Raw genomic sequence first — 48,151 nt, 5'->3', positions numbered from 1 at the left:
CCCGGACCCGCCGCGCGCCCGGCGCACGCCCCCGCGCGCAAGGAAGCGGAGCCCGTGCCCGCCGCGGCGGATCCGCGTTTCGCCCATGGCCCGCTCGCCGTGCTGGACGGCGACGGCACCGCCTACTGCGCCGGCGGCCTCGTGCTGCCTTGCCCGGCGACCGACGTCCCCTCGCTCGTCGCGTGGACGCTCACCGAAGCGAGGCTCGGTGCGCCGCGCCTGCACCGCAACGGCAAGGACGCGGACCCGCTGATCGTCCTCACCGCCCCGGCCGCCGAACGCCTCGGCCTGCCCGCCGTCCTGGAGGACCGCAGGGCCCTGCGCCTGCCCCCCGACCACAAGGTCGTCAGGCAGATCGCCCGCGCCAAGTGGCAGCTCACCCGCCGCGGATTCGGCCCCTGGGCCCGCGTGTACCGTCCGGCGCAGGACGGCAGGCGTCAGTGCGTACAACTCGCCGTCCTGCCCTGGGGCGCCCTCGACAGCCGCTCCTGGGGCGACGCCGAGCACCTGCCGCCCCCCGAGCTCGCCCAACTGCTCGCGGACTACGCGCACCGCGTCATCACCCCACGCGGCTCCACCGCCGTGAGCGGCCTGGAGCTGATGACCGCCCTGCGCCCGCCGACCCGCGCCGTCAGGGACCAGGCGACCGGCACCTGGGTCCCGGCTCCGAACCCCGGTGCCCTCGCGCAGCCCGTGGACCCGGCACCTCCCGAGGCCCCCGACGAACACCCCGTCGTGGCCTCGCTGTTCGCGCGCGGGCACCGCCGCACCCCGGAAGAGGTCCTCGACGAGGAGGCCTTCGAGTGGACCCGGGACCCGCAACTGCTCACCGACGACGAGTGCGCCCGGAAGTACGCCGTCGGGATCGACGTCAACATGGCGTTCGCCGCCGCCGCGAACCGCCTGAACGTGGGCCTCGGCGCCGCCGTCCACGTCCACGCCCCGGAGTTCGACAAGGCGCTGCCCGGGTCCTGGCTCGTCGACCTCTCGCACATCGACGTCGACCCGCGCCTGCCGAACCCGTTCACCCCCGACGGGACCCGCCCCGAGGGCCCCGCCTGGTACGCCACCCCCACCGTGGCGTACGCGGTCGAGCTCGGCCACGACGTGCGCCCGACGGAGGCCTACGTCCGCCCCGAGCACGGCGCGTACCTCGACGCCTGGTACGGCCGCCTGCGTGACGCCTACATGACCACCATGGCCGAACTCGGCGTCGTCTCCGGCATGCCGGAGGCCGAATTCCTCGCCGCGATGGAACACCACAAGCAGGCCGACCCGGCCCGCGCCGGCCTCCTCTCGGCCGTCAAGGCCACCGTCAAGGGCGGCATCGGCAAGCTCCGCGAACGCCCCCAGGGCGCCGGCTACCGTCCGGGGGAGCGCTGGCCCGCCCTCGACCGGCCCACGTGGCGCCCCGACATCCGCGCCGCCGTCATCGCCACCGCGCGCGTCAACATGCACCGCAAGATGGTCAGGTTCGCGGCGGTGGGCCTCTTCCCGGTGGCGGTGCTCTCCGACTGCGCCGTGTACCTGTCCGACGGCCCCGGCCCGCTGGACTTCCTGCCGCGCACGCCCGAGGGCAAGCCGCTGCCCGGCGGTTTCCGGCTCGGGGTCTCACCCGGCATGGTCAAGCACGAGGGCACCCAACCCCTCATGTGGGCGGTGGAGTTGCTCGAGGACGGCCACAACCCCGCCCGCCACATCAAGGGCGGCGACGCCGCACTCGACGGAGAGTAGGAGAGCCCGGTGGGCATGCTCGGCGACGGCCTCGACAAGGCCACGGCGAAGACCCTCACACGGCCCGTGCCCAAGTCGGCGCAGGCCCAGATGCGCTTCCTGGTGAAGCAGGAGAAGGGCACCAGGGCCGTCGCGGCCCTGCTCGGCGTCTCGCAGCGCACCGTCGAGCGCTACCTCACGGGCGAGATCAAGCGTCCCCGCAAGGACCTGGCCGGCCGTCTCGAGGACGAGGTCCGCAGACGGTGGCAGCCCCGCGTCCGTGAACGCGCCCGCCGCCACGCGGCCACCACCGGCGGCATCGTGATCGAGACCCGCGCCCGCTTCGGCTTCACGGCCGCCCCCGGCTCCACCGACGACGCCCGCGTCCGCCTCGTCACCCAGGCCCTTCCCCCCGACTACGCCGCCCGTCTCTTCACCGCCCGTTCCGCGGGCGCCGGCGAGGACCAACTGCGCGCCATCGCGGCGGAGGGCCTCCAGGAGGTCTACTTCAAGGACCGCGGCCGCCGCGCGCAGGGACTCCAGGTCGACTTCACCGACATCGACTACGTCGAGTTCGACTTCTGAGCGTCGACGGCCGAGCGCGTGCGCGCCGCACCTCAGCCCTTGACGGCCTCCGCGATCCGCTGGGCGGCCTGTACGGGCGTGAGGTGCGTGGTGTCGACGACCTCGGCCTCGTCGTGCAGCCAGGTGCGGGCCGCCTCGGCGTAGGGCTCGAGATATCGGAGACGGAACGGGGAGTCGGGGCCGATCACGGAGTCGTCCGCGATGCGCGCGCGGAGGGTGTCCTGGTCGGCGTGGAGGACGAAGTGCCGGACCGGGATGGCATGCTCGGCAAGACCCGAGCTGATCTCGCGCCAGTACCGCTCGACCAGGACGGTCATGGGCATCACCAGGGTGCCGCCGGTGTATTCGAGCACCCGGCGGGCGGTCTCGACGACGAGCGGCCGCCACGGCGGCCAGTGCTGGAAGTTGTCCGTCGAGGGCAGCCCGGGCGTGATGTCCATGAGCGTCTCGCCGACCTTCTCGGCATCGAACACCCGTGAATCCGGGATCAGCGGCTGCAGGAGCGCACTGGTCGTCGTCTTGCCCGCGCCGTGGGTGCCGTTGAGCCATACGATCATGGGTCCCGATGCTAGCGCTGCGCGTCCGGCGGCAACGCTGCGCGTCCGGCGGCAACGCTGCGCGTCCGGCGGCAACGCTGCGCGTCCGGCGGTGCCGGCCCGCCCGCTACAGGCCAGACCACGGGCCGGCCGGTCCTGCTGGTGACGGAGGAGGCCCCTCACGTCGCGTGCCGTCGGCGAAGCCGACCATCTCCGGTACCTGGACGCCGATGTTGCCGCTGGGGTGGAGCGCCAGGACGACAGCTATCGGCGCGAGGAGGAGCGAGGCGGCGAAGGCCAGGACCAGGAACAGGCCGCTGTCACCGGCGAAGAGGGGTCATGTCGTCATGGAGAAGCGCCGGCACACGTGGACGCGGCTGAACTCCGCGCGCATGCGGGCCTCGTCCTCGAGCTTCGCGTGCAGGAAGGCGGCCATGAGCCGCAGGCCGGGGCGCGGGGTGAGGATCGCGCGGTCCGGTTCGCCGGGAGCGGTGTACTGGTGGGCGTACACGTGCAGGTAGTGGTCGCTCTCCGCGAAGCCCATGGCGCGGTACCAGGCGAGGGTGTCCGGGTCGTCGCGGGTCCAGGCGTCGAGGGTCGTCGCGCCCCGCTCGCGGACCTCGGCGCGTGTGCGGTGCAGGAGGGCCCGGCCGAGACCGCGGTGCCGGTGGTCGGGGTGGACCGCGACGGTGTCGATGGTCGCCAGGGCGGCGTCGACGATGGTGTCCATGATGCCGACGACCGTCCCCGGCGTGTCGACGGCGACGAGTTCCAGGCCGGGGTCCGGGATCGGCGGCTTGGCGCGGTCGACGTCGTCGTAGTAGGCGGTGCCCAGGAACGAGAGCACCCTGCAGCGCAGCCAGGACGCCTCGTCCGCCGGGGTGTACTCACGCAGCGTGTAGGTCACGGAGGTGATGCTGTCCGGGCGGGGAGAGGCCGCGCAACGCGATTTCCGCCTCTGGCGTGCGCCGTCCCCGCCGTACGACGGTACGACGGGGACGGGGCTGTTACGGCCGTCAGGCGCGGTGGTACTGGACGGGGGTGGTGACCTTCCCGCCCAGCGCGGTGGCCGCGTGGCGCGCCCAGTAGGGGTCGCGCAGCAGCTCGCGGCCGAGGAGGACGGCGTCCGCACCACCGGAGCCGACGATGGCCTGCGCCTGGTCGGGTTCGGTGATCATGCCGACGGCCGCCACGGGCATACCGGTCTCGTTGCGGACACGCTCGGCGAACGGCACCTGGTACCCGGGAGCCGCGACGATCCTGGCGTTGGGGGCGTTGCCGCCGGTGGAGACGTCCATCAGGTCCACGCCCCGGGCCTGCAGCTCCTTGGCGAGGCGGACGGTGTCGTCGGCGGTCCAGCCCTCGCGGTCGTCGTCGGCGTTCTCGCTCAGCCAGTCGGTCGCGGAGATCCTGAAGAAGACCGGCAGGTCGGCAGGCCAGACGGCGCGGACGGCGTCGACGACCTCCAGGGCGAAGCGGGTGCGGCCGGCGAAGTCGCCGCCGTAGGCGTCGGTGCGGTGGTTGCTGTGCGGGGACAGGAACTGGTTGATGAGGTACCCGTGGGCCCCGTGGATCTCGGCGACCTGGAACCCGGCGTCCAGGGCGCGCCGGGCGGCCGCGGCGAAGTCCGCCACGATCCGGCCGATCTGCTCGGTGCTGAGCTCCTCCGGTGTGGTGGAGCCGGTGTCGAACGGGACGGCGCTGGGGCCGGCCGGTGTCCAGCCGTGCTGGGCGTCGGGGGTGATGGGGGCGCCGCGGTCGATCCAGGTGCGTTCGGTGGAGGCCTTGCGGCCGGCGTGGGCGAGCTGGATGCCGGGCACGGTGCCCTGGGACTTCAGGAAGGCGGTGATCCGGCGGAAGGCCTCGACCTGGGTGTCGTTCCAGATGCCGAGGTCGTACGGGCTGATCCGGCCCTCGGGGCTGACCGCGGTGGCCTCGGTGATGATCAGTCCGGTGCCGCCGGTGGCCCGGGCCGCCAGGTGCGTGAAGTGCCAGTCGTTCGGCACGCCCGCCTGCTCGCCGTCCGGCGCGGCGCTGTACTGGCACATCGCGGCCATCCAGATCCGGTTCGGAATGGTCAGCGACCGGAGGGTGAAAGGCTCGAACAAGGTGGTGGTCACGAAGCTGTCTCCTCAGGGGGCGGTCGGGGCCGGGTCACGCGGCGACGCGTCGGTGCATCGCTCATGCGTATGCGCCCTACAGGCTCCCTCAATAATTGCACGCGCTGATTAATTCCCGCATCCCGCGCGCAGTGTTCGATCGCCCACAAGTGGATGACGCAGATATCAAGCGTTTGCATTAGTCCGCGTCTGCAAGTAACGTCGATCCTCGTAAGGCGCAATCCCCTCATCTCCCGGCCCCGCGGGGGGTACCTCGCCCCCGCGTACGGCCGTCGAAAGGCACCACCATGTCGCTCAAGGAACTCATCCCCGGCCGCCTCGGCTTCGGTACCGCCCCCCTCGGCAACATGTTCCGCGCCATCCCCGAAGAGGAGGTGAGCGCGACCCTGGAGGCCGCCTGGGACCAGGGCGTCCGCTTCTACGACACGGCCCCCTTCTACGGCGCGGGCCTCGCGGAGCTGCGGCTCGGCGAGCTGCTCTCGCGGCGGCCCCGCGACGAGTACGTGCTGGCCACCAAGGTCGGGCGTGTCATCCTGGACGAGCCCGAGCCGGGCGCCCGCGACCTCGGCGAGAAGGGCGGGCTGTTCGAGCACGGCCGTCCGAACGCGATGCTCCACGAATGGACCGCCGACGCCACCGAGCGGTCGATCGAGGGAAGCCTGAAGCGCCTCGGCGTCGACCGCCTGGACATCGTCTGGGTGCACGACATCGCCCAGGACTTCCACGGCGACCTGTGGCTGAGCAAGTTCGAGGAGGCCCGCACCGGTGCCTTCCGCGTGCTGTCCCGGCTCCGCGACGAGGGCGTCATCAAGGCCTGGGGCCTCGGCGTGAACCGGGTCGAGCCCATCGAGCTGACCCTCGACCTGGACGAGCCGCAGCCCGACGGCTTCCTGCTCGCCGGCCGCTACACCCTGCTGGACCACGCGCGCCCGCTGGAGCGGCTGCTGCCCAAGGCGCAGGAACAGGGCGTCGGCATGGTCGTCGGCGGTCCCTACAGCTCAGGGGTCCTCGCCGGCGGCACCCACTTCGAGTACCAGGACGCGCCCCCGGAGGTCGTCGAGCGCGTACGGCGCATCAAGGAGATCACGGCCCGCCACGGGGTGAGCGTCAAGGCGGCGGCCCTGCAGTTCTCCCTCGCGCACCCGGTGGCCGTCGCCGCCGTCCCCGGCGCGACCAAGCCGGGCCGCATCGCCGAGGACATCGCCGCGCTCGACGAGGACGTCCCGGCCGCCTTCTGGTCCGACCTGCGCGCCTCCGGCCTGGTCAGCCCCGCCGCGCCGCTTCCGAACGGCGCCTGAACGCCCTCGCCCCCCCCACAAGCCAAGGAGGAAGACCATGGCGTCCACCTCGGTCAGCCGAGTCGTGCCCGCGTCGCCCGAACGCGTCTGGGACCTGATCGGCGGCTTCCACGCGCTGCCCGACTGGCTCCCGTTCATCCCCGAGAGCACCCCACTGGAGGGCGGGCGGGTGCGCAGGCTCCGCAACCCCGACGGCGAGGTGATCGTCGAGCGCATGGTGGCCTTCAACGAAGCCGAGCGCCACTACGCGTACGCGATCCTTCAGGCGCCCTTCCCCGTGACCGGGTACGTCTCCGACCTGCGGGTCCACGCCGTACCCGGGCAGCCGGAGGTCGCGGAGGTCGTCTGGAGCGGCCGGTTCGTCCCCGACGGGGCCGGGGAGGCGGAGGTGGTCGAGCTGTTCACCGGCATCTACCGCGACGGCCTCGAAGCGCTCCACGGCACGCTCGCGGGCTGAACCCGCGCCGACGCTCCCCCGTCACGTCCGGTGGCGGGGGAGCGTCGTGGTGACGGCAGGCGCCTCAGCCGGTGGGGCCGATGGTGACCCGGACGCTCTTCATCAGCGGCTGGTCGCTCTGGGTGCTGTAGTCGTTCGCGGCGATGAGCACGTTCATCTCCGGCATGTAGCCGGCCGCGCAGTCGCGGGGCATGTCGTAGGGCAGCGCGCGGTAGCCGGTGAGCGTGCGTCGGCTGCCGTCCTTGGCCGTCGCCGTGATGTCGACGAGGGTGCCGGGCTCGATGTCCCGGGCCCGCATGTCGGCCGGGTTCATCAGGACGAGGGTGCGCAGGTTCTTCACGCCGCGGTAGCGGTCGTCGTCCGAGTAGATGGTCGTGTTCCACTGGTCGTGGGAGCGCATCGTCTGCAGGACGAGCATCCCGTCGCGGGGCACCACGTCCGGCAGCGGCGCGCTGGAGAACTCGGCACGCCCGGAGGGCGTGAAGAAGACCAGTTCGCGCGCGGGCTGGCGGATCCGGAAGCCGAGGGGGAGCCGGACACGACGGTTGAAGTCCTCGAACCCGTCCAGGACCTTGGCCATGGTGTCGCGGATCCGGTCGTAGTCCTCGACGTAGTGCTCCCACGGCGTGGCACTGCCGGGGAGGGCGGCGCGCGCCATGCCGGCGATGATGGCCGGCTCGGACAGCAGGTGGGACGAGGCGGGCCGCTTCATGCCGACGGACAGGTGGACCATGCTCATGGAGTCCTCGACGGACGTGGCCTGCAGTCCGCGCCGCTGCTCGTCCTTCTCGGTGCGGCCCAGGCACGGCAGGATCAGTGCCTGCCTGCCGTGGACGAGGTGGCTCCGGTTGAGCTTGGTGCTCACGTGCACGGTCAGGGCGCACTTGGCCAGGCCCTGGGCCGTGAACGGGGTGTCGGGCGCGGCGAGCACGAAGTTGCCGCCCATCCCGACGAACACCTTGATCCTGCCCTCGTGCATGGCGGCGATGGTGCCCACCGTGTCCAGGCCGTGCTCCCGGGGCGGGTCGATGCCGCAGACCGCGGCGAGCCGGTCCAGGAAGGCCTCGGCCGGCCGGTGGTCGATGCCGCACGTGCGGTTGCCCTGGACGTTGCTGTGCCCGCGCACGGGGGAGGGGCCGGCGCCCTCGCGCCCCAGGTTGCCGCGGAGCAGCAGGACGTTGACGATCTCGCGGACGGTGTCCACGCCGTGCTCGTGCTGGCTGACGCCGAGGCACCAGCTGATCAGGGTGCGGTCCGAACGCGAGTAGACGGCCGCGGCCTTGAGGATGTCGGCGCGGGTCAGCCCGGACTGGTGCTCCAGTTCCTCCCAGGGCGTGGCCTCGCACAGGGCGCGGTACTCCTCGAAGCCGGACGTGTAGCGCTCGATGAACTCCCGGTCCAGCGCCTTGGGGTCGCCGGCCGACTGCTCCAGCACGGCCTTGGCCATGCCCCGCAGGAGCGCCATGTCGCCGCCGGCGCGGACCTGCAGGTTGAGCGTGCTGGTCCGGGTCGACTTGAACAGGGCCATGTCCGTCATCTCGTGCGGCACGATCGTCCGGGTTGCAGCCGCCTCGATCAGCGGGTTGACGTGCACGATCTGGGCGCCACGCCGGTAGGCGTCGGCGAGCGCGGTCAGCATCCGCGGCGCGTTGGAGGCCGCGTTGACGCCCATGATGAACAGTGCCTCGGCGGACTCCCAGTCCTTCAGGTCGGCGGTGCCCTTGCCGGTGCCCAGGGACGCCTGCAACGCCCGGCCCGACGCCTCGTGGCACATGTTGGAGCAGTCCGGCAGGTTGTTCGTGCCGAATTCCCGGGCCATCAGCTGGTAGAGGAAGGTGGCCTCGTTGCCGAGCCTGCCGGAGGTGTAGAAGGAGGCTTCGTGGGGGCTGTCCAGGGCGCGGAGTTCGCGGCCGACGAGATCGAAGGCGGCCTGCCAGGAGATGGGCACGTAGTGGTCGGTGCCGGGGTCGTACACCATGGGTTCGGTGAGTCGGCCCTGGTCCTCGAGCGCGAAGTCGGTCCAGGTCGACAGCTCCGTGACGGTGTGGGCGGCGAAGAAGTCCCGTGTCACGCGCTTGGGCGTCATCTCCCAGGTGACGTGCTTGATGCCGTTCTCGCAGATGTCGAGCTTGAGTCCCTTGGTGTCGTCGGGCCACGCGCAGCCGGGACAGTCGAAGCCGCCGTTCTCGTGGTTCATCTTGAAGATCGCCCGGGGGCCGTCGACCAGTGCGCGTTCCCGCAGCAGTACCCGGGTGACGCTCTTGGCGGCGCCCCATCCCGCGGCGGGGTGGTGGTAGCCGTGCTGGGAGGGCCGCTTGTCGTCGGCGGGACCCTCACCGCCGGTCGGCGGTACCTCGGGCCGGCCGTCGCCGGGTGCCATCGGCTCGTTCACGCCCTGGACGCTCATACCGATCACCTTCGGGACAAATGTTGCATTTAATGATGATCTTTATCCTATGGGGGCATGTGGGGCGCTGTCCTCTCCTGAGGCGCACCAGGAGCGCGGGCCCGCCGTACGGGGTGGCGGTGCCACCACCGGACGCTTTGCCGGGGTGCGTGCGGGGGACGTGACGGCGTGCCCCCCGCCCGTGCGCACCCGGCGGTGTATTAGCTGAGCGCAAAGATCGGCGTCAGCGAGGAGAGGACATGGCGACGGCAACGGCGCAGGGGCCGGTGGAGGAGTTCCGCCGGCTCAGTGACGGCGACGCGGAGCTGCGGGCGCACGGGGCGTACTTCAGCTGCACCTATCTGCTGGACATGGAACGGCACGCCTTCCTGGTGCGCATGCACCGCGGCCGGGTGGAGGACCTCGTCGTCGATCCCGAACCGCTCACGGCCTACGACTTCGCCATCAGGGCCAGTGCCGAGACCTGGCGGGAGTTCTGCTCGCCGGTGCCCAAGCCGATGTACCACGGCATCTGGGCGGCGAGCTTCCAGCGGGACATGCGGCTGGAGGGCGACCTGCTGGTCCTCATGCAGAACCTGCGCTGCCTCACCCGTCAGCTGGAACTGCTCCGCCTCACCGGCCCGCTGGGCTGAACCACCGTTCCGCCCCGCACCGCCGAAAGGACCCCTAGATGAGCACCGCCTCCCGTATCTCCCCGGTGACCGGCCACTACGTCACGATCGACGTGGAGGACGTCCAGTACAAGGTCTTCTACCTGGAGAACGGCCAGGGGCAGCCGCTGGTGTGCCAGCACACGGCGGGCTGCCACAACCACCAGTGGCGCGGCCTCCTGGAGGACGAGGAGATCACCGCGAACCACCGTGTCATCGCCTACGACCTCGCCCGCCACGGCAAGTCCGACCCGCCGCTGAACAAGGAGTGGTGGAAGGAGGAGTACAAGCTCACCGCCGACCACTACGTCGCCTTCATCACCGCGTTCTGCGACGCGCTCGGTCTGGAGGACCCGATCTTCATGGGCTCCTCCTTCGGCGGGAACGTGGCCCTGCAGCTGGCGCTGCGGCACCCGGACCGCTTCAAGGCGGTCATCCCCGTGGAGGGGGCGGACTACTCTCCCGGCTTCTACCTCGACTGGTGGCAGCACCCCCACGCCAACGCGGCGCAGGTCTGCGCCAGCGGGGTGTGGGACCTCATGGCCCCGCAGTCGCCCGACGCGGACCGCTGGGCGACCTGGTTCTACTACAGCCAGGGCTCGGAGGCGTTCAAGGGCGACCTGTACTTCTACTCCGTCGACCACGACCTCCGGGGCAGGCTGGGGGAGATCGACGGGGAGCGCTGCCCGGTCGTCATGCTCACCGGCGAGTACGACTACCTGACCACCCCCGAGGACGGGGCCCGTACCGCGGAGCAGATCCGCGGGGCCGAGTTCATCGAGATGAAGGAGATCGGGCACTTCCCGATGAGCGAGAACTACCCGCGCTTCGCCGGGTACCTCAAGCAGGCGCTGCGGCGGATCGAGGAGCGCACCGCTTCCTGAGGCACGCGCCGTACGGTGCCGCCCGCCGGGCCGCGGGGTGCTCCCGCGGCCCGTGGCCGGGCGATCAGTTGAAGGCGTCGGGGTCCGGTCCGATGCGGGTGCCGTTGTCGAGGGCGGTGATCGCCGCGACGTCGGCGTCGGAGAGCGCGAAGTCGAAGACGTCGAGGTTCTCGCGGATCCGCTCGGGGGTCACCGACTTGGGGATGACCACGTTGCCGAGCTGCAGGTGCCAGCGCAGGATCACCTGGGCCGGGGTCCTGCCCAGGCGGCCGGCGATGCCGGTGATGACCGGGTCCTTCAGGACGGCGCCCTGGGCGAGCGGGCTCCACGCCTCCGTGGCGATGCCGTGCCGGGCGTGGAAGGCGCGCAGCTCGGCCTGCTGCAGCTGGGGGTGCAGCTCCACCTGGTTGACGGCGGGCACGACGTCGCTGTTGTCGATGAGCCGCTGCAGGTGCGCGGGCTGGAAGTTCGAGACGCCGATGGCGCGGGCCCGGCCCTCGGCGTGGATCTTCTCGAAGGCGCGCCAGGTGTCCAGGTAGGTATCGCGGGCCGGGGCCGGCCAGTGGATCAGGTAGAGGTCCACGTGGTCGAGGCCGAGCTTGGCGAGGGAGGCGTCGAAGGCGGCGAGGGTGTTGTCGTAGCCCTGGTCGCCGTTCCACAGCTTGGTGGTGACGAACAGTTCGTCACGGGCGATGCCCGAGGCGGCGAGGGCCTGGCCTACGCCGGCCTCGTTGCCGTAGATCGCCGCGGTGTCGATGCTGCGGTAGCCGCTCTCCAGGGCCGAGGTGACGGCGGCCGCGGTGTCGGCGTCGGGCACCTGGAAGACGCCGAAGCCGAGCTGCGGCATGGTGACGCCGTTGTTCAGCGTGATGTCCGGGGTGGGGGTGGTCATGGTGCAGATCCTTTCGCGTCGCGCCCGGCGGTGGGTGCCGGTGCGAGTGCGGACGGGTGAACGTCCCGGGAGGGGGCGGGGGACGCGTCCTTCCCGTGCTCCACGACCAGGTTAGTTGCGTACGCGGTTAATTGCAAACGCGGAATAAGTTCGTACGCGGAATAGCCGGGTCAGGAAGCCGGGACCTTCGCGCCCTGCAGGTCCTCCACCGCCTTGACCAGGGGTGCGAGCTCCGGGACGAGTGCCGCGTCGTCCATCGCCGCGCGCAGCGCCGCGTTGTTCGTCGGCCGGGCCTCCTCCAGCAGCTTCAGGCCGGCCTCCGTCACGTCCGTGTAGATGCCGCGCCGGTCGGTGGGGCAGAGGTAGCGGGCCAGCAGGCCGCGGTCCTCCAGCCGGGTGACCAGGCGGGTCGTCGCCGACTGGCTCAGCACGACGGCGTCGGCGACCTGGCGCATCTGAAGGTGGCCGCCCTCCCCGTCGTGCTGACGGCTGAGGACGTCGAGCAGGGAGTACTCGCGCACGCTGAGGTCGTGGTGAATCTGGAGCTGCTTCTCGATCCGCCCCTCGATCCGTCCGTGCAGGAGCGACAGGGCGTGCCACCCCTGGGCGAGGGCGGTCAGGGCCGGATCGGTGGCGGTCATCGAGGTCCCCTTTGTGCGGCGGCTGCGGGCGAAGGCTGTTCGTCGTCACTGGCCATGGTAAGCCGCCGCCCGAAGATGTCCAGCGTTTGACGTTATAGCGCGTCTGCAATTATTGTTTTCGCTTGTTAGGTGCCACTGCAACATCTGGAAGGTCTCCGCCATGCCTCTCGCGCTCCTGGCCCTCGCCATCGGGGCTTTCGGGATCGGAACCACCGAATTCGTGATCATGGGCCTGCTGCCCGAGGTCGCCTCCGACTTCGGGGTCTCCGTCCCCACCGCCGGCCTGCTCGTGACCGGCTACGGACTCGGCGTCATGATCGGCGCGCCGATCATGACGCTGCTCGGCACCAAGGTCTCCCGCAAGAACATGCTCATGCTGCTCATGGGCCTGTTCGTGCTCGGCAACCTGGTCTCCGCCCTGGCACCCGCCTTCGGCGTGATGATGGCCGGGCGCATCCTCGCCTCGTTCACGCACGGCGCCTTCTTCGGCATCGGCTCGGTCGTCGCCGCCGACCTGGTGGCCCCGGAGAAGAAGGCGCGCGCGATCTCGATGATGTTCGCCGGCCTCACCGTGGCCAACGTGATCGGCGTGCCGCTGGGCACCTTCATCGGTCAGAACGCCGGCTGGCGCGTGACCTTCTTCGTCGTCGCGGGCCTCGGCGTCGTCGGCCTGGCCGGCGTCCTCAAGCTGGTGCCCGACATGCCCAAGCCGCAGGGCGTGCGCCTGCGCCACGAACTGGGCGCCTTCCGCAACGTCCAGGTCCTGCTGGCCATGGCGATGACCGTGCTCGGCTTCGGCGGCGTCTTCGCGGCCATCACCTACATTGCGCCCATGATGACCGAGGTCACCGGGTTCGCGGACTCCTCCATCACCTGGCTGCTGGTCCTGTTCGGCGCGGGCATGGTCGTCGGCAACCTGGTCGGCGGCAAGTACGCCGACCGCGCCCTGATGCCGATGCTGTACACGGCACTGGGCTCCCTGGCCGCCGTGCTGGCGCTGTTCACCCTCACCGCCCACAACGAGGTCACGGCCGGTGTGACGATCCTCCTCATCGGCGCCCTGGGCTTCGCAACGGTGCCGCCGCTGCAGAAGCGGGTCCTGGACCAGGCGTCCGGCGCCCCCACCCTGGCCTCGGCCGTCAACATCGGCGCCTTCAACCTCGGCAATGCGCTGTCCGCCTGGCTCGGCGGGGTCGTGATCGCCGCGGGCTTCGGCTACACCGCGCCGAACCTCGTCGGGGCCGTCCTCACCGCCTCCGCCCTCGTGCTCGCGGTCGTCTCCGCGGCACTGGAGAAGGGCCGCGGCGGCCGCACCAGCCGGGTCGTCACCGGGGCCGCGCCCGCCGAGCAGCCGGCCCTCACCTCCCGGCACTGACCGCGGGGGCCGGGACCACGGGCACCGCCGGTCCCGGTCCCGGTCCCGGCCCCGGCCCCGGCCCCGGCCCCGCACCGACGAAGGCCCGCACCATGACCAGCACCGCCCTCACCCGCCTCACCGGCCCGCACCAGCGGCTCACCCTCGGACTCGAACTGCCCCTGGACAACGACTGGGGAGCCGGCCGCCGTGCCGCCGACCAGCAGGCCGGCCGTCCCTTCGGGGTGCCGGACCTGAGCGGTCACGCCGACCTCGCCCGGCTCGCCGACGGCCTCGGCTTCAGCGCCCTGTGGCTGCGCGACGTACCGGTGTACGACCCGCTCGCCTTCGGCGACGCCGGATCCGTCTTCGACGTCTTCGCCTACCTCGGGCACCTCGCCGCGCTGACCGAACACGTCGTGCTCGGCACCTCCGCCGTCGTCCTGCCGCTGCGCAGCCCGCTGCACGTGGCCAAGGCCGCGGCCACCGTCGACGTGCTCTCCGGAGGACGCCTCGTCCTGGGCCTGGCCAGCGGGGACCGCCCGGTGGAGTACCCGCTCTTCGGTGCCGACTTCGACGGCCGCGGACAGGCCTTCCGCGACGGCGTGCGCACCCTGCGCGCCGCCTGGGCGACCCCCGCTCCCGGGCTCGGGCTGGCCCTGCCCGGCACCGGGCTCCGGGCCGAGCGGCGGATCGACGTCCTGCCGAAGCCCGTGGGCGGGGACATCCCGATCGCGGTGGCGGGCAGCGCCCGTCAGGCCCCGGAGTGGATCGCCGGGCACGCCGACGCGGGCCTGAACTACCCCCGGCCCCTCGACGCCCTGCGCGACGACGTCCAGCGGTGGCGGGAACTCACCGGCGGGCGGTACAAGCCCTACCTCACTCCCATGCTGCTCGACCTCGTCGCGGACCCCGCGGCCCGGCCGGAGCCGATCCGCCTCGGCCTGCGTACCGGTCGCACCGCCCTCGTCGACCACCTGGGCGCGATGGCGGACCTGGGCGTCGCCCACGTCTCCCTCAACCTCCGTCCGGGGGACCGCCCGGTCGCGGAGGTGCTGCACGAACTCGCCGAGGAGGTCCTGCCCCACTTCCCCGGGCGCTGACCCGGCGCCGGGCCCCCTCGGGGAACCGGCGCCGGCGCATCCGCCCGGCGGGCGGGGAGGTCAGCGGTGCCGGGGACTGCGGCCCGGCGGCTGCTCCGGCGCCTGACGCGTGCGCAGGGTCGGCACCTTGCGCGTCTGCGCGCGGTCGACGGTGAGCGTGAACCCGTCGTCGTAGTGGTAGAGCTCCAGCGGCTCCCCGTCCAGCAGGGTGTACGTCGCCGCGGCGCCGGTGATCTCCACCCTCAGCCGCCGCCCCCGCACCTGCAGGGTGAAGGCGAGCCGCCGCAGCTTCTCCGGCAGCCGCGGTGCGAAGGCGGCGCAGCCGTCCCGGTACCGCATCCCGCCGAAGCCGCCGACCAGCGCGGCCCAGGTGCCGGCGAGGGAGGCGATGTGCAGGCCGTCGCGGGTGTTGTTCTCCAGGTCGTGCAGGTCCATCAGCGCCGCCTCGCCCAGGTAGTCGTAGGCGAGGCGCAGATGACCGACCTCGGCGGCCATGATCGCCTGCGTCGACGCCGAAAGGGACGAGTCACGCACCGTCATCGGCTCGTAGTAGGCGAAGTTCCGGGCCTTCTGCTCGTCGTCGAAGGCCTCCGGTTGCTTGACCATCGCCAGTACCAGGTCCGCCTGCTTGACCACCTGCCGGCGGTACAGGTCGAAGTAGGGGAAGTGCAGCATCAGCGGGTACTGGTCGGGCTGCGTGGTGGAGAAGTCCCACATCTGGTGCCGGGTGAAGCCCGCCGACTGCTCGTGGACGCCGAGCGCGCTGTCGTAGGGGACGGTCATGGCCGCGGCCGCGTCCCGCCAGGCGGCCGTCTCCTCGTCGTCGACGCCGAGGGCCGCGCCCTCCTTGGTGTGGCGTTCGACGACGTCGGCGGCGGCGCGCAGGTTCGCCTGGGCCATCAGGTTGGTGTAGACGTTGTCGTCCGCGATGGCGCTGTACTCGTCGGGCCCGGTGACCCCGTCGATGTGGAAGTTCCCGTGGGGGTCGTGGTGACCCAGGGAGTGCCACATGCGCGCGGTCTCGACCAGGAGCTCCACACCCGTTTCGCGCTCGAAGTCCTCGTCGCCGGTGAGGGAGACGTAGCGGACGACGGCGTCGGCGATGTCCGCGTTGATGTGGAACGCGGCCGTTCCCGCCGGCCAGTAGCCCGAGCCCTCGGAGCCGTCGATCGTGCGCCACGGGAAGGCGGCGCCCTCGAGGCCGAGCTGGTGGGCGCGCTCCCGGGCGGCGGGCAGGGTGGCACGGCGCCAGCGCAGCGCCTCCGCGACGGACTCCGGCGAGGTCAGGGTGAGCAGCGGAAGGACGAAGGTCTCCGTGTCCCAGAAGGAGTGCCCGTCGTAGCCCGAGCCCGTCAGGCCCTTCGACGGGATCGCCCGCTGCTCGGCGCGCGCACCCGCCTGCAGGACGTGGAACATGGCGAAACGGACCGCCTGCTGGATCTCGGCGTCGCCGTCGATCTCCACGTCCGCCCGCGCCCAGAACGCGTCGAGGTAGTCGCGCTGCTCGTCGCACAGCCCCTGCCAGCCCGTGCTGCGGGCGCCCGCGAGCGCCGCCTCCACCTGGTCGCGCACGGCGGGCAGCGAACGGACCTGGGACCAGCCGTAGGAGACCATCTTCTCCAGGCGCAGCTTCTCCCCGGCCGCCAGGGACGAGGTGACGGTGAGCCGGCTGGTGTCGTCGTTGCTCTCGCTGAAGCTCCGGGTGGACGGCGGCCCCTCCACGGCGTGGTCGGCCGCCACCGCGACCCGCAGTCCGGTGACCGAGGTCGAGTGCACCAGGCGCAGACGGTTGTCCAGGGCCAGGTTCTCCTCCGGTTGCAAGGGGGAGTCCAGCACGGCCGAGACCCGGGGGTCGCCCGAGGTCGTCGGCAGCTGCTCGTTGGCCACCAGCTCGGACTGGACGACCAGGCGCACGTCGTCCACGGCCTCGACCTCGTACACCACCGCGGCGATGGACCGCTGGGTGAGCGAGATCAGGCGGGTCGAGGTCACCCGGATGGTGCAGCCGGCCGGGGAGGTCCATTCGCAGGTGCGGCGCAGATGCCCGGCGCGCAGGTCGAGGACGCGTTCGTGCGAGACGAGCCGCCCGTAGCGCACGTCGAACGGCTCGTCGTTGACGAGCAGCCGGATGATCTTGCCGTTGGTGACGTTGATGACGGTCTGGCCGGCCTCCGGGTAGCCGTAACCCGCCTCCGCGTAGGGCAGCGGGTGCCGTTCGTGGACACCGTTCAGATAGGAGCCGGGCAGCCCGTGCGGCTCGCCCTCGTCGAGGTTGCCGCGCCAGCCGACGTGGCCGTTGGAGAGGGCGAACACCGACTCGCTCTGGGCGAGCACGTCGAGGTCCAGTTCGGTCTCACGCAGGCACCACGGCTCGACCACGTAGGAGGAGTGGCTGATCACGCGTCCGCCTCCAGCAGCTCGGCGAGGTCCCGCACGACGATGTCGGCGCCGTGCGCGCGCAGGGCGTCGGCCTGGCCCACCCGGTCCACCCCCACGACGTACCCGAAGTGGCCGGAGCGGCCGGCGTCCATGCCGGCCAGCGCGTCCTCGAAGACCACCGCCGCCTTCGCCTCCACCCCGAACTCGCGCGCCGCCTCCAGGAAGGTGTCGGGGTGTGGTTTCCCGGGGAGTTTGCGCTCGGCGGCCACCACACCGTCGATGCGCACGTCGAAGAGGTCCTCGATGCCGACCGCGACCAGCACGTCGCGGCAGTTGGCGCTGGAGGACACCACGGCCGTCCGCAGGCCGGCGGCCCGTACGGCCTTCACGTAGCGGACCGAGCCCGGATAGGCCTCGACGCCCTCGCTGCGGATCTTCTCCAGCAGGATCTCGTTCTTGCGGTTGCCCACCCCGTGCACCGTGTCGCGCTCGGGCGGGTCGTCCGCGGAGCCCTCGGGCAGTTCGATGCCGCGCGAGGCCAGGAAGGCCCGCACGCCGTCCGCGCGTGGGCGTCCGTCGACGTACTCGTCGTAGTCGGTCACCTTGTCGAAGGGGCGGAAGTCCGCACCCTCCCGGTGCCGCAGGAAGTCGTCGAACACCTCCTTCCAGGCGGCGGCGTGCACGACCGCGGTCTTGGTCAGCACTCCGTCGAGATCGAACAGGCAGGCCCGGATGCCCTCCGGGAGACCGGTCTTCGTCATGCAACGCGCTTCCCCGCAGCGGGCCCCGGGCATGCCTTCCGCGGCCGCGGACCACCGGGACGCGGGAACAATCCGGGCCGGGGCACGGTTCCACCTGATGCGGGTGCCGTGAGTGGGCCAGTGACCCCGGGCCTCATCCCTTCGCCCGTGGGGACGATCGTTCGGCTGAAGCCCCACGGAGCCCCTCGCCGGGGGCGACCGCCACCGCGGCCCCGCAACGCAGACCGGCGCCGGTCAGGTTCCCCCGTCCTGACCGGCGTCTTCGCGTCGCTGGGGGACGGGTTTGATCACGGGCTCCCGGTACGGCACCAGGGCCTCGCTGACGACGGCGAGCGGACGCCGCGGCGCGGGGCGGGCGGCCTGAAGGGCCGTCACGTAGGCCAAGGCGTCGGCGGGGGTGAGCGCCGGTATCCGTTCCCGCAGCTCGACCATGGCGAACACGCGGCCGTGGGCGGCCACCGACGTGCGGATCCCGTCGTCCAGATCGTCCACCGCGGTCCGCACCGGCAGTCCGCGGACACGGGCCCGGTACTCGTCCTCCCATCCGCCCATGAGGTAGTCCACAGGTCCGATCGCGTGCATGCGGCCGTCGGCCCGGTCCACCAGGTACGGTCCGTTGCCGGCCAGGAGGTGCTCCGCGTCGCCGGTCCTGACGTACTGCGCGGACTGGTAGACGACGACCCACGCCAGCTCGTGCTCCTCGGCCTCCACCACCGCCATGCGCCCGGGGAAGCACCGGTCCAGGTGCTCCTGGACCCTCCGGACCGCGTCCTCGCGCTCGATCATGCGGGGAGCATCCCGCAACCGGCGCGGACCGGGCCAGTGGTCCCTTGGTCCTAGGTCCCGGGTCGGCACGAGGCCGGGCTCTCCTCCGCGGCGGCCTTCAGCATGCGGAGTACGTCCTCGTGGCCCCTGCGGAGCCGTGCGCTGTCGTAGAACAGCGTGAGGAGCGGCCCGGAGAGCGACTCCTCGATCGTGACGACCGTCCGGCCGTCGTCGCTGGGTGCCATCCGCATCCGGTCGACCGCCTTCATCCAGCCCATCGCCAGGCCCGTCCACGACAGCTCCCGCTCGGGCGCCACCACGGCGAAGGAGGACGTGATGCGCGTCCACCCGCAGCTTCCAGCGGAAGCGCGCGTCCGGTTCCACGGCCCCGAGCTCGACGACGCGGGCGTCGGAGCGCCACGTGTCCCAGGCGTGCATGTCGCTGACGAGCCGCCACACCGTGGCGACCGGTGCGTCAACGGTGACCGAACTGGTCGACCTGACCGGCGCGCGCTCGTCCAGCCGGCCCTTCTTCGCGTACTCCTCGTGCAGTTCCCCGAGCGGCGGGCCCGCGTAGAAAAGCTTCATCCCCATCCCCCGTCGAGAGCAGTGCTTATCAATGAGAGCAATGCTCTCTCAGGGCATGGGCGTGGTCAAGACCCGCCGGCGGCATGCGCCGGCGGGCCCGATGTTCCGCTGGTCGGGGAAGGGGTGGGTGCGCGTGCCCTACGGCGACGTCGTGGGGTCGGCGATCTCCAGGCGCGCGGGCGGCGGCTCCGGCAAGGGTCCGGAGTCGGTGGCGCGCAGCCCGTCGAAGGCCAGCGCGAGGTAGCGGCGCCACGCCTGCGGCTGGATGGGCAGCAGCGGTGCCGCCGTCTGGTGGATCCCGCCGAGCAGCAGGACGACGTCGGTCCCCGTGATGTCGCCGCGCACGGCGCCTTGCTCGCGCGCCCGGGCCGTGAGCGCCTCGGCGGCGTCGCAGAGCAGGGCGATGCGGTCGCGGACCTCGGCGTGCTGCAGTGACGGGCGGCCGATCACCTCGCAGAACGCGCGGTCGGTGGCGAGCGCTTCGACGCCGTCGGTCATGAACTCGCGCAGCGCCGCCCCTGAGTCGTCGGCCTCCAGGAGGCGGCCGGCCGAGCCGACGAGCTGGTTGAGCAACTGGAGCATGATCGCCGCGAGGAGGTCCTCCTTCGAGGCGAAGTGCCGGAAGACCGTGCCCTTGGCGAGGCCGGCCCGCTGGGCGATCTCACCGATCGGCACGTCGACCCCGCGCTCGGCGAACGCCGCCGTCGCCGCCTCGAGCAGCAGGCGTCGGTTGCGCACCATGTCCGCCCGCTGGCCCGGAGTGGCTGTCGTCCCGCTCATCCCTGCCTCCTCCCAGGTGTGGAGCCTATCACCAAGGTGACCGGAGGGTCAGGTTAGCTGTTACGCTCAACATGACCCGGCGGTCATCTTCTGCCCGGGTCGCGAACCACGAACACGAACTCCTGGGAGAACAACGTGAGCGGCACCCTGGAAGGCAAGGTCGTCCTCGTCACCGGCGCGTCCTCGGGCATCGGCCGGGCCACGGCCCTCGCCCTGTCGAAGGCCGGCGCCCTGGTCGCGGTCGGGGCCCGGCGGGCCGACCGGCTGAAGGACCTCGTGCAGGACGCCCCCGGCGAGATGCTCGCCCTCGATCTGGACGTCACCGACCACGCATCGGTGCGTGACGCGGTCGCGACGACCGTCGAGCGCTTCGGAGGTCTCGACATCCTGGTCAACAACGCGGGCGTCATGCTCAGCGGCCCGATCCTCGACGCGGACACCACCGAGTGGACGCGCATGGTCGAGACCAACCTGCTCGGCTCGATGTACGCGGTCCACGCCGCCCTGCCCCACCTGCTGGAGCGCAAGGGGGCCGTGGTCCAGGTCTCCTCGACCTCGGGGCGCACGGCGACGGCCGCGAGCGGCGCCTACTCGGCCACCAAGTTCGGCGTCACCGCCTTCGCGGAGTCGCTCCGGCAGGAGGTCACCGAGCAGGGTGTCCGGGTCGTGCTCGTCGAACCCGGCTTCGTCTCGACCGAGCTGACCAGCCACATCACCCACCCGGGGATCCGGGCCATGGCGAAGAGCATGGCCGAGTCCATGCGGACCCTGCAGCCCGAGGACATCGCCGCCGCCGTCCTGTACGCGGTCACCCAGCCCGACCACGTCGCGGTGAACGAGATCCTGATCCGGCCCACCGACCAGGCCCGCTGACGCGGCCGGCCGCCGCGGACAGGGGGAACCGGGGAACCCTTCCGCGGCGGCCCGCCCGGCTCAGGACGACTCCAGCGCCTCCAGCATGATGCGCTGCGTCTCGGCGAGGTACGTCTGGGCCGCCGTGCGGGCCGTGGTCGCGGCACCGTCGATGACGGCGGTGACGAGGGGTTCCAGGCGGGCGGCGGCCTCTGCCGGGTCGCGGAAGGGGGCGACGAGGCGGGCGCGCAACGGCAGGTAGGCGGCAAAGAGGGTGTTGGTGAGGAGCACGTAGACGCGGTTGCCGGTGGCCTGGGCGAGGGCGCGGTGGACCTCGGCGTCGGCCAGTTGGACGGCGTCGGGGTCGGCGGCGGCGCCGACGGCGTCCAGGAGGGTGCGCAGCCGGGCGCGTTGCGGGTGAGTGGCCTTGACGGCGGCGCGTTCGGCGATCAACGTGCCGACACCGGCACGGACTTCGAAGATGTCGGCCAGCCACCCGGGGTTGTGCCGTACGAGCATGGGCAGCAGGTCCGCGCCGCCGAGGCGCAGGTAGTCGCGGACCCGGGTGCCGACGCCGTGGCGGGTCTCCAGGAGACCGGCCTGGATGAGCCGGCCGAAGGCGTGCTTCACCGTGGTGCGGGTGACGCCGTAGCCCTCGGCGAGGCGTTGTTCCGGGGGCAGCAGGGTGCCGGCGGGGTGGGTGCCGCCCAGGATGTCCTCCTGCAGGCGGCGTTCCAGCACGTCGACGATGGTCTCGCGGGGCAGTGGCTCCACCGTGGTCGTCCTCTCGAAGCGGTCCGGTCCAAGCCCACCGAGCAACGGGGACCGCGTCAACATACTCAGGCAGTGGATGAGCCACTCATTCAATGAGTCTGTGTGCAACCCCTTGCCCTGACGTCGTGTCAGCGGCATCCTGCGTGGTGCCCAGGCCCCGTACGCCCCGTCCCCACGACCGCCGGAGTCTGCCCATGCCCCGCTTCCGCCGTTCCTCACGCCTGCTGACCCTGGCCGCGGCCGCCCTGTTCGCGGTGACCGCCACCGCCCCCGCCTCGGCCAACGCTCCCGACCCGTACTCCGAGCCGTCGTTCGCCGCCGCCTGCGACTGGCACGCGTACGGGGAGGGCGAGACCCCCGACCCGTGGCTCTGGCTGTCCGACCCGGTGTGCTTGGAGTACTCCAAGCGCGACATCACCCTCGACAACGGCGGCGCCGTCCGATTCCTGCTCGCCGAACCCGCCCGCTTCGCGCTCGCCCTTCCCGTGTGCCGCTACTACCAGCGCGACCACTGGAGCGTGCAGTCCACCACCGGGGCGGTTCCGTACGTCTCCTGGGACGGCCGCTACTGGTTCGACAAGCGCAACCGGCGTGCGGCGATGCTCCTGACGAACTTCCGGCTCAACGGGGTCACCGTGGGCATAGGCGACCTGGTGGCCGCGCTGCGTCCGCAACTGCCCGAGGTCGCGGACGTCCTGGACGCGTACGGGGACGAGGCCGGCGAGAGCGGGCTCTCCGTCACGTTGCCCTTCAGCCTCCTGTGCGCGGGGTGGTAGCCGATGGAGCCGCTCCCCGGCATCGACCGGCGCGCAGTGCTGCGCGGTCTGGCCGCCGCCGTCGCCGCCCTGCCCGCGCTGGGCACGATGGCAGCTCCCGCCGCGGCCGCTCCTGCCGCGGCCGCCGCGCTCGGCTCCTGGCCGGTCTCCACCCTGGAGGCCTTCGCCGACACCCTTGTGCCGGGGGAACGACGTTCCCCCTCCGACCGCGCCATCGCCGGCGCCGCCTCCGGCCCGGGCGCCGTACAGGCCGGGGTCATCACCCTGCTCACCTCGCCCGACCTCCCGCTGAACCCGCTCCTGCCGGGCATCGCGGCGCTGCTGGACGCCCGCGCCACCGCGTACGCCATCAGCCGGCTCATCCTGCTCCCGCTCGACCGACCGCCTTTCGTCGGTCTCTCCTTCGACCACCGCACCACCCTGGTCACCGGGCTCTTCCGGGCCGACGACCTCGACCGCCCGATCTGGCAACTGCTCGCCTTCCTCGTCGGTCTGGCCTTCGACACCGCCGCCCACCGCCACACCGCGCAGGCCCTCGCCGAAGGCCACCCCGGTCTGGTCTGGACCGGCTTCCCGCCGCCCGACGCCGACGGTCTGTGGCGCTACCCGTCCCACTCCTACGGCACGGCCCTCGCCGAGCCGCACCCCGCCACCACCCCCTCCGGGAGCCCCGCATGAGCCCCCAGACCACCGATGTCCTCGTCATCGGCAGCGGCTTCGGCGGTGCGATACCCGCCTACCACCTCGCCGCCGCGGGAGCCCGGGTCACCGTCCTCGAACGCGGACCGCGCCTGGCCACCGAGGACTTCACCCACGACCTCGACCTGGGCGCGTACCCCCGCATCGTCGACGTGATCAAGGGCGACGGTATCTCCGTCGTCGCGGGCAACTGCGTGGGCGGGGGCAGCGTCGTCTACTTCGCCGCGTCGCTGCGCGCGCCGTCCTTCGTCTTCGACCGGCGCGACGCCGCGGGACGGCGGCTGTGGCCCGCCTCCCTCAGCCGCGCCGCCCTCGACCCCTGGTACGAGCAGGTCGAGCAGGCCCTGCCGGTGACGAAGCTCGACTGGCCCGACGTCTCGTACGCGGGCGGCGTGCTGGCCGCCGCCTGCGACCGCGCCGGACACACCTGCAACCCGGTGCCCGTCGCCGTCGACCGGGCCCGCTGCACCGACTGCAACTGGATGCTCTCGGGCTGCCGCTTCGGTGCCAAGCGCTCCATGCTGCTCAACTACCTGCCCGCCGCGGAGGCGCACGGCGCCGAGATCCGCCCCCTGCACGAGGTGCAGCTGATCCGCCCGTCCACGGTGCCCGGATACCGCTACGCCGTCGACTACACCACCGTGGACCCGGCGGACTACACCTGCCCCACCGGCGCGGGCACCCTCCACACCAAGGTCCTGGTGCTGGCCGCGGGCGCGGTCGGCACACCGGTCCTGCTGCAGCGTTCGGCGCTCGCCCTGGGGGGAGTCCCGCCCGCCGTCGGCGGCTACTTCTCCGGCAACGGCGACCGGGTCAGCGTCGCGGAGATGGACGAGGGCAAGGTCCGCTCCCTGCTCGGGCTGGCGCGCAGCGCGACGGTGGCGTACGAGGCACTGCACATCGGGATGCCGATCACCGCGGCGTCCTTCGACCGCCTCGACGCCCGGGCGCCGGAGTTCTCCCGCTTCACCCTCCAGCAGATCTACTTCCCGACCGTCACCAATTCCCTCGCCCAGACCGCCGCGGGGCGCTGGTCGGGTGTCGCCAAGAAGCAGATGCGGGCCCGCTGGCGCTCCTGGCTCACCGTGCTCGCCATGACCGAGGACGAGGCCGAGGGCAGCTTCGGCGTGCCGCCCCTCACCGGCAGCTTCACCCGCCTGGCCAACGGGCTGGGCCTGGGCACCATGCGGTTCGCACCGACGGCCGGCACGCGGCGCGGCTGGTCCGAGGCCGACACGTACGCACGGGCGGTGCTGGAACGGGACGGCCTCGCCACCGTCCGCCCGTGGAGCGAGGACGTGGCGGGCACGGTGACCGCCCACCCCCTCGCCTCCTGCCGGCTCGGCGACTCCGCCGCGATCTCCGCGCTGACCGAGCTCAACGAGCTGCGCACCCACCCCGGCCTCTTCGTGACGGACGGTGCGGCCGTCCCCACCTCCCTCACCGTCAACCCCTCCCTGACCATCGCGGCCCTCGCGGAACGTGCCTGTCCCGCCATCGCCGCCCGCTGCGCCCAGTACGGCGTCGCCGTGCGCTACGCACCGAGCGATCCGCTCACCGGCGCGGCCCGCGGGGGCGGCGTCGCGGCGGCGGCCCGTGCCGTCGCGGCCCGCGCGGGGGCTTGAGTCTCCCCCGGGGGGAGACGGAAGAGTAGCGGGCGTGAACGGCGACGCGCGCTACTCGATCGGCGACCTGGCCCGGCGCACCGGGCTGACGGTCAAGACCATCCGCTTCTACTCCGACCGGGGGATCGTGACGCCGGCCGGCCGCAGTCCGGCCGGCTACCGCCGCTACGGCGACGCGGCCCTGGCCCGGCTGGAACTCGTACGGACCCTGCGCGAGCTGGGACTCGACCTGGCCACGATCCGGCGGGTCGTGGACCGGGAGCTGTCCCTGCCCGAGGTCGCGGCGGCCCATGCCGCGGCCCTGGAGACGCAGATCCGCACCTTGCGGCTGCGGCGCGCGGTGCTGACGGCCGTGGCCCGGCGCGGGTCCACCCCGGAGGAGACGGAGCTCATGCACGAACTGGCCGGGCTGTCCGCTGCGGAACGCGGACGGCTCATCGACGACTTCCTCGACGCCGTCCTCGGCGGACCCGGTGACCTCGCGGACGCGCCCGCGATCGAGGGCCTGCGCCGCTCCCTCACCCCGGCGCTGCCCGAGGACCCCGGGCCGGACCAGGTCCAGGCGTGGGTGGAGCTCGCCGAACTGTCACAGGACCCAGGTTTCCGGGCCACGATGCGCCGGATGGCCGGGGAGCACGCGGCCGACCGTGCCCGCGCCGGGACCACGTCGCCGCGCCGCGACGTCGTCGCGTCGGTCGGCGAGCGGGTCGTCCCCGCCCTGGCCGCGGGCGTCGACCCCGCCTCCGACCGGGCGCGTACCGTCGTCGCGGCCGTCGCCGCGGAGTACGCGGACCTCCTCGGCGCCGCGGACGGCGCCGAGCTCCGGCGACGACTGCTGACCCGTCTGCGGACCGCGTCCGACCCGCGCCGGGAGCGGTACGCCCGGCTGCTCGCGGTGGTCAACGGCTGGCCCGTCCTGGAGAGCCGCGGGCCCGCCCTCGACTGGGCCGTCCGCGCCCTGGAGGCCGCCGCCGCGTGACCGGACGGCTCGCCGGGCCCAGCGCGTCGGTGCGCCGGGCCCACGTCCCGTCAGGTAGCGGGGGTGGATCACCGGCAGTAACTTGGGCCGCGGGTTCGCCCCACACCGCCGGCCGTGCCGCGAAGCCGCCGGGGACGGGCCTCGGCCTTTCGGAGGGCGCGATGAGGGTATGCCGATGACTCCCCCCTCAGGGCTGTCACGTTTCCGGCCGGCCGTGGTCATCGTCCTGCTCCTGGCGGTGGGGGCGGGGCTGTTCGCCGGTTCGTACAGCTTCGCCATGGCGCATCCGACACCGCATCACATCCCGATCGGCGTCGTGGACGACTCCCCCCAGCTGCAGAAGTTCGTGGCGGGCATGGACTCGGGCCTGAGCACCGAACTGGTGCAGCGGCGCTTCGCCACGCGGGCGGCCGCCGTCGACGCCGTCGACCGGCAGCATGTGTTCGCCGTGGCGCAGACCAAGGCCGGGGGCGGCACCGTCTCGTTCGACCTGGTGCCGGCCGCGGGGGCCTCGGTGGCGCGTGTGCTGGCGGCGGCGGCCCCGCTGGCGGCCGCGCAGGCCGGGGTGCGGCTGAGCCTCGGCGACCTCAGACCGCTGCAGCCCGGCGACCCGCAGGGGCTCGCGATCTTCTACATCACGCTCGCCGCGGTCATCGTGGGCTTCCTCGGCGCGGTGCAGCTGACCGTGCACGCGTCGGAGCTCAGACCGCTGGAGCGCTTCCTGACGATCGTCGCGTACTCCGCGCTCGGAAGCCTGTCCATCGTCGCGGTGGTGGACTGGGGGCTGCACGTGCTGCGGCTGCCCTTCCTCCAGTCCTGGGCGATCCTGACCCTCACGATGGTGACCTCGGGGCTGGTGTTCACGGCGTTCTACATGCTGTTCGGCAAATGGGCCATCCTGCCGACGTGGTTGCTCATGGTGCTGCTCGGCAACCCGTCCTCGGGCGGGGCGGTGTCCTGGCTGCTCCTGCCCGAGCCGCTGGGGGCCGTCGGCCGCTGGCTGCCGCCCGGGGCCTCGGTCAACGCCCAGCACAACGCGATCTACTTCGCCGAGAACCAGTACGCCTTCCCGTACCTGGTGCTCTTCGGCTGGGCGGCGGCGGCCGCCGCGGTGGCGTGGACCTGGCGGCGGCGCCGGTACCCGCACATGTGACCCCGTACGGTCGTGCCGGACGGCGTCACACCCGTACGGCGGCCCCGCCGTCCGGCAGCGGCGCGCACGTTCCCGGCCTGCGGCGGACGGCCGCTCAGCGGCGGTGCCGCTGCGCGGTCACGATGTCCCGCGTCGCACGCTCGGCGGATCCGCTGAGCCGCTGGACGCGGGCGGCGAACACCGGGAACTGCCCGGCCACCGCGCTGAGCAGGCGCAGCTCGGGCGGGGCCACGTTCACCTCGCCGAGGTTGCGTTCGACGGCCCGGACGACCCCCGCCGTGACCTGCCGGGGCGTCACGGTACGTGCCCCGGCAGGTGCCTTGGCACCCGTGTCGGCGAACATGCCGGCATCCCGGACGAATCCGGGCTGGACCAGGGACACCCCGACACCGGTGCCGTGCAGGTCCTCGCGGAAGCCGTGGGCGAAGCCGCGGAGGCCGAACTTGGTCGCGCTGTACAGGGAAGTGGACCGCGAGGCGGCCTTGCCGGACAGCGAGCCGATGAGGACGACGTGGCCCCGCCCGGCCTCGACCATGGCCGGCGCCAGCAGCCGCGCCAGCAGGACCGGTGCCCGCAGGTTCACCATCAGGGCGCGGTCGAGCTGGTCGGGGGAGTAGTCCAGCAGCTCGCCGCTGCTCGGCAGGGCGGCGTTGGCCACGAGGACGTCGACGCCGGCGCACTCGGCGGCCAGCCGCTCCACGTCGGCGCGGTCCGCGAGGTCGGCGGGGACGGCCCTCGCGTCCAGGCTCTTGGCCAGGGGTTCGAGGACCTCGGCGCGGCGCCCGCTGAGGGTCAACCGCGCGCCCCTGGCGGCGAGTTCGCGCGCCATGTCCTGGCCGAGCCCACCCGTGGCACCGGTGAGCAGAACAGTTGCACCGGCGATGCGCATCCGTCTAACCTCCCGTCTCGTTCGTTCGAACGAACAATAGAGAGAGGGGGCGGCCGTGTCCACTGCCCGTACCGAGGGCCTCGCGGCGCAGGCCCGGGCGCTGCGCGAAGGCGATGTCACCGCGGCGGAGCTGGTGCGCGTGACGCTCGGCCGCATCGACGCCACCCAGCCGACCGTCAACGCCTTCCGCCGTGTGCGCGCCGAGGCCGCCCTGGCGGAGGCCGAGGAGGCCGACCGGCGGCTGGAGCGGGGCGAGCGGCTGCCGCTGTTGGGCGTCCCCGTCGCGATCAAGGACGACACGGACCTGGCGGGCGAACCGACCGCGTTCGGTTGCGCCGGGGCCTTCCCGGCCAAGTCCGAGGACGGCGAGGCGGTACGGCGGCTGCGTGCGGCCGGCGCGATCGTCGTCGGCAAGACCAACACCTGTGAGCTGGGGCAGTGGCCGTTCACCGAGGGCCCCGCCTTTGGTGCCACCCGCAACCCGTGGGACCTCGGGCACACGCCCGGGGGTTCCTCCGGCGGCGCGGCGGCGGCGGTGGCCGCCGGGGTGGTGGCCGGGGCGCTGGGCTCGGACGGGGCGGGTTCGGTCCGCATCCCCGCGGCGTGGACGCGTCTGGTGGGCATCAAGCCGCAGCGTGGCCGGGTCTCCACCTGGCCCGACGCCGAGTCCTTCCACGGCCTGACCGTCAACGGCCCGCTCGCCCGCACCGTTGGCGACGCGGCGCTGCTGCTGGACGCCGCCGCCGGACAGCACCCGGGCGACCTCCACCGGCCCCCGGGCATCGCCGCCGTCGAGGCGGCCGGTCGCGAGCCGGGCCGGCTGCGGATCGCGGTGTCCTGGCGGCCCCCGTTCGTCGCCGCCCGTGCCCCGCTCCACCCGTCCGTGCGCCGCGCGCTCGGGGACCTGGCCGACGCCCTCGCCCGGCTGGGCCACGACGTGGAGGAGGCCGAGCCGCGCTACGGCCTGATCGGACTGAGCTTCCTGCCCCGCGCGTTCGCCGGCATCAGCCAGTGGAGCGACCGCGTCCCGGACCGTACGCTCCTCGACCCCCGCACCCTGACCGCCTCCCGGAACGGGCGTCTGCTCGCCGGGGCCGCCCTGCGCCGCGCCCGCCGCGCGGAGGGCGGCCAGCACCGCCGGATCGGGGAGATCTTCTCCCGCTTCGACGTGCTCCTCACCCCCGCCACCGCCACCCCGCCCCCGGCCGTGGGCGCCATGACGGAGCTGTCCGGGCGGCGCACCGACCGGGCGGTGATCGCGGCCTGCCCGTACGCCTGGCCCTGGAACGTGCTCGGCTGGCCCGGCATCAGCGTCCCGGCGGGCTTCGGCGACGGCCTGCCGGTGGGCGCCCAGCTCCTCGGGCCGGCCCACAGCGAGCCCCTGCTGATCTCGCTCGCCGCGCAGCTGGAGAGCGATCAGCGCTGGTACGAGCAGTGCGCCCCTGCCGCGGTGACACAATGACAGGCATGCCCAACCCCGCCGGCACCCGCCAGAACATCATCAGCGCCGTCCTGCGGATCATCGGTCAGGACGGTGTCGCCGCGGTCACCAATCGGCGCATCGCCCAGGAGGCCGGGGTGTCCCTCGGCTCGGTGACCTACCACTTCGCCACGCAGCACGACCTGCTGCGGGAGAGCCTGCTGCACTTCGTGGAGGAGGAGACCGGCCGCTTCACCGAACTGGCCGCCCGGGGGCAGGAGGAGGGCATCGACCTCAAGGGCGCCGCCGCGCTGGTCGGGCAGGTCGCCGAGGGGACGGGCTTCGACAGCACCCACCTCGCGCCCTTCGAGCTGTACGTCCAGGCCGGCCGCGACCCCGCGCTGCGGGAGGCCGCGGCCGAGTGCTTCGCCGCCTACGACCGGCTCGCCGCGTCCGTGCTGACCGCCCTCGGCGTGCCGGACGCCGAGGAGGCCGCCTCGACGGTCGTGGCCCTGGTGTTCGGGATGCAGCTGCGCCGCCTGGCCACCGGCAGCTCGGCCGAGAGCCTGGTCGACGCGCTGCTCCTGCTGGCACGGGGCGCCTCGGGCGCCCGCTGAGCCGGGCCCGCCGGGCTACGCGCGCGCCTGCCCGGCCGCCTCGGCCGCGAGCTTCGTGACCTCGTCGGCGGCCCGCTTGGCGCGTCCGGAGACCTTCCAGGCGACCATGCGCAGCGCCACGCCCGGCGACGGGGGGAAGATGCCGAGCTGGCCCAGCATCGTGACGTCGTCGCGCAGCGCCTCGTGCCGGACGACCTTGCCGCCGCGGAGGTCGAGCAGGTGCACCTGCTCGAAGTCGACCTCGCGCCCCGTGGGAGGGATCGCCTGGTCGAGGACGCCGTCCCGGAAGCGCACGAACGGACCGGTGTGCCGTCCCTGCATGCGCAGCCGGATCCAGACCTGATCGTCGTTGCGGGCGATGCCCAGCACCGGGAAGCGCAGCTCGCTGAAGGCCGAGCGGAGCCATGCGCCAGAGGCCAGCGTCCCCGCCGGGCCGGGTATCGAACAGGCCGCGGGCGAGACGGCCGCCTCCCGGTTGTGGTTGTCGGCGCCCACGACCTCGGCGGCCAGCGCCGCGTCGCCCGTCTCCAGGATCCGGAAGAGCCCTTCGGCCAGGTCCTTGGCGTCCATCGCCATCGTTCCCACCTTTCGCCCGCCCGTCCCGCGGGCCGGTCTCACCGGATGCGCGAGCCGCGCATCCGATATTGAGGTTATAGAGGACCGATTGGATAGGTCAAAGCGGCACCGATAGTAGGATGACGTCATGGTCACCAAGCGCGCTTACGTCTCCCCGCTCCGTGAACAGGCCGCGGCGCGGACGCGTGCGGTGATCCTCGAACAGGCGGAGCAGCTCTTCGCCGAACGCGGCTACGGGCGGGTGACCGTCGCGGACATCGCGGCGGCGGCCGGGGTCGCGTCGAAGACGGTCTTCGCGAGCGTCGGCAGCAAATCGGACATCCTGGACCGGATCGTCGACAAGGCCGTCGTGGGGTCCGGTTACGAGGGGGCGGTCGCGCGCATCCTGGCCGTACGGACGCCCGAGGGTGTCCTGCGGGCGCTCGCCGGCGGCACCCGGGCGGGCAACGAGAGCCAGTTCAAGGCGCACGAGGCGATTCAGAAGGCGTTGCCCGTGCACGAGAACGGCGAGGCGTTGTGGGAAAGGGCGACGGCGGACTACCGGGAGGCGCTGCGCGCGGTCGCCCGGCATTTCCTGGCGGTGAGCGGATCCGCCGCGCGCTACTCGCCGGAGGAGACCGCCGACCTGCTCTGGTTCTGGTTCGGCCCGACCGGCTGGCGCACGCTCGTGGTGGAGAACGGCTGGTCGTGGGACCGGGCCGAGGAGGTCCTATACCGCACGGCGATGGACGCCCTCGTGTGAAACCGCGGCTCCCCGATCGTGGAGGAATGCGGGGGAAAGGGCATGATGATGCGTCACAAACCCGGGCCGGGTGTCACTCGTTAAGGCGATCCGTGGATTGACGGGCGTTCACCGGGGAATGCGTTCTGGCGAAAGGGAGTGATTCTTCATGGATTTGAAGATTCGCAGGCTCGTTTTCGGTGCGGGAATGCTGGGAGTCGTGCTGGGCACCGTGGTCGGGGTGTTCTCGACGGGCACGGTCTACAGCGTCGTCGTCGGCGCGTTGCTGTGCGCGACGGCCGGTGTCGTCGCGGTCCTCTACTGGGGCGAGCACGGAGGCGCCCGGCGCCGCCGTGCCCGGTGGGCCCAGCGGCCGGAGCAGATCCCGCACCCGCGGCGGTTCGGGCGGCTCGACGGTCCCGACGCCTTCCGCTACTGACCCGACGGGGCGCGGCGCCCGGGACCGGAACCGGGACGCGGGAGCGCCGGCTTCCCGGGCGCCCCCATACAACGCCCGAAGCGGGGAAGGCGGGCATCCGACGCCACAGCGGAGGTGCCCATGTCGCCCGTGTCCCACCGTGTCCACGACCGCCGCCACCCGTCCGACGCCCCTGCCCGCCGCAGGCGAACGTCCCTGCCGTGCGAGGAGGATCTGCGATGATCGCCGCATTGGTGCTCGGGCTGCCGGTGTTCCTGCTCGGGCTGATGCTCGTCCTGTCCGCAGTGGAGGACCGGATCGTGGGTCCTCCCCCCACCCAGCCGTCGGCAGGCCCCAACGCGCCTGGCACGCAAGCGCCGTAGGGCGACCGCCCACCACGGCCCCCGGCGGTCCGGCGGCGGAGGAGGCACCTTGCCCGAAGCCGACGCGACCACCGATACCGGCGCAGCCACCGAAGCCGGGCCAGGCGGCCTCATCGTCTTCCTCAACGGGACGTCCAGTTCCGGGAAGTCGAGCATCGCCAGGGAACTGCTGCTCACCCTGGACGGCACCTACTTCCACATGCCGGTGGACGCGTTCCACGCCATGCGGTCCCGTCGCGAGGTGGGCCCGGAGGAATTGCCGGGCGTACTGCGGCGCACCTGGCGGGGATTCCACCGCGCGGTCGCCGGCATGGCCGCCGGGGGCAACAACGTGGTGGTCGACCACGTCCTCAGCGAGCCCTGGCGCCTGCGGGACTGCCTCGGGCTGTTCCCCCTGAGGGACGTCGTCCTGGTGGGGGTGCACTGCTCGCCCGGGGAACTCCGGCGGCGCGAGCGCGAGCGCGGGGACCGCCCCGAAGGCCTGGCGGCCCGTCAGTCCGGACTCGTCCACGCCCACGGCCTCTACGACGTCGAGTGCGACACGACCGAGACCTCCGCGGCGGAGTGTGCCCGCCGCATCCGTGACTTCCTGCCCCGCAGGCCGTTCCCGACCGCGTTCGAGCGACTGGCGGCCGTCACCCGGTGAGTTCCTGGGTGCCGAGCACGGTGAGCAGCGCCAGGCGGTCGGCGTCCTCGGTGCCGGGTTCTGCGGTGTAGACCATGATGCGCAGGTCGCTGCCCGTCACGGTGAGCACGTCGCAGTCGAGGGTCAGCGGGCCCACGCGCGGGTGGTCGAGCGTCTTTCGGGCCGCCTCGTGCCGGCCGACCGCGCCGGCGTCCCACAGCCCGGCGAACCGCTCGCTGTTCGCGCGGAGGTCCGCGACGAGCCGGCGCACCTGCGGGTCGGCCGGGTAGCGGTCGGCGGCCGCGCGGAGGTCGGCGACGAGTGCCGACTCGAAGGCGGCCAGGTACTCCGGGGTGCGCCGGATCCGCTCGCCCCCGCCGACGAAGTGGTTCCAGACCCCGTTGCGCTGGTTGCCTCGCCACCCGGACGGATCTCCCATGAGCGCCGCGTACGGGGGATTGGCCACCAGCAGCGTCCAGGACGCGTCGTAGACGGCGACCGGGGTGCCGGTCAGCCGGTCGAGCAGACGCTGGACGCTGGGCGTGATGTAGGCGGGGACGGTGTCCGGCCCGGGGGGCGCCAGGCCGGCCAGCTGGAACAGGTGCCCGCGCTCGTCCGGGGACAGCCGCAGCGCCCTGGCCAGGGCTTCCACGACCTGCGCCGACGGATGGGAGGCCCGGCCCTGTTCGAGCCGGGTGACGTAGTCGACGGAGATCCCCGCCAGCTGCGCCAGTTCCTCCCGGCGCAGTCCCGGGGCACGCCGGTGCCCGCCGACCGGCAGCCCGGCGGCCTCGGGGGCCACCCGCTCCCGCCACCTCCGCACCGCTCTGCCGAATTCCGTCGCCGCCATGTCCCCAGTGTGCTGCGCGGGCCGCGTGGCTGCCTGGTACCCGCAGTCCCAGGAAGTCCGGCGAGGGTGGCACGGGGCCGGTCCGGGGCGACCGCCGACATTTGACTCAGTCCAAACTGAGATTTACGTTGGGAGGCACGAGGGGACGGAGTCCGGGTCCGCTGGGACGTGCGTCATCCCGGGAGCCGTCCTCTCGCACCGGCGGTGCGGCCGGCGCCGACAGTTGGCCCCGGCGCCCGGACGCGCCGCCGGACTCAGGCGGTGGCCATGCGCGACAGACGGTGCAGGCTGTCGTCCAAGGCCTGGTCCACGACGTCCTCCGGCGGCGCGATGCTCTCGTCGAAGAACGACAGGTGGATGGTCACCTCGCTGGTCCGCTCGTCGGTCCGGTCCACCTGCAGCCAGCCCGCGTAGCGGTCGTCCTCGCTGGTACCCCACTCCAGCCGTTTGTGCGCGCGGTCGGCCCGGAAGAGCGCGGCCGCGTCCCGTCCGGTGTCGTCGTCGTGCACGGTGACGGCGGGCGGTTCGGCGGCGCGGACGTGCAGCTCGTCGGGGAGCCAGGACTCGATGCGGCCGAGGTCTTGCGCCCGGTCGAAGACGCGGTCCGCGGAGGCCGTCATGTTCATGGAGCGCTCGAACTCGCTCACGGCGATCCCACCTCCTCAGGGGGAGACTCCAAGTGTCCCTTCGCCGCGCGGAGGCAGCCACCGGGCCCCCTTCCGCCCTTCCGGAGGGGTGGGCGCCCGGCAGCGCCCACAATGGACTCCACCGGCGTCCGGAACGCCGGTCACCGCCGCCGTCAGACCCTGGAGCGCAGCCGATGCCCGGCAAGATCACGCTGTCCACCTGGCCCACGCCCGTCGAGCCCATGCCGCGCCTGGCCACCGCCCTCGGCCTGGGCGCGGACGACCTGTGGATCAAGCGGGACGACCTCACCGGGCTGGGCGGCGGCGGCAATAAGGTCCGCAAGCTGGAGTGGACGGTCGGCGAGGCACTCGACGCGGGCGCGGACACCCTGGTGACGGTCGGCGCGGCGCAGAGCAACCACGCCCGCCTCACCGCCGCGGCCGGCGCGCGCCTCGGGCTCGACGTCGTCCTCGTCTTCCCCGGCGAGGAACCCGAAGCCGGGTCCGGCACCGGCAACCTCGTCCTGGACGGCCTCTTCGGTGCCAGGGTCGTCTGGGCCGGCGACGCCGAGCCCGCCGGTCTCGCGGGCGTCGCCGAGGAGGTGTGCGGACAACTGCGCCGCGAGGGCGCGCTGCCCCACCTCATCCCCTTCGGCGGTTCCAGCCCGAGCGGTGCCCGCGGCTACGTCGAGGCCGGTGAGGAGCTCCACGCCCAACTGCCCGACGTCGCCCATGTGGTGGTGGCCCTCGGCTCCGGCGGCACCATGGCCGGTCTCGTCGCCGCACTGGGTGAGGAACGGGTCCTGGGCGTCCACTGCGGCGCCGTGACCGGACCCGCCGCCATCGTGGCGGACCTGGTGGGGGCGGTCGCCCACCGTGCCGTCGCCCCGGACTCGCTGCGCATTCGCACCGACCAGGTCGGCGCCGGCTACGCGACGCTCCACGAACCGGTCCTGGAGGCGATGCGTACGGCGGCGGCCACCGAGGGCATCGCCCTGGACCCCACCTACACCGGCCGAGCCATGGCCGGTCTGGCCGCGGCGGTACGCGACGGCGACATCCGCCGCGGCCGGCGCACCGTCTTCCTGCACACCGGCGGCCTGCCCGGGCTGTTCGGGCACGCCGAGGCCGTACGCCGCTCGGTCGCCGCACTGCGGGCGTACGAACGGGGCTGACGGGCCCGGACGTTCACGCCCCGTCGCGCAGGACGGCGTCGACGAAGCGGCCGCGCGGCTCCGGGTTGCCGGTGAACCACAGGGCGAGGCGGTGCTCCGCGTCCGGGTAGGTGAGCCGGGTGAAGCGCGCGCGGGAGCCCCCGAGCGCGGTGGCGACGGCCTCGGTGACGGCGGGCGGGATCACCGCGTCGGCGGCCGGGGTCGCCAGGACCGCCCGGCCGGAGAGGGAGCGGAAGACGTCGAGGGCGGGCGAGTTCCGCCAGCTCTCCGGCGTCCGGATGATCTCGGTGAAGCCCGCCCCGAAGGGCACGGTCCACGCGTCGGGCGCGTACACGGCAGGGGCGCACAGGCCGACGGACGCCACCCGTGCGCCGTAGTGCCGCGCCAGGTCGGCGACGGTCTGCCCGCTCATGCTGAAGCCGATCACGGCCAGGCGGTGCCGGGCCGGGACATGTCCGTCGATGACGGCCCGGGCCTGGAGGAACCGCCGCCTCAGGCTGGAGTCCGCGAGCAGGCCGGTGCTGTCGCCGTGCCCCGAGAAGTCGAAGGCGAGGGCGTGGTGACCACGGGCGGCGACGTCGCCCAGCAGGCCGGTGAGCCGCTGCCTGTCGCTGGTTCCCGCGCCGTGCAGGACAACGGCCGTCAGCGCCCCGGCCGCTCCCGTGTCGTCCGTGACCGGGCGCGCCGCCGTGCAACCGAGGGTCTCCCCGTCGCAGTCCACGGTGAACGACTCGATCGTGGCGGGCTTCCCGCCGGTGCGTTCGGTGCCGGTCATGCCGTCGAGACCTCCTGGTGCGCCGGTGCGGTGCGCGCGGGCGGCCGCAGAATGCCGGCCGCCGCGGCCGCGACGGCACAGCATGCCACGGGCAGCAGGAAGGTGATGTTGAGCGGCATCAGACGGGTCAGCGGCCCGATGACCGCCGGGCCGGCGAGCATGCCGAGGTAGCCGAGCCCGGCGACGCGGGAGACGTTGGCGCCGGCGGCGGCGGGGTCGGCGTGGCCCGCCGCGCTGAACAACTGGGGCACGCAGCCGGACAGTCCGGCGCCGAACACGGCCCAGCCGGCCACCGCCAGGGGCACCCAGGGGGAGAGGGCCGCCGTGAGGAGCCCGGCCGCGGCCACCGTGGCGCCGCCCCGCAGGACGGCCAGGGGACCGAGCCGCGTCGCCACGCGGTCCACGACGAACCGGCCGGCCGTCATGGCGGTGGAGAAGGCCCCGTAGGCGAGGGCGGCGGTGGCGGCCGGCGCGTCCAGCACGGTGCTCAGGTGGAGCGTGCTCCAGTCGTTGGCCACCCCTTCGCACATCATGATCATCAACGCGAGTACGGCGAGTGCCCAGATGCGCCGTGGCGTCCGCCGGTGGGCCTGAGCCTTCGCATCTCCCGTATCGGGGGCGCGGGTTGCGGGCCGCAGCAGGGCGGGTGCCGCCGCGACCGCGACGACGACGCCCAGCGCCGCGACGACCCCGAGCGTCCACGCCGGGCTCCAGCCGCTGCTGAGCGTCCGCGCGCCCGCGAGCGCGGCCAGGACGCCGCCGATGGAGAAGGTGGCGTGGAAGGCCGACATGACGGGCCGTCCGTAGCCGTGCTCGACCTGGACGGCGTGGGCGTTCATGCTGACGTCCAGGCTGCCGTTGCCGATGCCGAGCAGCAGGAGGGCGGCCCCCAGGGTCCAGGCGTCGCCGGCCAGGCCCGGCAGGACGACGGTGGCGCTGCACAGCGCCGCGCTGACGGGCACGACCGTACGGGCACCGAGGCGGTCGGTGAGCGGGCCGACGATCTGCATGCCCGCGAAGGCCCCCGCGCCGAGCAGCAGCAGGAGCCAGCCGAGCGTGGCATGGCCGATCCCCGTGCGGTGCTCGATCTCCGGGATGTGCACGATCCACATTCCCAGCACGAAGCCGTTCAGCACGAAGTAGGCGAAGGTGGCCATCCGGGCGGCCCGAGGTGCTGTGTTCACACTTCGAACATAGCGAACATGGATTGCTTTCGAAACCTTGCCTTTTGAACATTACTGCTGTTCAATGCGGTCATGGCTGGTACCGACCGACTCAGGCAGATCACCGAGGCCGTGCAGGAGGCGGGCCGCGTCGGCGTCGCCGAACTGGCCGCCCTCACCGGCGCCTCGGAGATGACCGTCCGCCGCGACCTGGAGGTGCTGGCCGCCCAGGGTGTCCTGGAGCGCTACCGGGGCGGCGCGCGGAGCCTGCTGCTGCGCGGTGAGGAACCGCCCTTCGGGCTCCGGTCCCAGGAGGGGCAGGAGGGCAAGCGGCGCATCGCCGCCGAGGTCGCCGGGCTGATCGCCGACGGCGAGGCCGTCGTCCTGGACAGCGGTACGACCTGCCTGGAGGTGGCCCGGGCGCTCGAAGGGCGCCGGCTGACGGTGATGCCCCTGTCCTTGCACTCGGTGAACGCCCTGACCGGCGCCCCGCACCTGACCCTGCTCGTCCCGGGCGGCCGGCCGCGGCCCGGCGAACTGGCGCTCACCGGCCCGCTGACCGAGGCGTCGCTGGCCGCGCTGCGCTTCGACACCGCGGTGATCGGCTGCTGCGGTCTGAACGCCGCCAACGGCCTCACGGCCTACGACCTGGACGACGCCGCCGTGAAGCGGGCCGCCATCGGCTCCGCCCGCCGCGTCATCGCGGTGACGGAGGGGGTCAAACTCTCCCGCACCGCCCTCGCCTTCGTCGCCCCGGCCGGCGCGTTGCACGCCGTCGTCACGGACGACTCCGCGCCGCAGGACGCGGTCGGCGCACTGACCGCGGCGGGTGTCATGGTCCGGCAGGTGTGACCACGCGTCCGCCGTCCGACGTCGTCAAGGTGTCCCGACCGTACGGAATGTGACGGAAGGTCAGCCGTGGGCGAGGCGGTCGCGCAGCATCCAGGCGTGCTTCTCGACGGACTGCAGCGTGGTGTTGACCAGGTCCCCCGTGGCCGGGTCCTCGCCGCCCGTGGCGCTGGACGCCGCGCGCAGCACGCATCCGACGGTGTTGAGGCGGCCGAGGACGAGGGCCGCGGCGCGGGTGTCCTCGATACGGCCCGCGGGGAACTCGGGGAGCGTCGTGGTCCGTGCCACGGTGTCGCTCCTGCCGTCGGGGGTGGCGCCGACGGCGCGCATCCGCTCGGCGATCTCGTCCGCCGCTTCACGGGCGGTCGCGGCGATCTCGTCCAGTTCCAGGTGCAGGCTGCGGAAGCCGCGGCCGACGACGTTCCAGTGCGCCTGCTTGGTCTGTGCGTGCAGTTCCAGCAGGTCGACGAGGACGTCCTGGAGGGTGGCGGCCAGCGGTGCAGAGGCGGTGAACGGGGCGGCGTCGAAAGCGCGGCGCCGGTTGGTGGGGGAGGCGTGCAGGGTCGTGGTCACGATGGACTCCGTTCCCATGGGCGGGCGGTGTGCGGTGCGTGCCGCGAGGTCCGCGTCCGGCCGGCGAGGTGGGAGGGGTGTGACGGGGCCGGTGGCGGCCTTCGTCCTGGTGCGCTTCCCACACTACGCCTAGATTGGACCCGGTCAAATCTAGGCGCCGGTGGCGGCCTTCTGGCAGTCGGCGCACAGTCCCCACCAGGTGATCTCGGCCTCGTCGATGACGAAGCCCTTGTCCTCCAGGGGGTCCAGGCAGGGGGCCGCGCCGACGGTGCAGTCGACGTCCTCGACACGTCCGCAGCTGCGGCAGACCAGGTGGTGGTGGTTGTCGCCGACGCGCAGCTCGTAGCGTGCGGCGGAACCGGCGGGCTCGATGCAGCGGATCAACTGCACCCTGGTGAGGTCGTCGAGCACGTTGTAGAGGCCCTGCTTGGACAGTCCGCCCGCGCCCGGGGAGCCGACGCCGATCCTCGCCTCGAGCTCGGAGGCGGTGGAGTGGGGGTGGCCCTGCAAGGCGCTGAGGAGGGCGCGGCGCTGTGCCGTACTGCGCAGCCCCTTGCTCTTGAGCAGGTCGCCCACTGACTGCTCCATGGCGGCGTCACGCTCCTTCGCGCACGAGATTTGACAAAGTCAATTTTAGTGCACGTGCCGCCATGGCCGTGCTCACTCGGCGGTCTCGGCCGTGTGGCAGGTGGCGCAGACGACGCGGCGCGCGGGCAGGCGGCTGGTCGCCCGGCCGAGCCCCCGGGGCTGGTGGACGGGGAGGCGGACGACGCGGGAGTGGTCCGCGCAGGTGAACAGCCCGCAACGGGTGCAGACGCCGATGCCTTCGCTGTCGTGGCGCGCTTCCTGGACGCAGTCGTAGCACTTCACGCGGGTTCGCTCCGGTGGGGTGGGGGAGGGGTGCGGTTCTCGTCGCCCGCCCCTCGAACGTAAGGGCCAGAATTGACCGAGTCAAATCTCGGGCGTACGCGTTCCGCCATACGGAAGGACTCAGGCCTCCGGGCGGCGGTAGGTGCCGTACCACTGCGACCCGGCCAGGTCGCGGGCCACGGCCTCGTCCCGGGCCGGGTCGCCGGTCGCCACCTGACGTGCGATGACCTGCTCACCGCCCCAGGCCAGCACGTGCGCCGCGGCCGCCGCGTCCACCCCCCGGTGGAGGCGGCCGGCCTGCTGCTCCTCCTCGATCAGCCGGGTCATGTGCCGGGTGAACCGGTCGATCTCCCGTGCCCTGGCCTCGCGCATCTCGGCGTCGTAGGCGGCCACTTCGGCGATGGCGGCGAGCAGGGGCCCGCGCTCGCGGTAGTAGCGCAGCTGCTCCACGTAGATCGCCGCCAGGCCGTCGGGGCCGCCGTCCGGCCCGGTCGGACGCCAGTCGCCGCCGATCCGGAACAGCTCCTCCTTCATGTGGGCGGTCAGCCGGATGAGCAGGTCGGTCTTGTCCCGGAAGCACAGGTAGAAGGTCGACCGCGCCACGCCCGCCTCCGCGGCGATCCGCTGGACGCCGAGCTCGGTGAAGGTGGCGCCGCCCTGGAGGAGCCGCTCGGTGGCGGCGAGGACCGCCGCCTCGGAGTCCGCGCGGCGCCTGGTCTGGCGGGTCGGGCGGGTGATCGATGCCATGTGTACTGCTCCCTGGTTGACCGGACGCCCATTCTCTCCGTCCCATAGGTCACCGTACTGTCTCGGACACTCTGTCCGACAGAGTGTCGTGCATACTGTCCGATGTGCCCGTGAACGGTGCACCGCTGTCCCGTCCGCGAGGCAGTGACACGCAAAGGCAAGGCAGACGACGACATGCGCTACACGCGACTTGGCAACACCGGCCTCCTGGTGTCCCGGCTCGGCCTGGGCACCATGTCCTTCGGCGGAGGCGACCACGACTTCTGGAAGGTGCTCGGGGGCCTCGGCGACACCGAGTCCGGCAAGATGCTGGACGCCGCGCTCGACGCCGGCGTGAACCTGATCGACACCGCGAACATCTACTCCGACGGGGAGTCGGAGGAGGTGCTGGGCCGGATACTCGGCGGGCGGCGCGACGACGTCGTCCTCGCCACCAAGGTCTACGGCCGGATGGGCGCCGGCCCCAACGACATGGGCCTGTCGCGCCTGCACGTCATGCGCCAGCTGGAGGACAGCCTGCGGCGGCTGGGCACGGACCGGATCGACCTCTACCAGATCCACAGCTTCGACCCGCTGACGCCGCTGGAGGAGACCCTCCGCACGCTCGACGACGCGGTCCGCCAGGGCAAGGTGCGCTACATCGGCGCCTCCAACCTCGCGGCGTGGCAGCTGATGAAGGCGCTGGGCGTCTCGGCCCTGCACGACCTGGAGCGCTTCGCCTCCCTGCAGGCCTACTACTCCCTCGTCGGCCGCGACATCGAGCGCGAGATCCTCCCCGCCGTGCGCGACCAGGGGCTCGGCCTGCTGGTCTACAGCCCCCTCGCGGGCGGTTTCCTGAGCGGCAGGTTCCGCCGGGGAGCGGAGCGCGACCGCTCGACGCGCTGGGGCAAGGGCTCGAACCCGCCGGTCGACGAGGCACGCGGACACGACGTGGTCGACCGCCTCGACGAGATCGCCGCGCGGCACGGCGCGACGGTCGCGCAGGTGGCCCTCGCCTGGGTGATGCAGCAGCCCGGGGTCAGCAGCGTGCTGGTCGGCGCGAGCCGCATGGACCAGCTGCAGGGCAACCTCGCCGCGGCCGGGCTCACGCTCACCGAGGACGACCTCGCCGCGCTCGACGAGGTCAGCCGGCTCGCCCCGGAGTACATCGAGCGGGTGCACTCCGGCCCGGGGGCCAAGCGGGACCTGGACGGCTGACCCCGCCGTAACGGGAAGGGCGCGGCCCGGCCGTCACGAACGGCGGGCCGCGCCCCTTCGCGTACGGTCGTGGCTCACCGGCGCGGGCCGGGGCGGACCGGGTGCTTGCTCAGGATGGAGACCCGGTTGAAGGAGTTGATGGTGATCGCCACCCAGATCAGGGCCGAGAGCTCGTCGTCGCCGAACACCTCGCGCGCGGCCTGGTAGGCCTCTTCCTGGGCGGTGGCGTCGGTGGGGTCCGTGGTCACCTCGGCCACCGCGAGCGCGGCGCGCTCGCGCGCGGTGAACAGCTCGGTGTCGCGCCAGGCCGGCAGCACGGTCAGCCGCTGCGGGGTCTCGCCCGCGCTGAGGGCGGTCCTGGTGTGCCGGTCCAGGCAGAAGGCGCAGCCGTTCAGCTGCGACACGCGGATGTTCACCAGCTCCACGAGGTCGTGTTCGAGCCCGGCCTCGGTGGCCACGGCACGTACGGTCTCGGCGGCCGCCAGCATCGCCTTGTAGGCCCGAGGGCTCTGCTTGTCGATGAAGATCCGCCTGCCCTGCCGAACCGCCGTGGTGTCGCTCACCAGTACTCCTTCGCCGGGCCGTCTCCGGCCGCTGTGGGATGCGCCGTCGTCCTTCGGGGGCATCGCCGTATCATCAACTCCATGATTGTTGAAATTCGAAGCAGTCGTTGTGTGAGAAGCGCGACATGAGCGGGACCCAGCCCGAGGGCACCGTGGAGATCCTGTCCGCCCGCGACGTCCCGCTCGGCGGACCCCGCGCGATGACGGTGCGGCGCACCCTGCCGCAGCGGGACCGCTCGCTCATCGGCGCCTGGTGCTTCGCCGACCACTACGGGCCGGACGACGTCTCCGACACCGGAGGCATGGACGTCGCGCCCCACCCGCACACCGGGCTGCAGACCGTGAGCTGGCTCTTCAGCGGCGAGATCGAGCACCGCGACAGCCTCGGGACGCACGCCTACGTACGGCCCGGCGAACTCAACCTCATGACCGGCGGCCACGGCATCAGCCACTCGGAGGTCTCCACCGAGCGCACCACGGTGCTGCACGGCGTCCAGCTGTGGGTCGTGCTCCCCGAGCGGCACCGTGACACCGCCCCCGCCTTCCAGCACTACGTCCCGGAGCCCGTGGCGCTCGGCGGCGGCGTGGCACGGGTGTTCCTGGGGTCCCTGGCCGGCGACACCTCGCCGGTGCCGACCTTCACCCCGCTGCTCGGCGCCGAACTCGCGCTCGATCCCGGTGCGACCGTCACCCTGGCGATCGACCCGGCCCACGAGCACGGCCTGCTCGTCGACGCCGGCGACGTGGAGATGGCCGGCACCCGGCTGAGCCCGGCCGAACTCGGCTACCTGGCCCCCGGCGGCGACACCCTGACCCTGACCAACCACGCCGACGTGCCCGCCCGGGCGGTGCTGCTCGGGGGACCTCCCCTCGGCGAGCGGATCATCATGTGGTGGAACTTCATCGGCCGCACGCAGGAGGACATCGAACAGGCCCGCTCCGACTGGATGACGGGTACCCGGTTCGGTGAGGTCAAGGGCTACGACGGCGACGCGCTGCCCGCGCCCGAACTGCCGCGGGTGCCCCTGAAGCCGCGGGGGAACACGCACTGACCGGTGCGGTCCGGCGGCGGCCACCCGGGTCCGCCGCCGGACCGGTCCGCGTCGCTCACACCGGGACCGACTCCGGAGCCTCGACGGGGGCGGGTCCGCCGGCGGGCCTCCCCGGCCTGCCGCGGCCCACGAACGCGTACGCCGCGCCCACCAGCAGTCCGCCGCCGACGAGGTTGCCGAGGCCCACCAGCAGCAGGTTGCGCGCGAAGCCGGCGGCCGTGGCGTCCGGAACGTGCTCCAGCATCCCGAGCGAGTAGTACGTCATGTTGGCCACGACGTGCTCGAAGCCGGAGCCGACGAACGCCAGCAGGGCCCAGAAGATCAGCGCGATCTTGGCGCCGTCCGACCGGGTCCGCGCGGCCATCCACACGCCCAGGCACACCAGGAAGTTGCAGAGCACACCGCGGAAGAACAGCGCCCCGCCGGACTCCGCCGCCTTCGTCTTGAGCAGGGTGGTGAGCAGGGCGAGGGCCGGCGCGGTGTGCCCGGGAGCGGCACCCGCGGTGATGACGCCGCTGCCGTGCACCAGCAGCGCGAACAGGGCGGACCCGATGAGGTTGCCCAGGAACGAACCGACGACCAGGGCGGCCGCGTTGGCGCCGCTGATGCTGCGGACGACGACGCCCTGGACCGTCGTCATCATGTTGCCGGTGGTGAGTTCGGCGCCGGCGAAGACCACCAGGGTGAGCGCCACGCCGAACACCAGGCCCTGGACGAGTTTCGTGGACGGCGACCCCGCGGCCGCCAGTGGTCCGGTGACCGTGAGCAGCAGCACCGCCGCGACCCCGACGAACGCCCCGGCCAGCAGGGAGCTGACCAGGTAGCGGCCCGGGCTGCGGAGGCCGGCGGCCTTCTCGGCGGCCGTCCGCCCCTGCTCGTCGAGGGCCTGGGACACGGGGATCGGCATGGTGTCACCTCTTCACTGATGTACCGGAATGTCCGTCCTGGTTTTCCCGATGCTAGGTCCGTCGAGGCGTCGTGAAGGAAAAGGAGTTGCACGTCACAAGGGAAATGGCGCGCTATGCCATCGGCGTGCAATATGCAATGCAAGGCCGGGTCAACGGGAATTCGTCCTTGGGTAAAGTCGCGCTGCGTGGCGGGTGGAGCCGCAGAAAGAAGCCGGTCGCCGGTTCGCCGCGGCGGGGATCGCCGAATGCGGACCGACCTTGCTTTGCCTGATGCGTGGTACCGGAAATCATCGCCCGGGTGTCATCGCCGGCGGAATGCGGGCCTTTCCCGTCGTGGCGGCCGTGGCCGGGCGTCGCCAAGGCCGCGCCGGCGACGGACGATCGTCCGTATAATGGCCGCCGAGAGGATGCCCGTGCGGTCGGGAGCCGGTGAAGGGGAACGGACGCAGGCGCGACGCCGTCTGCGGGCGGTCCGTCCTGCGGTCACCCGTGGGCCGGGCATCGCCGTCGTGGACCCGGGAGGCATGGATGGCAGGGCGCGGAAGCGGTCCGGACTTCGTGGAGGCGCTGGCCCGCGGGCTGGACGTGCTCGGCTGCTTCGACGCCCGGCACCGCCGGCTGACGCTCAGCGAGATCGCCGCCGCGACGGGGCTGGCGCGGCCGACGGCGCGCCGACTGCTGCTGACGCTGGAGGAGCTCGGCTACGTCCGCGCCGACCAGGGCGCGTTCACCCTCACGCCGCGCGTGCTGCGCCTGGGCATGTCCTACGTGGGCTCGCTCGGCCTGTGGGACGTGGCCCGCCCCCACATGGAGGCGCTGGTCACGCAGACCGGGGAGTCGTCCTCGATGGCGCAGCTGGACGGCTCCGACATCGTCTACGTGGCCCGCGTCTCCGTACCGAAGATCATCGCGCTGCGGGTGGACATCGGCACCCGGTTCCCCGCCCCGCAGACCTCCCAGGGCAAGGTGCTGCTGGCCGGCCTGGGCCCGCAGGAGCTGGAGGCCGTCCTGGCCGAGCCCAGCCGCTCCGGGCTGCCGGAGTCCCCGCGACGGACGCCCGAGGAGTTCGCCGCGGAGCTGCGCACCGTCCGGGCCCGCGGCTGGGCGCTGGCCGACGAGGAACTCGCGCCCGGCGTACGGTCGGTCGCCGTGCCCGTACGGGACGGAGACGGGGTGGTCCGGGCGGCGATGAACGTCACCGTGCACGCCGCCGAGACCAGTGTGGACGTGCTCACCGGCACGTACCTGCCCCTGCTGCTGCGCGCGGCCGGGGACGTCTCGGCGGACTGGGCGCTGTGGCAGAGCCGGCCGCACGGCGAGGTGCGCCCCGCCGCCGGCTGACGCCCTGCCGGAACAGGGCACCGCGCCATGGCGGCGGTGACGCACCGCACCTGCGGCCGACGCCGCGTCAGCGGGGCTGCAGGACGAAGTCGTACTCGGCGAGCAGGTACGGCACGTCGACGGCCGTTCCGTCGGGGGCGGGTCCTGCCGGTCGTCCGGTGAACCGGACCACCAGCGCTTCCTTCGTGCCGAAGACGACGTCGCTGTCCAGGTACTCGCTGCCCTCCTGGAACAGATGGGTGATCAGCTTCTCGTACCCCGGCTCGTCGACGAGGAAGTGGACGTGCGCGGGGCGGAAGTGGCTGATGTCGGTGGCGCTGATCAGGTCGCCGACCGGGCCGTCCATCGGGATGGCGTAGCCGCGCGGCGCGATGGTGCGGACGCAGTAGGTGCCGTCCTCGCGGGCCCGGTACTTCGCGCGCAGCCGCGCCTCGTCGATCTCGGGGAGCTGCGCCTCGTAGGCGCCGTCGGCGTCCGCCTGCCACACGTCGAGGACGGCCCCGGGCACGGGCTTGCCGTCCAGGTCGGTGACCTTGCCGGTGATGAACAACGGCGTCCCGGGGATGCCCTCGGACATGTCGAAGCCGTACGGGGCGGTGGGGGACCCGTCGATGTGGAAGGGGCCGAGGACGGTGGCGGGGGTGGCCCGCGGCGCGAACCTGTTGTTCAGCTGCACCACGAGCGTGCTCAGCCCGAACACGTCGGAGGCGAGGATCAGTTCCTGACGCTTGGCATCGCTGATCCGGCCCGCCTCGGTCAGCCACTGGATCGCGGCCATCCATTCGTCCTCGGTGAGTTCCACCTCGCGCGCGAACGCGTGGAGGTGGCGGACCAGCGCGGACAGGAGCTCGGCCTGGCGGGGGGCGTGCGCGGTCGCCCAGCGCCGGGCCGCCAGTTCGGTGAGGTTGTCCTCGTTGACAAACACGGTCACTCCTTGGTGTTCCCTGCGGATTCGGTGTCCGGCCGGGGCGGGACGGGCCGGTTGTTCAGGTCGACGGAGAGGAAGATGTCGTTCGCGACCGGATCGCGCATCTCCTCGGCGAGCTGGCCGATGAGCCCGGCGGTGCGCGCGAGCAGGGCGAAGCCGCGCAGCAGCGGCAGCGGCAGCCCGAGGTCGGCGAGTGCGGCTCCGCACACGCCGGCGCCGTTGAGCGGCAGGGCCTTGCCGAGGACCTCGGGGTGCACGCGGCCGATGGCCGCGAACAGCGACAGGTGCGGGCCGAACAGGCCCTCCTCGGCGGCGATGGCCATCAGCCGGGGCGTGCGCGGGTCACCGTCCTTGTGCACGTGGTGGCCGAGGCCCGGGACGAAGCGGCCGGCCGCCCGCTGCTCGCGCACCAGGCGCAGCGCCAGTTCGTCCCAGCCGGAGTCGTTGTGGGGCGGTTCGCCGTGTGCGGCGAGTGCCTCGTGCAGGAACGTCCCGGTGTCCTCGGTGACGCCGAGGAAGCGCGAGCCGCCGCCGAGCAGACCCGCGGCGAGCGCGCCCTGGACGGAGTCCGGCGCGGACAGGTACGTCAGCCGGGTGACGATGGCCGTGGGCGTGAAGCCGTGGTCGGCCAGGGCCGCGAGCACGGCTTCGAAGACGCGGGTCTCGCCGCGGCTCGGCCGGCGCTGCGTCGCCAGCCAGAAGGCGAGTTCGCCGAAGCCGACGGTGCCCATGATGTCCTCGGCGAGGTCCTGGCCGAGCAGGGTGATGCTCTTGCGGTCCGAGGCGCCCAGCGCGGTGGGGTAGCCGCCGGACGCGGACGGGTCAGTCACGGGTGTCCTCCGGGTCCTGGGCCAGCCACGCGCGCAGTTCGGCGCCGTGCTCGTCGAGTTCGGGCGGCGGCAGCCGGTACACGGCGGGAGTGGCCGAGAAGGTGACCGGGTGGCGGGTGGTGGGCACCGCGCGGTCGCCCTCGCCGACGGTGACGACCGGGTCCAGCCCGAACCGCTCGGCCATGGCGAAGCCGCCGTCGATGGTGTTGATCGGCCCGCTCGGCACCCCGGCCTCGACCAGCAGCTCGAACCATTCGTTGGCGCCGCGCTTGAGCAGTTGCTCCACGAGCAGCGGCCGCAACTCCTCCCGGTTCGCGGTGCGGTCGGCGTTGCGCGCGAAGCGCGGGTCGTCGGGGACCCCGGGGATGCCGAGGACCTCGCACAGCTTGCGGAACTGGCCGTCGTTGGCGGCGGTCACGATCAGGTCGTTGTCGGCCGTGGGGAAGGGCTCGTAGGGGAACACGCTCGGGTGCGCGTTGCCCATCCGGTAGGGGACCTCACCCCCCGCCACGTAGGCCGAGCTGTGGTTGACCAGGCCGGTCAGCGCCGACGACAGCAGGTTGACCTCGACGTGCTGGCCCTCGCCGGTGGCGTCGCGGTGGCGCAGCGCGGCGAGGATGCCGATGGCCGCGTGGTTGCCCGCCATGACGTCGAAGACCGAGATCCCGGCCCGGAAAGGCGGGCCGTCGGGCTCCCCGGTGAGGCTCATCAGCCCGGAGACGGCCTGCACCATCAGGTCGTAGCCGGGCACCTTGCGCCCGGCGCCGGAACCGAAACCGCTGATGGAGGCGTAGACGACGGCCGGGTTCCCGGTCCGCACCGACGCGTAGTCCAGCCCGTACTTGACCAGCCCGCCGGGCCGGAAGTTCTCGATGACGACGTCCGCCCGGCGCGCGAGTTCGCGCGCCGCCTCCAGGTCGGCCCCGTCGTGCAGGTCGAGTGCGATGGAACGCTTCCCGCGGTTGATGCCGAGGTAGTAGGTGGACACCTCGCCGCGCACCGGGGGCGTCCAGCTGCGGGTGTCGTCCCCGCGCGGGCCCTCGACCTTGACGACGTCCGCACCGAGGTCCGCCAGCAGCATCGTGGCGTAGGGCCCGGCGAGGATGCGGGAGAAGTCGGCCACCAGCAGCCCGGACAGCGGGCCCGCCGGGCCCGGTCGCGCAGGCGCGGTGCTCTCTGACATCCAGTGTCACCTTTCATCTGACCGCAGGACGGACAGCCGTCCGTCACCGTGATTCTGTTGCGGAAAGCCGGGGGCGTCAAGGGCGATCGTCACCGCCGTGG

General features: G+C 72.8%; 53 protein-coding genes and 1 pseudogene. 26 read left to right on the top strand and 28 right to left on the bottom strand.

Going from position 1 to position 48,151, the window contains the following annotated elements; translation table 11 throughout:
• Together tap and tpg are read left to right on the top strand one after the other, a co-directional pair.
• On the top strand, positions 1 to 1,734 hold a 1,734-nt coding region (gene tap, locus PV350_RS01665; RefSeq protein WP_500332574.1), incomplete at its 5' end, for a telomere-associated protein Tap.
• Positions 1,735 to 1,749: 15 nt separating this feature from the next.
• Positions 1,750 to 2,298: a telomere-protecting terminal protein Tpg gene (tpg, locus tag PV350_RS01660; protein WP_500332578.1), complete on the top strand. Its 549-nt coding sequence runs from the start codon at positions 1,750 to 1,752 to the stop codon at positions 2,296 to 2,298.
• Between the two features lie 32 nt (positions 2,299 to 2,330).
• Here the strand turns inward: tpg and PV350_RS01655 are convergent, their stop codons facing one another.
• The 3 genes from PV350_RS01655 to PV350_RS01645 form a co-directional block, all read right to left on the bottom strand.
• Complete coding sequence (locus tag PV350_RS01655; RefSeq protein ID WP_500332573.1) at positions 2,331 to 2,855, bottom strand: AAA family ATPase; 525 nt, start codon at positions 2,853 to 2,855, stop codon at positions 2,331 to 2,333.
• A 316-nt stretch (positions 2,856 to 3,171) separates the two neighbouring features.
• Positions 3,172 to 3,741 carry a GNAT family N-acetyltransferase gene (locus tag PV350_RS01650; protein WP_500332572.1) on the bottom strand — a complete coding sequence of 190 codons (570 nt, stop codon included), beginning with the start codon at positions 3,739 to 3,741 and terminating at the stop codon, positions 3,172 to 3,174.
• Positions 3,742 to 3,850: 109 nt separating this feature from the next.
• A complete protein-coding gene (locus PV350_RS01645; RefSeq protein ID WP_500332571.1) occupies positions 3,851 to 4,954 on the bottom strand; it encodes an NADH:flavin oxidoreductase/NADH oxidase in 1,104 nt (367 codons plus the stop codon).
• A gap of 287 nt (positions 4,955 to 5,241) precedes the next feature.
• Between PV350_RS01645 and PV350_RS01640 the strand changes: the two genes are divergently transcribed.
• Positions 5,242 to 6,252: an aldo/keto reductase gene (locus PV350_RS01640; RefSeq protein ID WP_500332570.1), complete on the top strand. Its 1,011-nt coding sequence runs from the start codon at positions 5,242 to 5,244 to the stop codon at positions 6,250 to 6,252.
• A 37-nt stretch (positions 6,253 to 6,289) separates the two neighbouring features.
• Complete coding sequence (locus PV350_RS01635) at positions 6,290 to 6,709, top strand: SRPBCC family protein (protein WP_499515876.1); 420 nt, start codon at positions 6,290 to 6,292, stop codon at positions 6,707 to 6,709.
• A gap of 64 nt (positions 6,710 to 6,773) precedes the next feature.
• On the opposite strand, the gene PV350_RS01630 is transcribed toward PV350_RS01635, so the two are convergent.
• Positions 6,774 to 9,116, bottom strand: a complete 2,343-nt coding sequence (locus PV350_RS01630) for an FdhF/YdeP family oxidoreductase (RefSeq protein WP_500332569.1) — start codon at positions 9,114 to 9,116, stop codon at positions 6,774 to 6,776.
• Positions 9,117 to 9,355: 239 nt separating this feature from the next.
• On the opposite strand from PV350_RS01630, the gene PV350_RS01625 reads away from it, so the two are divergent.
• Positions 9,356 to 9,748 (top strand): hypothetical protein, encoded by a 393-nt coding sequence (locus PV350_RS01625; RefSeq protein WP_499515878.1) that lies wholly within the window; start codon positions 9,356 to 9,358, stop codon positions 9,746 to 9,748.
• A gap of 38 nt (positions 9,749 to 9,786) precedes the next feature.
• The gene (locus PV350_RS01620; RefSeq protein ID WP_499515879.1) at positions 9,787 to 10,650 is read left to right on the top strand and encodes an alpha/beta fold hydrolase; all 864 of its coding nucleotides are present in this window, start codon (positions 9,787 to 9,789) and stop codon (positions 10,648 to 10,650) included.
• Between the two features lie 64 nt (positions 10,651 to 10,714).
• Here the strand turns inward: PV350_RS01620 and PV350_RS01615 are convergent, their stop codons facing one another.
• Both PV350_RS01615 and PV350_RS01610 read right to left on the bottom strand, forming a co-directional pair.
• Positions 10,715 to 11,542, bottom strand: a complete 828-nt coding sequence (locus PV350_RS01615) for an aldo/keto reductase (protein WP_500332568.1) — start codon at positions 11,540 to 11,542, stop codon at positions 10,715 to 10,717.
• Positions 11,543 to 11,712: 170 nt separating this feature from the next.
• Positions 11,713 to 12,183, bottom strand: a complete 471-nt coding sequence (locus PV350_RS01610; RefSeq protein ID WP_499515881.1) for a MarR family winged helix-turn-helix transcriptional regulator — start codon at positions 12,181 to 12,183, stop codon at positions 11,713 to 11,715.
• 160 nt (positions 12,184 to 12,343) lie between these two features.
• Between PV350_RS01610 and PV350_RS01605 the strand changes: the two genes are divergently transcribed.
• On the top strand, positions 12,344 to 13,558 hold the full coding sequence (locus PV350_RS01605; RefSeq protein ID WP_499515882.1) for an MFS transporter: 1,215 nt from the start codon (positions 12,344 to 12,346) through the stop codon (positions 13,556 to 13,558).
• Between the two features lie 92 nt (positions 13,559 to 13,650).
• Positions 13,651 to 14,640 carry an LLM class oxidoreductase gene (locus tag PV350_RS01600; RefSeq protein ID WP_499515883.1) on the top strand — a complete coding sequence of 330 codons (990 nt, stop codon included), beginning with the start codon at positions 13,651 to 13,653 and terminating at the stop codon, positions 14,638 to 14,640.
• Positions 14,641 to 14,700: 60 nt separating this feature from the next.
• Here PV350_RS01600 and PV350_RS01595 read toward each other — a convergent pair whose 3' ends face one another.
• The 5 genes and pseudogenes from PV350_RS01595 to PV350_RS01575 all read right to left on the bottom strand — a co-directional run.
• Positions 14,701 to 17,040 (bottom strand): glycoside hydrolase family 65 protein, encoded by a 2,340-nt coding sequence (locus PV350_RS01595; protein ID WP_499515884.1) that lies wholly within the window; start codon positions 17,038 to 17,040, stop codon positions 14,701 to 14,703.
• The gene (locus tag PV350_RS01590) at positions 17,037 to 17,780 is read right to left on the bottom strand and encodes an HAD family hydrolase (protein ID WP_499515885.1); all 744 of its coding nucleotides are present in this window, start codon (positions 17,778 to 17,780) and stop codon (positions 17,037 to 17,039) included. Before PV350_RS01590 ends, PV350_RS01595 begins: the two co-directional genes overlap by 4 nt.
• A 234-nt stretch (positions 17,781 to 18,014) precedes the next feature.
• Positions 18,015 to 18,566 carry a YrhB domain-containing protein gene (locus tag PV350_RS01585; RefSeq protein WP_499515886.1) on the bottom strand — a complete coding sequence of 184 codons (552 nt, stop codon included), beginning with the start codon at positions 18,564 to 18,566 and terminating at the stop codon, positions 18,015 to 18,017.
• Positions 18,567 to 18,616: 50 nt separating this feature from the next.
• The gene (locus tag PV350_RS01580) at positions 18,617 to 18,862 is read right to left on the bottom strand and encodes an SRPBCC family protein (protein ID WP_500332580.1); all 246 of its coding nucleotides are present in this window, start codon (positions 18,860 to 18,862) and stop codon (positions 18,617 to 18,619) included.
• An 85-nt stretch (positions 18,863 to 18,947) separates the two neighbouring features.
• Positions 18,948 to 19,004, bottom strand: a pseudogene (locus PV350_RS01575) (SRPBCC family protein); the annotation flags it as partial.
• On the opposite strand from PV350_RS01575, the gene PV350_RS01570 reads away from it, so the two are divergent.
• Complete coding sequence (locus tag PV350_RS01570; RefSeq protein ID WP_500332579.1) at positions 18,982 to 19,122, top strand: hypothetical protein; 141 nt, start codon at positions 18,982 to 18,984, stop codon at positions 19,120 to 19,122. The pseudogene PV350_RS01575 and the gene PV350_RS01570 sit on opposite strands and share 23 nt — an antisense overlap.
• 149 nt (positions 19,123 to 19,271) lie before the next feature.
• Here PV350_RS01570 and PV350_RS01565 read toward each other — a convergent pair whose 3' ends face one another.
• Positions 19,272 to 19,913, bottom strand: coding sequence for a TetR/AcrR family transcriptional regulator (locus PV350_RS01565; protein WP_500332567.1), 642 nt, complete (start codon positions 19,911 to 19,913; stop codon positions 19,272 to 19,274).
• A gap of 135 nt (positions 19,914 to 20,048) precedes the next feature.
• Here PV350_RS01565 and PV350_RS01560 point away from each other — a divergent pair, with 135 nt between their 5' ends.
• Positions 20,049 to 20,786 carry an SDR family NAD(P)-dependent oxidoreductase gene (locus PV350_RS01560; protein ID WP_500332566.1) on the top strand — a complete coding sequence of 246 codons (738 nt, stop codon included), beginning with the start codon at positions 20,049 to 20,051 and terminating at the stop codon, positions 20,784 to 20,786.
• Between the two features lie 60 nt (positions 20,787 to 20,846).
• Here the strand turns inward: PV350_RS01560 and PV350_RS01555 are convergent, their stop codons facing one another.
• Positions 20,847 to 21,539 carry a FadR/GntR family transcriptional regulator gene (locus PV350_RS01555; protein WP_499515890.1) on the bottom strand — a complete coding sequence of 231 codons (693 nt, stop codon included), beginning with the start codon at positions 21,537 to 21,539 and terminating at the stop codon, positions 20,847 to 20,849.
• 194 nt (positions 21,540 to 21,733) lie between these two features.
• Here PV350_RS01555 and PV350_RS01550 point away from each other — a divergent pair, with 194 nt between their 5' ends.
• The 5 genes from PV350_RS01550 to PV350_RS01530 all read left to right on the top strand — a co-directional run bounded on the left by PV350_RS01550 (position 21,734) and on the right by PV350_RS01530 (position 26,771).
• Positions 21,734 to 22,315, top strand: coding sequence for a hypothetical protein (locus tag PV350_RS01550; RefSeq protein WP_500332565.1), 582 nt, complete (start codon positions 21,734 to 21,736; stop codon positions 22,313 to 22,315).
• Positions 22,316 to 22,318: 3 nt separating this feature from the next.
• Positions 22,319 to 22,993 carry a DUF5987 family protein gene (locus PV350_RS01545; RefSeq protein ID WP_500332564.1) on the top strand — a complete coding sequence of 225 codons (675 nt, stop codon included), beginning with the start codon at positions 22,319 to 22,321 and terminating at the stop codon, positions 22,991 to 22,993.
• Positions 22,990 to 24,639: an FAD-dependent oxidoreductase gene (locus tag PV350_RS01540; RefSeq protein ID WP_499515893.1), complete on the top strand. Its 1,650-nt coding sequence runs from the start codon at positions 22,990 to 22,992 to the stop codon at positions 24,637 to 24,639. Before PV350_RS01545 ends, PV350_RS01540 begins: the two co-directional genes overlap by 4 nt.
• 34 nt (positions 24,640 to 24,673) lie before the next feature.
• Positions 24,674 to 25,618: a MerR family transcriptional regulator gene (locus tag PV350_RS01535; protein WP_500332563.1), complete on the top strand. Its 945-nt coding sequence runs from the start codon at positions 24,674 to 24,676 to the stop codon at positions 25,616 to 25,618.
• Positions 25,619 to 25,793: 175 nt separating this feature from the next.
• Complete coding sequence (locus PV350_RS01530) at positions 25,794 to 26,771, top strand: ABC transporter permease (RefSeq protein WP_500332562.1); 978 nt, start codon at positions 25,794 to 25,796, stop codon at positions 26,769 to 26,771.
• Positions 26,772 to 26,865: 94 nt separating this feature from the next.
• Here PV350_RS01530 and PV350_RS01525 read toward each other — a convergent pair whose 3' ends face one another.
• Positions 26,866 to 27,660 (bottom strand): SDR family NAD(P)-dependent oxidoreductase, encoded by a 795-nt coding sequence (locus tag PV350_RS01525; protein WP_500332561.1) that lies wholly within the window; start codon positions 27,658 to 27,660, stop codon positions 26,866 to 26,868.
• Between the two features lie 55 nt (positions 27,661 to 27,715).
• On the opposite strand from PV350_RS01525, the gene PV350_RS01520 reads away from it, so the two are divergent.
• Together PV350_RS01520 and PV350_RS01515 are read left to right on the top strand one after the other, a co-directional pair.
• Positions 27,716 to 29,122, top strand: coding sequence for an amidase (locus tag PV350_RS01520; RefSeq protein WP_500332560.1), 1,407 nt, complete (start codon positions 27,716 to 27,718; stop codon positions 29,120 to 29,122).
• Positions 29,123 to 29,127: 5 nt separating this feature from the next.
• Positions 29,128 to 29,697: a TetR/AcrR family transcriptional regulator gene (locus PV350_RS01515; protein ID WP_499515898.1), complete on the top strand. Its 570-nt coding sequence runs from the start codon at positions 29,128 to 29,130 to the stop codon at positions 29,695 to 29,697.
• Positions 29,698 to 29,712: 15 nt separating this feature from the next.
• On the opposite strand, the gene PV350_RS01510 is transcribed toward PV350_RS01515, so the two are convergent.
• Complete coding sequence (locus PV350_RS01510; protein WP_499515899.1) at positions 29,713 to 30,273, bottom strand: ester cyclase; 561 nt, start codon at positions 30,271 to 30,273, stop codon at positions 29,713 to 29,715.
• 127 nt (positions 30,274 to 30,400) lie between these two features.
• Here PV350_RS01510 and PV350_RS01505 point away from each other — a divergent pair, with 127 nt between their 5' ends.
• The 4 genes from PV350_RS01505 (at position 30,401) to PV350_RS01490 (ending at position 32,441) form a co-directional block, all read left to right on the top strand.
• Positions 30,401 to 31,015 (top strand): TetR/AcrR family transcriptional regulator, encoded by a 615-nt coding sequence (locus PV350_RS01505; RefSeq protein ID WP_499515900.1) that lies wholly within the window; start codon positions 30,401 to 30,403, stop codon positions 31,013 to 31,015.
• A 148-nt stretch (positions 31,016 to 31,163) separates the two neighbouring features.
• The gene (locus PV350_RS01500; RefSeq protein WP_499515901.1) at positions 31,164 to 31,433 is read left to right on the top strand and encodes a hypothetical protein; all 270 of its coding nucleotides are present in this window, start codon (positions 31,164 to 31,166) and stop codon (positions 31,431 to 31,433) included.
• A 218-nt stretch (positions 31,434 to 31,651) separates the two neighbouring features.
• Complete coding sequence (locus PV350_RS01495) at positions 31,652 to 31,795, top strand: hypothetical protein (protein WP_499515902.1); 144 nt, start codon at positions 31,652 to 31,654, stop codon at positions 31,793 to 31,795.
• 49 nt (positions 31,796 to 31,844) lie between these two features.
• Positions 31,845 to 32,441, top strand: a complete 597-nt coding sequence (locus tag PV350_RS01490) for a chloramphenicol phosphotransferase CPT family protein (protein ID WP_500332559.1) — start codon at positions 31,845 to 31,847, stop codon at positions 32,439 to 32,441.
• Here the strand turns inward: PV350_RS01490 and PV350_RS01485 are convergent.
• Positions 32,431 to 33,270: a helix-turn-helix transcriptional regulator gene (locus PV350_RS01485; protein ID WP_499515904.1), complete on the bottom strand. Its 840-nt coding sequence runs from the start codon at positions 33,268 to 33,270 to the stop codon at positions 32,431 to 32,433. The genes PV350_RS01490 and PV350_RS01485 overlap by 11 nt on opposite strands.
• A gap of 254 nt (positions 33,271 to 33,524) precedes the next feature.
• Positions 33,525 to 33,917, bottom strand: a complete 393-nt coding sequence (locus PV350_RS01480) for an SRPBCC family protein (RefSeq protein WP_499515905.1) — start codon at positions 33,915 to 33,917, stop codon at positions 33,525 to 33,527.
• 173 nt (positions 33,918 to 34,090) lie between these two features.
• Here PV350_RS01480 and PV350_RS01475 point away from each other — a divergent pair, with 173 nt between their 5' ends.
• Positions 34,091 to 35,071: a D-cysteine desulfhydrase family protein gene (locus PV350_RS01475; protein ID WP_499515906.1), complete on the top strand. Its 981-nt coding sequence runs from the start codon at positions 34,091 to 34,093 to the stop codon at positions 35,069 to 35,071.
• 13 nt (positions 35,072 to 35,084) lie between these two features.
• On the opposite strand, the gene PV350_RS01470 is transcribed toward PV350_RS01475, so the two are convergent.
• Together PV350_RS01470 and PV350_RS01465 are read right to left on the bottom strand one after the other, a co-directional pair.
• Positions 35,085 to 35,846 (bottom strand): alpha/beta hydrolase, encoded by a 762-nt coding sequence (locus PV350_RS01470; RefSeq protein WP_499515907.1) that lies wholly within the window; start codon positions 35,844 to 35,846, stop codon positions 35,085 to 35,087.
• Positions 35,843 to 37,003, bottom strand: coding sequence for an MFS transporter (locus PV350_RS01465; RefSeq protein ID WP_500332577.1), 1,161 nt, complete (start codon positions 37,001 to 37,003; stop codon positions 35,843 to 35,845). The genes PV350_RS01470 and PV350_RS01465 overlap by 4 nt, the downstream gene beginning before the upstream one ends.
• 99 nt (positions 37,004 to 37,102) lie before the next feature.
• Between PV350_RS01465 and PV350_RS01460 the strand changes: the two genes are divergently transcribed.
• Positions 37,103 to 37,861, top strand: coding sequence for a DeoR/GlpR family DNA-binding transcription regulator (locus PV350_RS01460; protein ID WP_499515908.1), 759 nt, complete (start codon positions 37,103 to 37,105; stop codon positions 37,859 to 37,861).
• A gap of 60 nt (positions 37,862 to 37,921) precedes the next feature.
• Here the strand turns inward: PV350_RS01460 and PV350_RS01455 are convergent, their stop codons facing one another.
• The 4 genes from PV350_RS01455 to PV350_RS01440 form a co-directional block, all read right to left on the bottom strand.
• A complete protein-coding gene (locus PV350_RS01455; RefSeq protein ID WP_499515909.1) occupies positions 37,922 to 38,431 on the bottom strand; it encodes a Dps family protein in 510 nt (169 codons plus the stop codon).
• A 150-nt stretch (positions 38,432 to 38,581) separates the two neighbouring features.
• Positions 38,582 to 39,019 carry a Fur family transcriptional regulator gene (locus PV350_RS01450; RefSeq protein WP_499515910.1) on the bottom strand — a complete coding sequence of 146 codons (438 nt, stop codon included), beginning with the start codon at positions 39,017 to 39,019 and terminating at the stop codon, positions 38,582 to 38,584.
• Between the two features lie 72 nt (positions 39,020 to 39,091).
• Positions 39,092 to 39,301: a DUF2180 family protein gene (locus tag PV350_RS01445; RefSeq protein ID WP_500332558.1), complete on the bottom strand. Its 210-nt coding sequence runs from the start codon at positions 39,299 to 39,301 to the stop codon at positions 39,092 to 39,094.
• A gap of 120 nt (positions 39,302 to 39,421) precedes the next feature.
• Positions 39,422 to 40,048, bottom strand: coding sequence for a TetR/AcrR family transcriptional regulator (locus tag PV350_RS01440; protein WP_499515912.1), 627 nt, complete (start codon positions 40,046 to 40,048; stop codon positions 39,422 to 39,424).
• A 174-nt stretch (positions 40,049 to 40,222) separates the two neighbouring features.
• On the opposite strand from PV350_RS01440, the gene PV350_RS01435 reads away from it, so the two are divergent.
• Positions 40,223 to 41,245: an aldo/keto reductase gene (locus PV350_RS01435; RefSeq protein ID WP_500332556.1), complete on the top strand. Its 1,023-nt coding sequence runs from the start codon at positions 40,223 to 40,225 to the stop codon at positions 41,243 to 41,245.
• 74 nt (positions 41,246 to 41,319) lie between these two features.
• On the opposite strand, the gene PV350_RS01430 is transcribed toward PV350_RS01435, so the two are convergent.
• Positions 41,320 to 41,808: a carboxymuconolactone decarboxylase family protein gene (locus PV350_RS01430; protein WP_499515914.1), complete on the bottom strand. Its 489-nt coding sequence runs from the start codon at positions 41,806 to 41,808 to the stop codon at positions 41,320 to 41,322.
• Positions 41,809 to 41,933: 125 nt separating this feature from the next.
• On the opposite strand from PV350_RS01430, the gene PV350_RS01425 reads away from it, so the two are divergent.
• Positions 41,934 to 42,860: a pirin family protein gene (locus tag PV350_RS01425; protein ID WP_499515915.1), complete on the top strand. Its 927-nt coding sequence runs from the start codon at positions 41,934 to 41,936 to the stop codon at positions 42,858 to 42,860.
• A gap of 55 nt (positions 42,861 to 42,915) precedes the next feature.
• On the opposite strand, the gene PV350_RS01420 is transcribed toward PV350_RS01425, so the two are convergent.
• Positions 42,916 to 43,767, bottom strand: coding sequence for a formate/nitrite transporter family protein (locus PV350_RS01420; RefSeq protein WP_499515916.1), 852 nt, complete (start codon positions 43,765 to 43,767; stop codon positions 42,916 to 42,918).
• A 529-nt stretch (positions 43,768 to 44,296) separates the two neighbouring features.
• Between PV350_RS01420 and PV350_RS01415 the strand changes: the two genes are divergently transcribed.
• On the top strand, positions 44,297 to 45,109 hold the full coding sequence (locus PV350_RS01415; protein ID WP_499515917.1) for an IclR family transcriptional regulator domain-containing protein: 813 nt from the start codon (positions 44,297 to 44,299) through the stop codon (positions 45,107 to 45,109).
• A gap of 67 nt (positions 45,110 to 45,176) precedes the next feature.
• Here PV350_RS01415 and PV350_RS01410 read toward each other — a convergent pair whose 3' ends face one another.
• Genes PV350_RS01410 through PV350_RS01400 form a run of 3 tightly spaced genes read right to left on the bottom strand, consistent with a single transcriptional unit; the run spans position 45,177 to position 48,050 of the window.
• Positions 45,177 to 46,034, bottom strand: coding sequence for a dioxygenase family protein (locus tag PV350_RS01410; RefSeq protein WP_499515918.1), 858 nt, complete (start codon positions 46,032 to 46,034; stop codon positions 45,177 to 45,179).
• 2 nt (positions 46,035 to 46,036) lie between these two features.
• Complete coding sequence (locus tag PV350_RS01405) at positions 46,037 to 46,867, bottom strand: citryl-CoA lyase (RefSeq protein WP_500332555.1); 831 nt, start codon at positions 46,865 to 46,867, stop codon at positions 46,037 to 46,039.
• Positions 46,860 to 48,050 carry a CaiB/BaiF CoA transferase family protein gene (locus tag PV350_RS01400; protein ID WP_499515920.1) on the bottom strand — a complete coding sequence of 397 codons (1,191 nt, stop codon included), beginning with the start codon at positions 48,048 to 48,050 and terminating at the stop codon, positions 46,860 to 46,862. The genes PV350_RS01405 and PV350_RS01400 overlap by 8 nt, the downstream gene beginning before the upstream one ends.
• Between the last annotated feature and the right edge of the window lie 101 nt (positions 48,051 to 48,151).

This window comes from Streptomyces sp. PA03-6a (genome assembly GCF_033792765.1).
Classification (GTDB): Bacteria; Actinomycetota; Actinomycetes; order Streptomycetales; family Streptomycetaceae; genus Actinacidiphila.
Note: the sequence above shows the minus strand (reverse complement) of the source record. Positions and strands in the feature narration are given on the sequence as shown.

Coding starts and splice junctions, on each gene's coding strand:
- tpg (WP_500332578.1), top strand. CDS start 1,750: ATGCTCGGCGACGGCCTCGACAAGGCCACGGCGAAGACCCTCACACGG.
- PV350_RS01655 (WP_500332573.1), bottom strand. CDS start 2,855: ATGATCGTATGGCTCAACGGCACCCACGGCGCGGGCAAGACGACGACC.
- PV350_RS01640 (WP_500332570.1), top strand. CDS start 5,242: ATGTCGCTCAAGGAACTCATCCCCGGCCGCCTCGGCTTCGGTACCGCC.
- PV350_RS01635 (WP_499515876.1), top strand. CDS start 6,290: ATGGCGTCCACCTCGGTCAGCCGAGTCGTGCCCGCGTCGCCCGAACGC.
- PV350_RS01630 (WP_500332569.1), bottom strand. CDS start 9,116: ATGAGCGTCCAGGGCGTGAACGAGCCGATGGCACCCGGCGACGGCCGG.
- PV350_RS01625 (WP_499515878.1), top strand. CDS start 9,356: ATGGCGACGGCAACGGCGCAGGGGCCGGTGGAGGAGTTCCGCCGGCTC.
- PV350_RS01620 (WP_499515879.1), top strand. CDS start 9,787: ATGAGCACCGCCTCCCGTATCTCCCCGGTGACCGGCCACTACGTCACG.
- PV350_RS01615 (WP_500332568.1), bottom strand. CDS start 11,542: ATGACCACCCCCACCCCGGACATCACGCTGAACAACGGCGTCACCATG.
- PV350_RS01610 (WP_499515881.1), bottom strand. CDS start 12,183: ATGACCGCCACCGATCCGGCCCTGACCGCCCTCGCCCAGGGGTGGCAC.
- PV350_RS01605 (WP_499515882.1), top strand. CDS start 12,344: ATGCCTCTCGCGCTCCTGGCCCTCGCCATCGGGGCTTTCGGGATCGGA.
- PV350_RS01600 (WP_499515883.1), top strand. CDS start 13,651: ATGACCAGCACCGCCCTCACCCGCCTCACCGGCCCGCACCAGCGGCTC.
- PV350_RS01590 (WP_499515885.1), bottom strand. CDS start 17,780: ATGACGAAGACCGGTCTCCCGGAGGGCATCCGGGCCTGCCTGTTCGAT.
- PV350_RS01585 (WP_499515886.1), bottom strand. CDS start 18,566: ATGATCGAGCGCGAGGACGCGGTCCGGAGGGTCCAGGAGCACCTGGAC.
- PV350_RS01570 (WP_500332579.1), top strand. CDS start 18,982: ATGTCGCTGACGAGCCGCCACACCGTGGCGACCGGTGCGTCAACGGTG.
- PV350_RS01565 (WP_500332567.1), bottom strand. CDS start 19,913: ATGAGCGGGACGACAGCCACTCCGGGCCAGCGGGCGGACATGGTGCGC.
- PV350_RS01550 (WP_500332565.1), top strand. CDS start 21,734: ATGCCCCGCTTCCGCCGTTCCTCACGCCTGCTGACCCTGGCCGCGGCC.
- PV350_RS01545 (WP_500332564.1), top strand. CDS start 22,319: ATGGAGCCGCTCCCCGGCATCGACCGGCGCGCAGTGCTGCGCGGTCTG.
- PV350_RS01540 (WP_499515893.1), top strand. CDS start 22,990: ATGAGCCCCCAGACCACCGATGTCCTCGTCATCGGCAGCGGCTTCGGC.
- PV350_RS01530 (WP_500332562.1), top strand. CDS start 25,794: ATGACTCCCCCCTCAGGGCTGTCACGTTTCCGGCCGGCCGTGGTCATC.
- PV350_RS01525 (WP_500332561.1), bottom strand. CDS start 27,660: ATGCGCATCGCCGGTGCAACTGTTCTGCTCACCGGTGCCACGGGTGGG.
- PV350_RS01515 (WP_499515898.1), top strand. CDS start 29,128: ATGCCCAACCCCGCCGGCACCCGCCAGAACATCATCAGCGCCGTCCTG.
- PV350_RS01510 (WP_499515899.1), bottom strand. CDS start 30,273: ATGGCGATGGACGCCAAGGACCTGGCCGAAGGGCTCTTCCGGATCCTG.
- PV350_RS01505 (WP_499515900.1), top strand. CDS start 30,401: ATGGTCACCAAGCGCGCTTACGTCTCCCCGCTCCGTGAACAGGCCGCG.
- PV350_RS01500 (WP_499515901.1), top strand. CDS start 31,164: ATGGATTTGAAGATTCGCAGGCTCGTTTTCGGTGCGGGAATGCTGGGA.
- PV350_RS01495 (WP_499515902.1), top strand. CDS start 31,652: ATGATCGCCGCATTGGTGCTCGGGCTGCCGGTGTTCCTGCTCGGGCTG.
- PV350_RS01485 (WP_499515904.1), bottom strand. CDS start 33,270: ATGGCGGCGACGGAATTCGGCAGAGCGGTGCGGAGGTGGCGGGAGCGG.
- PV350_RS01475 (WP_499515906.1), top strand. CDS start 34,091: ATGCCCGGCAAGATCACGCTGTCCACCTGGCCCACGCCCGTCGAGCCC.
- PV350_RS01470 (WP_499515907.1), bottom strand. CDS start 35,846: ATGACCGGCACCGAACGCACCGGCGGGAAGCCCGCCACGATCGAGTCG.
- PV350_RS01465 (WP_500332577.1), bottom strand. CDS start 37,003: ATGGCCACCTTCGCCTACTTCGTGCTGAACGGCTTCGTGCTGGGAATG.
- PV350_RS01460 (WP_499515908.1), top strand. CDS start 37,103: ATGGCTGGTACCGACCGACTCAGGCAGATCACCGAGGCCGTGCAGGAG.
- PV350_RS01450 (WP_499515910.1), bottom strand. CDS start 39,019: ATGGAGCAGTCAGTGGGCGACCTGCTCAAGAGCAAGGGGCTGCGCAGT.
- PV350_RS01440 (WP_499515912.1), bottom strand. CDS start 40,048: ATGGCATCGATCACCCGCCCGACCCGCCAGACCAGGCGCCGCGCGGAC.
- PV350_RS01435 (WP_500332556.1), top strand. CDS start 40,223: ATGCGCTACACGCGACTTGGCAACACCGGCCTCCTGGTGTCCCGGCTC.
- PV350_RS01425 (WP_499515915.1), top strand. CDS start 41,934: ATGAGCGGGACCCAGCCCGAGGGCACCGTGGAGATCCTGTCCGCCCGC.
- PV350_RS01420 (WP_499515916.1), bottom strand. CDS start 43,767: ATGCCGATCCCCGTGTCCCAGGCCCTCGACGAGCAGGGGCGGACGGCC.
- PV350_RS01415 (WP_499515917.1), top strand. CDS start 44,297: ATGGCAGGGCGCGGAAGCGGTCCGGACTTCGTGGAGGCGCTGGCCCGC.
- PV350_RS01400 (WP_499515920.1), bottom strand. CDS start 48,050: ATGTCAGAGAGCACCGCGCCTGCGCGACCGGGCCCGGCGGGCCCGCTG.